Origin of the sequence: Rhizobium sp. TH2 (genome assembly GCF_024707525.1) — a bacterium.
GTDB lineage: Bacteria > Pseudomonadota > Alphaproteobacteria > Rhizobiales > Rhizobiaceae > Rhizobium_E.
On the sequence record NZ_CP062233.1, the window covers coordinates 165,713 to 217,846 of the forward strand.

At 57.2% G+C, this 52,134-nt stretch carries 71 protein-coding genes and 4 pseudogenes (2 of these 75 only partly in view); 46 read left to right on the plus strand and 29 right to left on the minus strand.

Translation table 11 applies throughout. From position 1 onward, the window contains the following. Both IHQ71_RS30955 and IHQ71_RS30960 read left to right on the plus strand, forming a co-directional pair. On the plus strand, positions 1-1,127 hold the 3' portion of the coding sequence (locus IHQ71_RS30955) for a hypothetical protein (RefSeq protein ID WP_258163302.1). 352 nt of this gene lie to the left of the window's left edge; only the last 1,127 of its 1,479 coding nucleotides appear in the window; the start codon falls outside the window, past its left edge; it ends in the stop codon at positions 1,125-1,127. A 312-nt stretch (positions 1,128-1,439) separates the two neighbouring features. After that, a complete protein-coding gene (locus IHQ71_RS30960; RefSeq protein WP_258163303.1) occupies positions 1,440-1,676 on the plus strand; it encodes a DUF6894 family protein in 237 nt (78 codons plus the stop codon). Between the two features lie 510 nt (positions 1,677-2,186). On the opposite strand, the gene IHQ71_RS30965 is transcribed toward IHQ71_RS30960, so the two are convergent. Beyond that, a complete protein-coding gene (locus IHQ71_RS30965) occupies positions 2,187-2,375 on the minus strand; it encodes a hypothetical protein (protein WP_258163304.1) in 189 nt (62 codons plus the stop codon). A gap of 127 nt (positions 2,376-2,502) precedes the next feature. Then, positions 2,503-2,706, minus strand: coding sequence for a hypothetical protein (locus IHQ71_RS30970; RefSeq protein ID WP_258163306.1), 204 nt, complete (start codon positions 2,704-2,706; stop codon positions 2,503-2,505). A 158-nt stretch (positions 2,707-2,864) separates the two neighbouring features. Between IHQ71_RS30970 and IHQ71_RS30975 the strand changes: the two genes are divergently transcribed. Beyond that, a complete protein-coding gene (locus IHQ71_RS30975) occupies positions 2,865-3,038 on the plus strand; it encodes a hypothetical protein (RefSeq protein ID WP_258163307.1) in 174 nt (57 codons plus the stop codon). A gap of 18 nt (positions 3,039-3,056) precedes the next feature. Here IHQ71_RS30975 and IHQ71_RS30980 read toward each other — a convergent pair whose 3' ends face one another. Next, positions 3,057-3,245, minus strand: coding sequence for a hypothetical protein (locus IHQ71_RS30980; RefSeq protein WP_258163308.1), 189 nt, complete (start codon positions 3,243-3,245; stop codon positions 3,057-3,059). A 104-nt stretch (positions 3,246-3,349) separates the two neighbouring features. On the opposite strand from IHQ71_RS30980, the pseudogene IHQ71_RS30985 reads away from it, so the two are divergent. After that, positions 3,350-3,670 (plus strand): annotated as a pseudogene (locus IHQ71_RS30985) (ATP-dependent DNA ligase); the annotation flags it as partial. 220 nt (positions 3,671-3,890) lie between these two features. Here the strand turns inward: IHQ71_RS30985 and IHQ71_RS30990 are convergent. Then, the gene (locus tag IHQ71_RS30990; protein ID WP_258163309.1) at positions 3,891-4,187 is read right to left on the minus strand and encodes a DUF982 domain-containing protein; all 297 of its coding nucleotides are present in this window, start codon (positions 4,185-4,187) and stop codon (positions 3,891-3,893) included. Positions 4,188-4,397: 210 nt separating this feature from the next. Here IHQ71_RS30990 and IHQ71_RS30995 point away from each other — a divergent pair, with 210 nt between their 5' ends. Next, positions 4,398-4,631, plus strand: a complete 234-nt coding sequence (locus IHQ71_RS30995; RefSeq protein WP_258163310.1) for a hypothetical protein — start codon at positions 4,398-4,400, stop codon at positions 4,629-4,631. Between the two features lie 343 nt (positions 4,632-4,974). Beyond that, a complete protein-coding gene (locus IHQ71_RS31000) occupies positions 4,975-5,298 on the plus strand; it encodes a hypothetical protein (RefSeq protein ID WP_258163312.1) in 324 nt (107 codons plus the stop codon). A 186-nt stretch (positions 5,299-5,484) separates the two neighbouring features. Here the strand turns inward: IHQ71_RS31000 and IHQ71_RS31970 are convergent, their stop codons facing one another. Further along, positions 5,485-5,697 carry a hypothetical protein gene (locus tag IHQ71_RS31970; RefSeq protein ID WP_308737984.1) on the minus strand — a complete coding sequence of 71 codons (213 nt, stop codon included), beginning with the start codon at positions 5,695-5,697 and terminating at the stop codon, positions 5,485-5,487. A gap of 80 nt (positions 5,698-5,777) precedes the next feature. Here IHQ71_RS31970 and IHQ71_RS32135 point away from each other — a divergent pair, with 80 nt between their 5' ends. The 3 genes from IHQ71_RS32135 (at position 5,778) to IHQ71_RS31015 (ending at position 6,668) form a co-directional block, all read left to right on the plus strand. Beyond that, the gene (locus tag IHQ71_RS32135) at positions 5,778-6,017 is read left to right on the plus strand and encodes a hypothetical protein (protein ID WP_374990087.1); all 240 of its coding nucleotides are present in this window, start codon (positions 5,778-5,780) and stop codon (positions 6,015-6,017) included. A gap of 65 nt (positions 6,018-6,082) precedes the next feature. Further along, the gene (locus IHQ71_RS31010) at positions 6,083-6,307 is read left to right on the plus strand and encodes a hypothetical protein (RefSeq protein WP_258163315.1); all 225 of its coding nucleotides are present in this window, start codon (positions 6,083-6,085) and stop codon (positions 6,305-6,307) included. 43 nt (positions 6,308-6,350) lie between these two features. Then, positions 6,351-6,668 carry a hypothetical protein gene (locus IHQ71_RS31015; RefSeq protein ID WP_258163316.1) on the plus strand — a complete coding sequence of 106 codons (318 nt, stop codon included), beginning with the start codon at positions 6,351-6,353 and terminating at the stop codon, positions 6,666-6,668. A 77-nt stretch (positions 6,669-6,745) separates the two neighbouring features. Here the strand turns inward: IHQ71_RS31015 and IHQ71_RS31020 are convergent, their stop codons facing one another. From IHQ71_RS31020 to IHQ71_RS31040, 5 genes are all read right to left on the minus strand, one after another. Continuing rightward, complete coding sequence (locus tag IHQ71_RS31020) at positions 6,746-7,900, minus strand: sulfotransferase (RefSeq protein WP_258163318.1); 1,155 nt, start codon at positions 7,898-7,900, stop codon at positions 6,746-6,748. A gap of 389 nt (positions 7,901-8,289) precedes the next feature. Beyond that, on the minus strand, positions 8,290-8,496 hold the full coding sequence (locus IHQ71_RS31025; protein WP_258163319.1) for a hypothetical protein: 207 nt from the start codon (positions 8,494-8,496) through the stop codon (positions 8,290-8,292). 66 nt (positions 8,497-8,562) lie between these two features. Next, entirely contained in the window at positions 8,563-8,859 is a 297-nt protein-coding gene (locus tag IHQ71_RS31030) for a hypothetical protein (RefSeq protein ID WP_258163320.1), read from the minus strand. Positions 8,860-9,206: 347 nt separating this feature from the next. Continuing rightward, the gene (locus IHQ71_RS31035) at positions 9,207-9,440 is read right to left on the minus strand and encodes a hypothetical protein (protein WP_258163322.1); all 234 of its coding nucleotides are present in this window, start codon (positions 9,438-9,440) and stop codon (positions 9,207-9,209) included. 61 nt (positions 9,441-9,501) lie between these two features. Continuing rightward, positions 9,502-9,627, minus strand: a complete 126-nt coding sequence (locus tag IHQ71_RS31040; RefSeq protein ID WP_258163323.1) for a hypothetical protein — start codon at positions 9,625-9,627, stop codon at positions 9,502-9,504. Between the two features lie 121 nt (positions 9,628-9,748). On the opposite strand from IHQ71_RS31040, the gene IHQ71_RS31045 reads away from it, so the two are divergent. The 4 genes from IHQ71_RS31045 to IHQ71_RS31060 all read left to right on the plus strand — a co-directional run bounded on the left by IHQ71_RS31045 (position 9,749) and on the right by IHQ71_RS31060 (position 12,090). Further along, positions 9,749-10,042: a hypothetical protein gene (locus tag IHQ71_RS31045; protein WP_258163324.1), complete on the plus strand. Its 294-nt coding sequence runs from the start codon at positions 9,749-9,751 to the stop codon at positions 10,040-10,042. 477 nt (positions 10,043-10,519) lie between these two features. Continuing rightward, positions 10,520-10,672 carry a hypothetical protein gene (locus IHQ71_RS31050; RefSeq protein ID WP_258163327.1) on the plus strand — a complete coding sequence of 51 codons (153 nt, stop codon included), beginning with the start codon at positions 10,520-10,522 and terminating at the stop codon, positions 10,670-10,672. 183 nt (positions 10,673-10,855) lie between these two features. Beyond that, positions 10,856-11,536, plus strand: a complete 681-nt coding sequence (locus IHQ71_RS31055) for a hypothetical protein (RefSeq protein WP_258163329.1) — start codon at positions 10,856-10,858, stop codon at positions 11,534-11,536. Between the two features lie 305 nt (positions 11,537-11,841). Beyond that, complete coding sequence (locus tag IHQ71_RS31060; RefSeq protein ID WP_258163331.1) at positions 11,842-12,090, plus strand: hypothetical protein; 249 nt, start codon at positions 11,842-11,844, stop codon at positions 12,088-12,090. 287 nt (positions 12,091-12,377) lie between these two features. Here IHQ71_RS31060 and IHQ71_RS31065 read toward each other — a convergent pair whose 3' ends face one another. Further along, positions 12,378-13,079, minus strand: a complete 702-nt coding sequence (locus IHQ71_RS31065; RefSeq protein ID WP_258163333.1) for a hypothetical protein — start codon at positions 13,077-13,079, stop codon at positions 12,378-12,380. A gap of 15 nt (positions 13,080-13,094) precedes the next feature. Further along, on the minus strand, positions 13,095-13,265 hold the full coding sequence (locus IHQ71_RS31070; protein WP_258163334.1) for a hypothetical protein: 171 nt from the start codon (positions 13,263-13,265) through the stop codon (positions 13,095-13,097). A 251-nt stretch (positions 13,266-13,516) separates the two neighbouring features. Between IHQ71_RS31070 and IHQ71_RS31075 the strand changes: the two genes are divergently transcribed. The 11 genes from IHQ71_RS31075 to IHQ71_RS31125 all read left to right on the plus strand — a co-directional run bounded on the left by IHQ71_RS31075 (position 13,517) and on the right by IHQ71_RS31125 (position 22,317). Further along, positions 13,517-13,936, plus strand: a complete 420-nt coding sequence (locus IHQ71_RS31075; protein ID WP_258163335.1) for a Panacea domain-containing protein — start codon at positions 13,517-13,519, stop codon at positions 13,934-13,936. Continuing rightward, positions 13,933-14,475, plus strand: coding sequence for a hypothetical protein (locus IHQ71_RS31080; protein WP_258163336.1), 543 nt, complete (start codon positions 13,933-13,935; stop codon positions 14,473-14,475). Before IHQ71_RS31075 ends, IHQ71_RS31080 begins: the two co-directional genes overlap by 4 nt. A gap of 553 nt (positions 14,476-15,028) precedes the next feature. After that, positions 15,029-16,681 (plus strand): cytochrome-c oxidase, cbb3-type subunit I, encoded by a 1,653-nt coding sequence (ccoN, locus tag IHQ71_RS31085; protein ID WP_258163337.1) that lies wholly within the window; start codon positions 15,029-15,031, stop codon positions 16,679-16,681. Between the two features lie 4 nt (positions 16,682-16,685). Beyond that, positions 16,686-17,438 (plus strand): cytochrome-c oxidase, cbb3-type subunit II, encoded by a 753-nt coding sequence (gene ccoO / locus IHQ71_RS31090; protein ID WP_258163338.1) that lies wholly within the window; start codon positions 16,686-16,688, stop codon positions 17,436-17,438. Positions 17,439-17,450: 12 nt separating this feature from the next. Further along, positions 17,451-17,621, plus strand: coding sequence for a cbb3-type cytochrome c oxidase subunit 3 (locus IHQ71_RS31095; protein ID WP_258163339.1), 171 nt, complete (start codon positions 17,451-17,453; stop codon positions 17,619-17,621). Next, positions 17,612-18,493 (plus strand): cytochrome-c oxidase, cbb3-type subunit III, encoded by an 882-nt coding sequence (ccoP, locus tag IHQ71_RS31100; RefSeq protein WP_258163340.1) that lies wholly within the window; start codon positions 17,612-17,614, stop codon positions 18,491-18,493. The genes IHQ71_RS31095 and ccoP overlap by 10 nt, the downstream gene beginning before the upstream one ends. Next, the gene (locus tag IHQ71_RS31105) at positions 18,494-18,688 is read left to right on the plus strand and encodes a hypothetical protein (RefSeq protein WP_258163341.1); all 195 of its coding nucleotides are present in this window, start codon (positions 18,494-18,496) and stop codon (positions 18,686-18,688) included. It abuts the gene before it with no gap. 15 nt (positions 18,689-18,703) lie between these two features. Then, complete coding sequence (locus IHQ71_RS31110) at positions 18,704-19,510, plus strand: DUF2189 domain-containing protein (protein ID WP_258163342.1); 807 nt, start codon at positions 18,704-18,706, stop codon at positions 19,508-19,510. Between the two features lie 6 nt (positions 19,511-19,516). Continuing rightward, positions 19,517-21,790, plus strand: a complete 2,274-nt coding sequence (locus IHQ71_RS31115) for a heavy metal translocating P-type ATPase (RefSeq protein ID WP_374990082.1) — start codon at positions 19,517-19,519, stop codon at positions 21,788-21,790. Beyond that, positions 21,787-21,939, plus strand: coding sequence for a cbb3-type cytochrome oxidase assembly protein CcoS (gene ccoS / locus IHQ71_RS31120; RefSeq protein WP_258163344.1), 153 nt, complete (start codon positions 21,787-21,789; stop codon positions 21,937-21,939). The genes IHQ71_RS31115 and ccoS overlap by 4 nt, the downstream gene beginning before the upstream one ends. A gap of 60 nt (positions 21,940-21,999) precedes the next feature. Continuing rightward, on the plus strand, positions 22,000-22,317 hold the full coding sequence (locus tag IHQ71_RS31125; protein WP_258163345.1) for a hypothetical protein: 318 nt from the start codon (positions 22,000-22,002) through the stop codon (positions 22,315-22,317). A gap of 217 nt (positions 22,318-22,534) precedes the next feature. Here IHQ71_RS31125 and IHQ71_RS31130 read toward each other — a convergent pair whose 3' ends face one another. Then, positions 22,535-23,338 carry a hypothetical protein gene (locus IHQ71_RS31130; RefSeq protein ID WP_258163346.1) on the minus strand — a complete coding sequence of 268 codons (804 nt, stop codon included), beginning with the start codon at positions 23,336-23,338 and terminating at the stop codon, positions 22,535-22,537. Positions 23,339-23,639: 301 nt separating this feature from the next. After that, a pseudogene (locus IHQ71_RS31135) lies at positions 23,640-23,761 on the minus strand (cysteine hydrolase family protein); the annotation flags it as partial. Positions 23,762-23,899: 138 nt separating this feature from the next. On the opposite strand from IHQ71_RS31135, the gene IHQ71_RS31140 reads away from it, so the two are divergent. The 9 genes and pseudogenes from IHQ71_RS31140 (at position 23,900) to IHQ71_RS31180 (ending at position 29,116) form a co-directional block, all read left to right on the plus strand. After that, a complete protein-coding gene (locus IHQ71_RS31140) occupies positions 23,900-24,211 on the plus strand; it encodes a hypothetical protein (RefSeq protein ID WP_258163347.1) in 312 nt (103 codons plus the stop codon). 66 nt (positions 24,212-24,277) lie between these two features. Continuing rightward, entirely contained in the window at positions 24,278-24,841 is a 564-nt protein-coding gene (locus IHQ71_RS31145; protein WP_258163348.1) for a transposase, read from the plus strand. Beyond that, positions 24,811-25,134, plus strand: a complete 324-nt coding sequence (locus IHQ71_RS31150) for an L-lactate permease (RefSeq protein WP_258163349.1) — start codon at positions 24,811-24,813, stop codon at positions 25,132-25,134. The genes IHQ71_RS31145 and IHQ71_RS31150 overlap by 31 nt, the downstream gene beginning before the upstream one ends. Continuing rightward, entirely contained in the window at positions 25,077-25,769 is a 693-nt protein-coding gene (locus IHQ71_RS31155; RefSeq protein WP_258163350.1) for an L-lactate permease, read from the plus strand. The genes IHQ71_RS31150 and IHQ71_RS31155 overlap by 58 nt, the downstream gene beginning before the upstream one ends. 259 nt (positions 25,770-26,028) lie before the next feature. Further along, positions 26,029-26,503 (plus strand): annotated as a pseudogene (locus IHQ71_RS31160) (ISL3 family transposase); the annotation flags it as partial. Between the two features lie 372 nt (positions 26,504-26,875). Beyond that, positions 26,876-27,529, plus strand: coding sequence for a DUF433 domain-containing protein (locus IHQ71_RS31165; RefSeq protein ID WP_258163351.1), 654 nt, complete (start codon positions 26,876-26,878; stop codon positions 27,527-27,529). Next, positions 27,526-27,948 (plus strand): DUF5615 family PIN-like protein, encoded by a 423-nt coding sequence (locus IHQ71_RS31170; RefSeq protein ID WP_258163352.1) that lies wholly within the window; start codon positions 27,526-27,528, stop codon positions 27,946-27,948. The genes IHQ71_RS31165 and IHQ71_RS31170 overlap by 4 nt, the downstream gene beginning before the upstream one ends. Before the next feature lie 274 nt (positions 27,949-28,222). Next, positions 28,223-28,486: a hypothetical protein gene (locus IHQ71_RS31175; RefSeq protein WP_258163353.1), complete on the plus strand. Its 264-nt coding sequence runs from the start codon at positions 28,223-28,225 to the stop codon at positions 28,484-28,486. A 207-nt stretch (positions 28,487-28,693) separates the two neighbouring features. Then, entirely contained in the window at positions 28,694-29,116 is a 423-nt protein-coding gene (locus IHQ71_RS31180; protein WP_374990083.1) for a 3'-5' exonuclease, read from the plus strand. A gap of 100 nt (positions 29,117-29,216) precedes the next feature. Here IHQ71_RS31180 and IHQ71_RS31185 read toward each other — a convergent pair whose 3' ends face one another. Beyond that, positions 29,217-30,371, minus strand: a complete 1,155-nt coding sequence (locus tag IHQ71_RS31185) for an RHE_PE00001 family protein (RefSeq protein WP_258163354.1) — start codon at positions 30,369-30,371, stop codon at positions 29,217-29,219. 352 nt (positions 30,372-30,723) lie between these two features. On the opposite strand from IHQ71_RS31185, the gene IHQ71_RS31190 reads away from it, so the two are divergent. After that, on the plus strand, positions 30,724-31,272 hold the full coding sequence (locus tag IHQ71_RS31190) for a YidB family protein (RefSeq protein WP_258163355.1): 549 nt from the start codon (positions 30,724-30,726) through the stop codon (positions 31,270-31,272). After that, positions 31,272-31,649: a response regulator gene (locus IHQ71_RS31195; protein WP_258163356.1), complete on the plus strand. Its 378-nt coding sequence runs from the start codon at positions 31,272-31,274 to the stop codon at positions 31,647-31,649. Before IHQ71_RS31190 ends, IHQ71_RS31195 begins: the two co-directional genes overlap by 1 nt. A 326-nt stretch (positions 31,650-31,975) precedes the next feature. Here the strand turns inward: IHQ71_RS31195 and IHQ71_RS31200 are convergent, their stop codons facing one another. Continuing rightward, positions 31,976-32,152 carry a DUF3606 domain-containing protein gene (locus tag IHQ71_RS31200; protein WP_258163357.1) on the minus strand — a complete coding sequence of 59 codons (177 nt, stop codon included), beginning with the start codon at positions 32,150-32,152 and terminating at the stop codon, positions 31,976-31,978. Between the two features lie 502 nt (positions 32,153-32,654). Between IHQ71_RS31200 and IHQ71_RS31205 the strand changes: the two genes are divergently transcribed. The 4 genes from IHQ71_RS31205 to IHQ71_RS31220 all read left to right on the plus strand — a co-directional run bounded on the left by IHQ71_RS31205 (position 32,655) and on the right by IHQ71_RS31220 (position 35,805). Next, positions 32,655-33,161 (plus strand): hypothetical protein, encoded by a 507-nt coding sequence (locus tag IHQ71_RS31205; protein ID WP_308737988.1) that lies wholly within the window; start codon positions 32,655-32,657, stop codon positions 33,159-33,161. A gap of 68 nt (positions 33,162-33,229) precedes the next feature. After that, positions 33,230-34,402, plus strand: coding sequence for a site-specific integrase (locus IHQ71_RS31210; RefSeq protein WP_258163358.1), 1,173 nt, complete (start codon positions 33,230-33,232; stop codon positions 34,400-34,402). 146 nt (positions 34,403-34,548) lie between these two features. Further along, positions 34,549-34,788: a DUF6894 family protein gene (locus IHQ71_RS31215; protein WP_258163359.1), complete on the plus strand. Its 240-nt coding sequence runs from the start codon at positions 34,549-34,551 to the stop codon at positions 34,786-34,788. Positions 34,789-34,965: 177 nt separating this feature from the next. After that, positions 34,966-35,805, plus strand: a complete 840-nt coding sequence (locus tag IHQ71_RS31220; RefSeq protein ID WP_258163360.1) for a DUF1206 domain-containing protein — start codon at positions 34,966-34,968, stop codon at positions 35,803-35,805. A 389-nt stretch (positions 35,806-36,194) separates the two neighbouring features. Here the strand turns inward: IHQ71_RS31220 and IHQ71_RS31225 are convergent, their stop codons facing one another. After that, the gene (locus IHQ71_RS31225) at positions 36,195-37,430 is read right to left on the minus strand and encodes a calcium-binding protein (RefSeq protein WP_258163361.1); all 1,236 of its coding nucleotides are present in this window, start codon (positions 37,428-37,430) and stop codon (positions 36,195-36,197) included. A 507-nt stretch (positions 37,431-37,937) separates the two neighbouring features. Next, positions 37,938-38,824 (minus strand): annotated as a pseudogene (locus IHQ71_RS31230) (hypothetical protein). A gap of 260 nt (positions 38,825-39,084) precedes the next feature. On the opposite strand from IHQ71_RS31230, the gene IHQ71_RS31235 reads away from it, so the two are divergent. Then, entirely contained in the window at positions 39,085-39,243 is a 159-nt protein-coding gene (locus tag IHQ71_RS31235; protein WP_258163362.1) for a hypothetical protein, read from the plus strand. Positions 39,244-39,256: 13 nt separating this feature from the next. Here IHQ71_RS31235 and IHQ71_RS31240 read toward each other — a convergent pair whose 3' ends face one another. Continuing rightward, positions 39,257-40,507, minus strand: a complete 1,251-nt coding sequence (locus IHQ71_RS31240) for a sensor domain-containing diguanylate cyclase (RefSeq protein WP_258163363.1) — start codon at positions 40,505-40,507, stop codon at positions 39,257-39,259. Positions 40,508-40,685: 178 nt separating this feature from the next. Between IHQ71_RS31240 and IHQ71_RS31245 the strand changes: the two genes are divergently transcribed. From IHQ71_RS31245 to IHQ71_RS31265, 5 genes are all read left to right on the plus strand, one after another. Continuing rightward, complete coding sequence (locus IHQ71_RS31245; protein WP_258163364.1) at positions 40,686-41,432, plus strand: SDR family NAD(P)-dependent oxidoreductase; 747 nt, start codon at positions 40,686-40,688, stop codon at positions 41,430-41,432. A 31-nt stretch (positions 41,433-41,463) separates the two neighbouring features. Continuing rightward, positions 41,464-42,654, plus strand: a complete 1,191-nt coding sequence (locus tag IHQ71_RS31250; RefSeq protein ID WP_258163365.1) for an amidohydrolase family protein — start codon at positions 41,464-41,466, stop codon at positions 42,652-42,654. A gap of 156 nt (positions 42,655-42,810) precedes the next feature. Beyond that, complete coding sequence (locus tag IHQ71_RS31255; RefSeq protein ID WP_258163366.1) at positions 42,811-43,029, plus strand: hypothetical protein; 219 nt, start codon at positions 42,811-42,813, stop codon at positions 43,027-43,029. 292 nt (positions 43,030-43,321) lie between these two features. Then, positions 43,322-44,254, plus strand: coding sequence for a recombinase family protein (locus tag IHQ71_RS31260; protein ID WP_258163367.1), 933 nt, complete (start codon positions 43,322-43,324; stop codon positions 44,252-44,254). A 118-nt stretch (positions 44,255-44,372) separates the two neighbouring features. Then, positions 44,373-44,732, plus strand: coding sequence for a VOC family protein (locus IHQ71_RS31265; protein ID WP_258163368.1), 360 nt, complete (start codon positions 44,373-44,375; stop codon positions 44,730-44,732). A 104-nt stretch (positions 44,733-44,836) separates the two neighbouring features. Here IHQ71_RS31265 and IHQ71_RS31270 read toward each other — a convergent pair whose 3' ends face one another. Continuing rightward, positions 44,837-45,103: a hypothetical protein gene (locus IHQ71_RS31270; RefSeq protein ID WP_258163369.1), complete on the minus strand. Its 267-nt coding sequence runs from the start codon at positions 45,101-45,103 to the stop codon at positions 44,837-44,839. Between the two features lie 108 nt (positions 45,104-45,211). After that, positions 45,212-45,418, minus strand: a complete 207-nt coding sequence (locus IHQ71_RS31275) for a cold-shock protein (protein WP_068389465.1) — start codon at positions 45,416-45,418, stop codon at positions 45,212-45,214. A 327-nt stretch (positions 45,419-45,745) separates the two neighbouring features. On the opposite strand from IHQ71_RS31275, the gene IHQ71_RS31280 reads away from it, so the two are divergent. After that, the gene (locus IHQ71_RS31280) at positions 45,746-45,964 is read left to right on the plus strand and encodes a hypothetical protein (protein ID WP_258163370.1); all 219 of its coding nucleotides are present in this window, start codon (positions 45,746-45,748) and stop codon (positions 45,962-45,964) included. A 634-nt stretch (positions 45,965-46,598) separates the two neighbouring features. Here the strand turns inward: IHQ71_RS31280 and virB11 are convergent. The 8 genes in view from virB11 to virB5 are tightly spaced (at most 39 nt apart) and all read right to left on the minus strand, a layout consistent with a single transcriptional unit that may run on beyond the window. Then, a complete protein-coding gene (gene virB11 / locus IHQ71_RS31285) occupies positions 46,599-47,588 on the minus strand; it encodes a P-type DNA transfer ATPase VirB11 (protein WP_258163371.1) in 990 nt (329 codons plus the stop codon). Positions 47,589-47,596: 8 nt separating this feature from the next. After that, entirely contained in the window at positions 47,597-48,763 is a 1,167-nt protein-coding gene (gene virB10, locus IHQ71_RS31290; protein ID WP_258163372.1) for a type IV secretion system protein VirB10, read from the minus strand. Between the two features lie 9 nt (positions 48,764-48,772). Beyond that, on the minus strand, positions 48,773-49,627 hold the full coding sequence (gene virB9 / locus IHQ71_RS31295) for a P-type conjugative transfer protein VirB9 (RefSeq protein WP_258163373.1): 855 nt from the start codon (positions 49,625-49,627) through the stop codon (positions 48,773-48,775). Beyond that, positions 49,624-50,295, minus strand: a complete 672-nt coding sequence (locus IHQ71_RS31300; RefSeq protein WP_258163374.1) for a virB8 family protein — start codon at positions 50,293-50,295, stop codon at positions 49,624-49,626. The genes virB9 and IHQ71_RS31300 overlap by 4 nt, the downstream gene beginning before the upstream one ends. Before the next feature lie 5 nt (positions 50,296-50,300). Continuing rightward, positions 50,301-50,573, minus strand: a complete 273-nt coding sequence (locus IHQ71_RS31305) for a hypothetical protein (protein WP_258163375.1) — start codon at positions 50,571-50,573, stop codon at positions 50,301-50,303. A gap of 39 nt (positions 50,574-50,612) precedes the next feature. Beyond that, the gene (locus IHQ71_RS31310; RefSeq protein WP_258163376.1) at positions 50,613-51,545 is read right to left on the minus strand and encodes a type IV secretion system protein; all 933 of its coding nucleotides are present in this window, start codon (positions 51,543-51,545) and stop codon (positions 50,613-50,615) included. Between the two features lie 3 nt (positions 51,546-51,548). Continuing rightward, complete coding sequence (locus IHQ71_RS31315) at positions 51,549-51,782, minus strand: EexN family lipoprotein (RefSeq protein WP_258163377.1); 234 nt, start codon at positions 51,780-51,782, stop codon at positions 51,549-51,551. After that, positions 51,779-52,134, minus strand: partial view of a P-type DNA transfer protein VirB5 gene (gene virB5, locus IHQ71_RS31320; protein ID WP_258163378.1) — the 3' portion only. The gene runs 343 nt beyond the window's last position; 356 of the gene's 699 nt are visible here — the last part of the coding sequence; its start codon lies beyond the right edge, outside the window; the stop codon is at positions 51,779-51,781. Before virB5 ends, IHQ71_RS31315 begins: the two co-directional genes overlap by 4 nt.

The following is a 52,134-nucleotide window of genomic DNA, read 5'->3' on the forward strand; positions in this document are numbered from 1 at the left end:
ACAATGGAACGGTCATCAGCCTGTCCGAAGACCATGGAAACGACGAGGTGTTCTGCGGCGATGGGGGGTCCTTTGTCGGCGGTTCCGAGGGCAACGACAAACTGCACGGCGGCGCGGACTGGGACACGCTCAGTTTCGAAGAGACGTATTGGCGCAATGACGCGACGATGGGAATTATTCTCAACGCCGCCAAAGGCACTGTCAGGGACAGTTGGGGCGACAAGGACACGTTTAATGGCTTTGAGGAATACGACGGATCCAAGTTCAAAGACCGGATAACCGGCAGCAAACGCGACGAGGCCTTCATGGGCCTCCAGGGAAAGGACACGATCGACGGCGGCAAGGGTTGGGACGATGTCCGGTATCAAAAGGATGAACAATTTGATGGTGAAAGCGGAATTATCGCGAACCTCGCCAAGGGTTTCGTGATCGACGGATTCGGCGACAAGGACATTGTCTCGAATATCGAAGGCGTGGTCGGCACCAACGAAGCTGACAAATTCGTTGGCTCGAAGGCCAATAACTTCTTCATTGGTCTCGACGGCGTCGACAGCTACGACGGCGGCAAGGGTTCTGGAGACATCGCGCGGTTCTTTTACTGGAATGACATCGGCCAAGGCGGCATCATCGTCGATATGACCCTTGCGACGGGTCAGGTCATCAATGACGGCTTCGGCAATACCGAAACCATGAAGCGTATCGAGGGGATCGACGGGTCGCAGTTCGACGACGAGATCAAACTCGGCAAGGCCAATGGTTGGATCTATGCTGACGAGGGTGACGATCGCCTGGAGGCGGGCACAGGCCAACAGTGGTTCTCGGGCGGTGACGGCGAAGATATTTTCGTATTCGCAGCGCTGAATACCCTCGGCAACAAGGACACCCGTGACGAGATCGACGACTTCGATCAGGGCCAAGGGGATCAGATCGACCTTTCTGGCATCGACGGACTCTTCTTCGGCGGCGAGGGAGCGTTCAGCGGTGAAGAAGGCGAGATTCGCTATACCATCGCTGACGAGAAGACGATCATCGCCATCGACACCGATGGAAACGGCAAGGCTAACTTCCAGATTCAGGTCGACAGGGCAGTGGAATTCGAGCAAGGAGACTTCATCCTTTCGCTCTGATACCCAGATGCCGCACTTCCCCTTCGCCCTAAGCTCGAGTCGCGAATTGGAAGCTTAGCTCATGCCCGGTCGCTCACGCGGTCGGGTATTTTGTTCCCAACTCTCAACAGCAAAGAATCGGCGACTCTGGAGCAAGCGCCGGTTCTGTTTGTGAATTAGCTGTTAGGGGTCTTGCTCATCAGGGGCGCTGAGCACGGCTATGGGTGCCGGACAGACCCTAACAAAATCTTACTCGATGACGGGGCTCGAATGTTTGTGCTCGCGTTGAAACCTAACCTTCAAAGGAAAGTTATAACTTCACAGGAGCGTGCCATGCCTCAGTTCTATTTCCACATCCGTGACCATGACAAATTAATCCCGGATCTTGAAGGTGTTGAGATGCCCGGCGCTAGGGCTGCGCTGGAAGAGGCCAAGGATGCCGCGCGAGAAATTCTCGCGGCTCAAGTTCGGCGCGGTGATGTCATCGACGGCCATGAATTCGAGGTATGGGATGAACTCGGCACCAAGCTTTTCACGGTGCCATTCAGGTCGGTGCTAAAGTTCGACTGACCTGGGGCTTTTCCGGGCAGAGTGGTGGCACGAAGTTATGCCTAAATGCTGGCTCTCCATCTGCGAAAACGGTCACGCTTGCTGCTTTACCATTCGCACAGGCATTTTCTGCAAACGCGATTGCTGCTCGCTCCGCAGACGCTCGGGATGAGAAGAAACAGACTAGGCGTTCGTTTCGGCGAACTTCCCATGCGCCACCGGCCGCCGCCAAGCATTCGAATTTGATCATTGGTAATAGTCAACCCGCACTAAAGAAGCCGCTAATATAGCGCGTCAACTATCATGATCAACTGCGAGCCTTCATCGAGTCCCAATATTTTTCCTTTCCGGCCTCAGCAGCCGTCGAGGCCGGCACTGATCCCTCTTAAGCGGACTCTCGGACAAGTCTTATCCTGCCGGCATCATGTCGCCATCGGCTGCGCAATAGTCCCCAAACGGCTTTCCATCGATGTCGTTTTCATCCGGCCAGGTGCGGCGCCAACGGATTTCTTTTGCCATTCAATGGAATGGTCAATTCGGCGGATCGTCTGCGGGGTCTGGGTCTTCTTCCAAAGCGATGCGCGCATTCTTGACGATCAGTTCAAGCGCCGTGAGAACTTCCTCGGAGCTGTAGCCGGCGGCGTTGGCGGTCGCCATGATGCCGATGATATCTTCCTCAATCAGGTCGAGCACCTTAATGATGCGATGGTTTGTGCTCATTCTCATCATGTCTCCCGTGCCGGAAAGGCGCTTCACACTGAGCTAATTGCCAAGACCCAAAATTCCATTGCAATCATCGCGAGGATGCACATCATTAGAGTTTCTTCTTCGCCCGGATCCGCGAACCTCAATCCTCGCTGTTTCGGCGGTCTCGAAAGAAGCGCTCTCGTTCCGCCTTGAGCTTGATAACGGACGCCTCGATCGATTTCATCATCGCTTTCTGGGCCGCCACGAAGGCTTTCGAGTTGGACGATGGGAGCGTAGCCGCGCCCTTCATCTTATAGGTCGGGCGGAGCCGCACGGGCCGGGTACTCTCTACATGTTCGGCCATGTCCAAGCCTCTGAAACTCAACTAACGCGAGTCAATCGAATCACTGGCGACTCGTTCCGCGAGCGAGAAAAGAATCTTCGCAACCGGACCTTGGTTCACTGTTCGATGATTGACTGTGCGCAAGCGTCTGCCAATATTGCGGATATAGAGGAGCTTCCATGGCAGATAATGAAGACGTGCCCCCCGATGCCACGCCCGGCTCCCGTCGCAAAGAGACGAATGATGCCTACGCCAAAATTGCTGAACAAGAGCGTCTGAGCAACGAATCGAAGAATATGCGGCGTCGCAGGATGAAGGAATTAGGGTGGCCGCCGCCGACCAACAGAGGGTGACCGTCGCGTGTTCTGTCGTTAAGCCAGCTTGCGTGTCCGCAGTTCATGGATGGCGCGGAGCGTTTCTCGGCGCGACCAACCTTCGTCCACGGCAGCTTCGACGAGGCCATTTGCCGAAGCTTCAAAGTTCGCCCTGAGTGAGGCGATGCAGGACAGACGGCGGTTGGGATGGCTTTTCGGTAATAAAGGCGGCGCGATGGGCAGCATTTGAAAATCCTTCAAGCGAAGGCCGCTCTGGAGCTAAAGACTCGGCTGACTGCAATGTTCCGGGGCCTTGGTAGGAAAGCTCCCCTTTAACAAGGCACGCAATGCGTGGCGCCATCGCACGGCTTCTGCTAGCTGCCAGGAAGGGCGACAAGCTCGTTTATGTTGGATCGGTAGGAACCGGCTTCAAGCACGCTCAGGCGCGCGAGCTAAAGACGTTGCTTGACGGACTAAGGACCAATCGGCCGGCGATAGCGAAAAAGGGCAAAACCCTCGTTTTCGTTCAGCCGGAACTTGTCGCAGAAATCGAATATCGAGGTTGGACCGATGATGGAAAGCTGCGACATGCCTCGTTCAAGGGTCTGCGGGAAATCCCAGATGAGGCAAATGTCTACAACCTTGATGAAACGAACCCGAACGGCCAATAGGCGGCAAATCAAACTTGCCGGGATGAGGTGCCTGGCTTGCGCCACGTCCGGGACTCGCGGGGACGAGCATAGTCTAACGCGGCTTTAGGAAATAGGTGTCGAAGGTGGAACTGATGGGCGAACAGTTGCGTTATTGCATCGTCATTTCTCCCTGGATGAGGACTCCGGCCCGGTCATGCGAAAGTGCGGCCGGGCTTTCTTCGGATATCGCGCGGCCTTACTAAGGAAGCACCTGCGGCTGAGGCTGCTGTGGCGACGAAGGGAAGTTCATCACAAGCGGCATATTGGCCTCCAAGCAGGCCGATATTAGTGCCTCTCGCGCTGCTTCGGTCGCGACCATACGCTTAGCGGCCGCGCGACAGAGATCCAGCGCTCGGCGATGATGCACACCGAACTTAACCGGCCATTCTTTCTCCAGAAAGTCGATCGTGTCTTCGAGCGAATGAAAAGTGTGCTGAAGACTATTTTGTAGCCTGACGGTGATCGGCTTACGCCAAAATGTTTCAATGACCTGCATTTCATCCTCCTTTGGCCATCAAAAACTAAGCGGATACTTAAATTTAGGGCGATAAAGAGCAAACGCAAGGCTCTGTACGAAAGCAGACAAAGCATGTCCGATCAGATCAAAACCGATTGCCGGCTTGACTCTTTTTCTATCTGAGAACAAAATGAGAACATATTCCGCATGAGCGGAGCATTTCACGTTGTCAGCGATAGGAGAACCGCCATGTCAGCGGCCGAACAATTGCGCCTGGATGTTGGCTCGTTCGAACGAAGCCCCCGTCAAGAAGTCGATCTCGTCGATGCGATGATATGCGCGTGTGGTGGCGATGCGCGCCAAGCGGTCCGCGAGTTGATGCTAGATGCCGACTTCCTGCGTGACCAGCTCTACACGGCCTCCCGGTTGATGAGCCAAGGCTATGGCCGGGGATGGAAGCCCAAATACGAGCGCCTGTCATGATGCGGCGCAAGGGCGAACTTTCCCAGGCAGGCATCGATCGAGGATGGCCGCATCAGATTGCCGTGCCGTATGATAGCTGTACGGGCAAGAATTACAATCCGCCTCACACTTTCATTCGCGGGCTGAGCGTCTGCGGGCGAACCCACACAGTGCTGCACGGCGACGAAAAATATCTCGTCTTCTGCTTCGCAGATGTCGCGGATGCGCTCCAGTTCAAGGAAGCCTTCGGAGGCATCCATTCTATCCCGAGGACAGGAAGGGTAGGAACTGGAACCGGCGGCCTGGGGATATCCACCAGCTGCAAAAATCATGCAATCCGTATGAGTGGTAGACGGGTGCCAGTATGCCGGAAAAGACGACCTTCACCTATCGCGAGAAGAGCTACACACTGTCTGACGCTGACCGCAATGGACAGATTATCGAGGCGCACTGTCGATACTGCAACCTCACGCACAATTTCCGGCCGGCTGACCTCATTGCTGTACTGGGTGATCAGAAAACCTATTCCATCGAAACCCATATGACTTGCCAGAAATGCAAGAAGAAGGACTATATATCGGCAAAGCTTCGAAGCTACGACGGGTCGTACATTGGAAAGCTACCGGTTCGAGAGTTGGTCGAAGTCTACTATGTGAAGAAAAGCAGGTGGAAGAACGGGGTGCTGTGAATGTGCAATCTGTATCGGCTGGACGCTCGCGATTGGACCATCAAATTCGTCCAGGACGCCCAGAGCTTCGACAACCTCGTCAACATGATGGACAGCTACGAGGTCTATCCCGATCGTGAAGGGCTGATCCTGCGCAACACCGCCTCCGGCCGCCGGCAACTGGCGCATGTTCGCTGGGGACTGCCCTCATCGCAGAAAGCTCTGATGGATGCGGCGGCGAAACGCGCCGACAAATTGCGCGCCAAAGGCAAGGAGGTTGATTTCGCCCAATTGCTTAAGATGGAGCCCGACGGCGGCACGACCAATGTCCGCAACACCAACAGTTCGCATTGGAAACGCTGGCTCGGCATCGAAAACCGATGCGTCGTTCCGTTCACCCGATTTGCCGAGCCCGATCATACCAGCAAACCGGAGTCCGGAAGGGTGCCGAATGCGTGGTTTGCCGTCGATGAAACCGAGCCCATGGGTATTTCGCAGGCATCTGGGTCGGGGACTGGAGCTGCGTCCGCAAGGTCAAGGAAGGGTCGGTCACATGCGATTTCTACGGCTTTCTCACGACGGAGCCGAACGGCGTGGTGGCACCGATCCATCCAAAGGCGATGCCGGTCATCCTCACGACGCCAGAAGAGATCAACATCTGGCTTACCAAGCCGTGGGATGAGGCGAAGGCGCTGCAGCGGCCCTTATCCGACGATCAGCTTGTCAAATTGGCTGCTTGAACCATCTTTTTGCTGGATATTTGTGGTCGATGTAACGAGTCCTTCTCGAACAGGCAGACACTAAGATGGCCGACGGTCCGATGAACTGGCTTGACCATGATCCGTTCCTCATTGTCGGAAGAGGGCCACGATACGTGCTGATTGGAGAGGAGGACGGCAGCTTTACGGTCATGGATCAGACGACAAAGGCGGCGGCAATCTGGAATAATCAGATGCTCTTTGGTTTGCCGTTCGATGAGGCCGATGACCTGCTCGAAACGATGAACCAGTTGACGAACGAAAATCCGTAGAGCGTAGTTGTGGTCGATCCTGCCCTAACTTTGGCGGCATGACGTGGCTGAGAAACGTTACCCAACGAGACATACGACTATCGGCTCGGTCATCGATGCTGGGCTAAAGATCCACGGCTTCTGTATGGATTGTGGTCATGACGCGGAGATCGACCTAGCCGAGGTCGCCAGGAAGCTAGGCCGCAAACACAGTTCGCTTCCGATGTATCTCGTTCCGAAAGTTCATTGCGATGTCTGCAAGAGCAAGAATGTCGGCACCTACCTTGCTGATAGCGAAGCAGATATCCCGGCTGAGCACCAAGAACATGTTGCGAAGGCGTGGCGCAGCAAGTTCACGCCGCCTGACACAGAAAACCAATAGTCGTCACTGCTCGGTGCTTTGCCTTTCGCGGGTCTTCATGCGATCGGATATCTTGGGCATTTTCGTCAAGGCTGCACCTACCGCGTTTTCTCGAAGAACTCATCCCCGAACTCTGAGCGAAGATATTCTGCCTCGTTGAAAGTCAGATCTTCCGCAGTGCTCTTCACCTTGTCAGAAATCTCGTATTTTTTGGTGGGATGAATTTTCTCCGTCAGAAGTGTGAAGTCCTCAAAACGTGGTACGCCAATATGGTCCTGCACGCGAGCTATTGTCCCGTGTGGATCTTTTCGGATGTCTGAGAACGGCATAATCAACAGACTATCTATGCCAAAGTGCGAACTCCAGAGTGGAATTCCGGTGCTATATCCGCCACGGCTTTCACTCTCTTGAATCCGCTTCAAAATGTTCAACCATTGCTCTTCGTTGGGCGCATCAATATCGGCTCGACCTGCCCACATGCGCATCTGAGACAGCAGCCGGTCGGCCGGCCGGCGAACAATCAAGATTAGCTTGGTCGGTCCAAGGAACTGCCGCGCATACGCCACCTGGCCTTCTCCCAGTTCCAAATAGCTAGGGGTAATATCACCCTTCTTGACCCCTTCGGCCATAGGCCAGGAATAAGCGGCCCGATACCAATCAGCGGTGACCACGGGGAAAGAGATCAGGTGTTTCAGGTAGCCGATGTATGCTTTATTCGATTTTGCTTTACGCCTTTCGCGTTTGATCGCCTTGTGAGCCAACTTGATCTGGCGTGCTCGTTGCGGAGCGTCGCGGCCGACACTATCAAAAAAGTGCAATTCATTGACGGGGGGCATAAAAACTTGGGGGTGTTCGAGCAGCACCTTGTTCAGCCAACTGGTCGCTGCTTTCTGTGCACCAATGCAAAGGAAGTCCGGCTTTGAAAGGGATTGCTTCTCTTTCTCCGTCATTTCATCATCGAATTGCATGTGTAAATCGCGCATTACGTCCCAGTATTCTTCAACCGCTCTCGCCGCCTCGGCAGCGGAATCAGCATATCCGCCGTTGGGCATGACGGGTGCCCCACGCATTGGCTTTGGATAGGCCCCTGACCACTGCCAAAGACCCTTTGTCGGGCCTGCGGGCTCAAACCGAATCCGGCCCGCATATTGACCATCAAAGCAGGAATAGTCTTCAAGCGGCTTGCCATCGAGCCCTCGGTCATCTGGCCAAGTGCGCTTCCACTCGTATTTCCTCTCCCAGTCTTCAGCCATTGCGAAGCCTTGCCAGCGTTAGGGGCCGAGTTCATTTCTTGCCCAGATATCGACGAGCATAGGCTTCGGCTGCTACGCGAGCGTCGTCACTGTTTTCGTACGTTCCCGCCATAGTAACGCGTCGATCGCCATAGAAGACCTCAACGCGCTTTGTCTGTGCGTCATACTTCACCCATACACTGTCGTTGCTGTCCGTCCGCGAATCCATATTGGAGAAAATAACATAAGCTCGCAGATCGGCAAGATTCACCTTCACAGTGAAGACGGCATTTCAATAAATCTGTGGCGCAATGGGCGCCATGGCAAAGCGTCCTGAATCTCCTCCGACTGCACCACTGAAGCGCGAAGTCGATCCGCTGGTCTCCCGGCCGATCGTCCCTCCCGGGCGCTCAGAGTGCGGACGCGTCGCCGCCTAGATTCAATACTTCGCGCTTCAGTTCCGCAATCTCCTGGTCAATCTGCATGAGCAATTGAGGTAGGGACCTGCTCTTGATCGGCTCCCGCAAAGAGGTATCGCCCTTTGCAATCATTTCTTCTATACGCTTTCGGCAAAGCGCGTCTTGGGTCAATTGAAGCTTGTCTACGAAAACCGCCAAGTCCCGTCCTCCCGCGCAAGTTGACACAGCGCACGTGGAGTCAAGCGGTTCGACGGCCCCGTTTCCTTAGTGGACCGTGCCGTGAATCTCGCCATCAAGCGAAACGGCAGACCAGATCATTGTCACCGACACTCCACTCTCCACTATTGGCTGGACGGCTTTGAGAACGGCCATTTTTGCTTCCGCAGACAGGTCCGGCAAAACATGCACTTCCACCGAAGGCGAATGTTTTTCATTTCCGTCGCCAAGAGCCGCTTCAGGAAGAATGTATATGACCTGACCAATAGTAATCCAGTCGTTGAGAATTGCCGAGAGTACCGCACTGGCATTGGTCGCGACGGAACTTGCCTCATCGAACGTCATGCTTACCGTCCTCCACATTAATGGATCGAAGGAGCCGGACGGCCTTGTGAGCGACGCATTCAAACTTTGCCGGGATGAAACGCCTGGCTTCTTTGGAAGCCACGTCCGGTGCTCATTGGGGCACAAGCGCCACTTAACGTTCGCGTAGCAAAATAGTTTCCGTGCGATTTAGGACCGAAGGCTGCCTGGCAACATCCGCCAGTCTTTGTACGGATAGTGCTCCCAGCACCACCAGTCCGTCATCTTTGCGCCGCCCTGGTATCGATCGAAACCGAACCCGCCCCACTTAGCGCATCCTGCGTGAATACAATGGTGGTTGATCGGCGGAAGTATGATGGTCTCGTCAGTCATACTTTGGGCCTCAAGTGCATCTCGATGAGCTCGCGTGCGGCACGGAATACGCCGCTATCGTCATCCATCTGGCCCTCCTCAAGCGACATCAAGGCTCGCTCGTAAATGTCTCGCTGAGCTCCTTCGCTCAAAGCGCCAATGCGACGAAGATGGCTAACGAGCTCGACCAAGACGGCGGATGTCGAAAGCGCGACCGCGCCTGCGGAAAGAACTGCGGGATCCATGGTCATTCCTTCTCCCGTGCCGGTATCAAATTGAATTTAGCAAGTAGAAAGCCTACCGCGTCGTGCGTCATTTCGGCGCCTTGCCAAGGCGAGCTAGTGCCTTTGCAATCTGGCGATCGGTTTCGGCGTTGGCCCGATCTGCAAGCAGCAGATTATCGGCAAGCGCGATTAGGGCGCTGGTCACATCAGACATGGACCAACCGGCTTCCGCGCCTTGATGCAGCGGCGGCTGCTCGATATCGATGCTTTACTCGGTTGCAACTTGCGTCGCGTCGCCATTCCGCCTTAGATTGGTGAGCAACGAGGAGGGCGCAATGTCGCGGATCGTCGAAGGGTTTAAGAATCAGGTCTGGATAATCAGGGAGATGAAGGGGAACGCCGTAATTCGCGAGTTCAAACGTCCCGTTCAACAGGCGAACGAGAATGATATCATTATCCTCATCGAGACATTAGCCCGCAACCATTTAACGGCCGAGGAAGCCGAACGCTCGCCAGATCTATGGCGCCATCACAAGGACAGCGGGGGCAACCGACTGATCTTTTCCGCTGGTCAGAACCCACACTACGTCGCGGCGATGTACCGCTCAGACGAAATTCAGGACCGGTGAAGCTCAAAGCTCAGATCGATATGGTACGAAGATATCCCGGGCCGGAACTTGTTTGTTCGATCGGAATTGAGTCCGGCCATGCAAACGAACCGGAATCCCCACCTATCCGAACTGCTCGCGTATGCGGCGGCGGTAACCTGCATCCTTATCGTCGCTTACATCGTGCTAGGCCATCCTGGCATTGACCCGCCAGCGCTACGCCCATGACACAGGGCCAGGGCCTACTCGTTATCCTGTTAGGAGTTGCGGCCATCGCCATCGGCTTGGCGTTCGTGTTCGGCTTGTTTTAGATCCTTGCCTCAACAGCTTTCGCCTACGAGGACTGGACAAGTTGTCCACTCCAGTTTTGCCGAGGCCATCGCCGCTCCATAGAGCCAACAATAGGTGGATATTTAGGGGGATAGCGCTTTTGCGTAAAACTAAATCCATGACTTATGCGGAAAAAATGGTGCCGCAGAAGATGAAGAGGACGCCCTGTTGCTGGCGATTGCCGGCTTCCCTGCGAAGAGCCAAGCGGATCATGTCTCCAAGGCGCGTCATCTGCTCGCGCGCTCGGATGCCAACAGGTATTGGGTCAATCCGGAACTGTATGGCGCGTTGCTCGCATCATTGGCCGGAGAAAACGATTGAAGACAAACCTGTTCGCTCGTGCCGCCGCTGCCGTCCTGGTGGCGGCGGTAGCTGTGTCAGCTCACGCGATCGACGTTTGCAGCGGCGCAATAGCCGCGTCCGCATTTGTGGCGCGCTGCTTTCCTCTTGCATTTCCGATACGCTCGCACAGAATACCTCATCGCTAAGGAAGAGGATTCTAATATGGCTAGGTTCACGACTGTCAAATACTTCGAAGCCACCGGTCCACTCCAATTCGAGCAGGCTTTCATTAGTTCGGCCAGCAGGTCCAAGGTCGTGTACACCTCACCTGAGGAAGGTTCTGCCATCGTCATTCAGGGCAAGAATCTCAAGTTGGATGATGGTTTCATAGACAGCGGGACGATCACCAAGGTTACTCTCATGAACGGTGACGGTACGGCCTTCCAGATCCACAGCGGCTTCAAAGTTAACGCGGACCACGTTTGGGTTGATTCAACTCCGGCCGACTTCACTGTCGCTTTGCTCGTAACCGCGCAATTTCGCGCTACGAAACACATCGGCGCTGAAATAGACGACACTATCGTGGCTTACACGGGTAACGACATCCTGCTCGGTCGAGGCGGTAGTGACACGTTGGCAGGCGGACGCGGAAATGACCGGCTAACGGGTGGCGAGGGAAGCGACACTTTTGTTTTCAACGTTGAGGGCATCGGTAGAGACAGGATACTGGACTTTGATGCGGATGGCGGCGGTAGCGATCAGGACTACATCAAAGGAACTTTCGCTGACGCCACTGTGACACAGGACGGTGCGAACACGGTCCTCGACTTTGGGGACGGTGACGTGCTCACGCTCTTGAATATCAATACGGCGCAGATCAGCGGAGCAGACTTCGTACCTTGAAAGGCAGTTATATCGAGATGTTCGTCCGGCAACTGCACTCGCCAGGCTTCATCGGTCACGCGCTCATCTGCACATCTCGCTGTGATGTTCGCAATGGCGTTCATGATGGCGACGGTCGCCGAGGCAAGGGACATTTGCAGCGGCGGCGATCGAGCGGCCCGCAGGGTCACCTGCATCTAGGACGGTGACACAGGCTGGCAGCACGGCCGCAAGTGGCCCTGTTACTGGGGATACAACGTCGACGTGGCGGATGTGGGAAAAAGAGGGCAAGGGACAAGCAAGTCCCATAACCTAAGGAACCCAAAATGCAAAAGTTCATCATTGGTGCTACTGCCGCCCTCATCGCCACCGTTTCTATGGCTGCAACCGCCCAGGCCGGCTGGAAGCACGGCCATAACCACGGTTGGAAGTGGAAGCATGGCCATCACAACAAACACTACGGCTTCAAGATCTATTCGGGCTACAACGACGGCTATTGCTTCGTCAAGAAGATCAAGAAATACGACGATTGGGGCAACGTGTACGTCAAGAAGGTTCGCGTCTGCGATTACTGATTATCAGCGCGCCGCTGCCGGTCCGGCTCCTCCCAAGGAGCCGGATTTCGTTTTTGGTATCCCCTAAGGTCGTGAACATTGTTCCTGGGGGACAGCAGCGTGATCCAGGCCATGCCATAACACTGTCTATGAATGAAGGACGCCGACGTGATAGGAGCACGCGGGCGCTCTTGTCGATCAGTCTGGCAGATGGTCGTGACGCCGGCCGAGTGTTGATCGAGGAAGGGCTTGCGCAGCCGTGGCCGAACGTCGGCAATGTCTGGTGCGACGATCCGGTAAAGTAGGCTTCAATCGCTGCCGGGAAAAGTATATTTGCGACGAAGGCTCTTGTCTGCTTCGATGTCTTTTGTAGCTTTCTCGGTTAGAGAAATGAGCGTTCGTTTAGGCCCTTCTTCATTCACTTCGAGGTATCCCCTATCTACGAGAGCTTTGACCGTCGCCGGGCCAGTGCCGTGAATTGCAGTTGTCGGAACCTTTGTTAGCGGTTTTTCGAGGAGGGCGTTCAAGACTCGCTTTTCCATCCATTCTAGCGGCGGGTTGATCGGAGATTTTACGCCGTTCGGCAGAGGTTTCCGCACAAGCGGAAGTTCGCTCAGATTGGGGTATAGCCTAGGATATTTCTCCCACTCACGTTCCGAAAGCAATCGGTCCAGACGGTCCCAGCTTCCGTCGATCCTCTCCGCTCGCTCATCTTCATTCAGCTTCCGCTCAGTTTGTTCACTAAGCGCCCATTCTCGGGAAAGTTTTGTGAGATGCTTTGAGTTTTCGATCGGCTCCAGTACGATTGCCCAGCCGGGGTATGATGGCACGTCCATAAAAACTCGCTCTGCGACCCTGTAGAAATCATTCCCGGGCCGGCCTAGGCGACTAACGCAGATAACGTCACCTAACCCAGGACAGACTCCAAAGTATTGGTATTCGTGCTCGGAAATCAAATCCAATGCGCCGCGCTCGTCTCGGATGAAGAGCCCCACCGTAAGGTCCGACAATGCCGTAATCCGTTTCTAGAGATCTATCTCCCAACCTGCGGGGCGGACGATTTCCTTCACATCGGTACAGGGTGTGATTTCAAGGACCATGCCGTCCAACTCAACCTTGATTTTCACACTCTCACTTTTTGCGACGGCGGCAAGGCGCTTCAGGTCAGCTTGTTTGATACGGGCGGGAATAGTCATGCTTTGCCTTTCGATCATGTCACGTTAGGTGTGGCGCTCCCGCGAGCATAACCTTGGTTCTGAATAGTTTCGAGCGTCGTCAAGCACGGTCCACGATTTCGAATGGATTGGCGAATTGATTGACGCTTGCGCGCCGAAGTCGGGTCCTCGCGGTCCTTATAAAAAGCGCATTACGTAGCCATATAACACACGGTTTCGCGCAAGCCTCAAATCAGATACAATCAAGAAAAGCGTAATTTGGGAGACGGTCCATGCCATCGGCACGCGACGTAGCGCAATACATTTTGGAAACGCGCGGCCCTATGACCGTCATGAAGGTGCAAAAGCTCGTCTATTACAGCCAGGCTTGGTCTTTAGTTTGGGATGATGATAGGCTTTTTGCTGAGCCCATCGAAGCATGGAAGAATGGGCCTGTCGTCCGTGATCTATGGGAGGCAACACGCGGCAGCTTTCGCGCTGACCACATCCCAAATGGAAATCCAGCCAATCTTAGTGACATCCAACGCGAGACGGTCAATCTTGTTTTGGATTTTTACGGCCCAAAGGATGCTCAATGGCTTAGCGACCTCACCCATATGGAGGCGCCGTGGGCCGAAGCTTACGCGAAGGGTCAAAATACAGAAATTGGCCTCGATCGGATGAGCGAATATTATTCATCTTTGCCAGGATGAAAAAAAGCGAAGCCCGCATAGCCAGAGGAGAAGCCAAGAGACTTGCTGAAATAGAGAAATCGGCAAGACTTAGGGAGAGGATTCCTGCGGGCGGCGTTCGCTTAGATGAAACCTTATCCTCGCCTAAGACGGCGCGTGCAGGAGAAAATCCTGGCTCCATATTCGGGATGAGAATGGAGTGGACGCAAGATGGGGCAGATTTGATCGACGCTTGGTCTTGGGGCACCGCGCGACAATGGTCAGAAGATGACTGGAATGGAAACGTTCTGCCCAAACTTCAAGAATGGGAGAAGTTGACGTGGGCGGAAATCGACAGACCATCGTCCGACAGTGGGCATAAGATGCACCACAACATGGATACCCCCGAAATCTGCGAGGAAGCACAGTTTCGATTGCTGGAAATCGAACGGCATGCAGATGTCATTTTCCGATTCCGCCTCGGCAACAAGCGTCGGCTTTGGGGACATCGTATCGTGAACAAATTTGAAATCGTTTGGTATGACCCCACGCACGGCATCTACCCAACAGATCCAGACTGAAATTCAAACTGAGACACTACCCACGGTCTCAGACAATTCCATTGCCGGCACTTTCGTCGGCAGAGCGCCGAACTGAGGAGGCACAGTGATAATCTCCACCGATCAAATGTTCGTGAAGAAATCGAGCGATACTGTGCTGAGGTGGGGAAGAGGGTGGGGAAGCAATCGGGCTGTTCTGAGAACAACCAATTATATCAAGTCTTTAAGCAAATAAAATGGCGGACAGTGCGGCATCTTTCGTCATCTTGGCCGGGCCTTTGTCTCAGCTGACCTATCCCCGCGAGTTGCACGGCCCGATGCTTTGCGATTCGTTACTGAAGGTGTCAAGGCAGCGGTTGTGCGTCGTATGCGAGGACCGAGCGCCGCAGGCCTCGATGTTCAGGGTGTCCCGCATCCAGTCATGTTCTCCCACCCGTCGCCGATGATCTGAAACCACTTTCGTCGAAACAATTGCAAGTAGCGCGTTTAGGTGTAAAGTTTGCGAGCTATCGGGAGTTCTCTTCATGAATCCCGGGCGGTTGTTACTTCGGGCCGGCTGAGAGGGGAGCACTCGATGGGTCAGTTGACGTCCGGCGAACGCACTTTAGGGGCCGCGATTCTGATCGTGTTGGCGATTTTGGGAATCGCCATGGCAGCGGTTGGCCAGAACGACCCGTTGGGCACCCACGGCGGTATGATTTTTCTCGTCAGCGTCGGCTTGCTGTTCGTCTTGATTTCAAGCTCCTTCGGGCCAGAGCCCGACCCGGCCCGCTTCAGCAAATACTACGACGACCCCATCAAGGTGGGCGTGGCGCTTACGCTTATCTGGGCGATTTTCGGAATGTTCATCGGTGTTTGGGCGGCGGCGCAGCTCGCTTGGCCAAGCCTGAACTTTGACACTGCTTGGGCGAGCTTCGGCCGAATCCGTCCGGCTCATACCTCCGGCGTCATCTTCGGCTTCGGCGGGAATGCACTGATCACCACCTCATACCACGTGGTTCAGCGGACATCCCGCGCGCGCCTGGCCGACCAGTTCTCCCCCTGGTTCGTGCTTCTGGGTTTCAATCTGTTCTGCCTGATCGCGATCTCCGGCTATTTCATGGGCGTCACCCAGTCCAAGGAGTACGCGGAGGCGGAATGGTACGCGGACATCTGGCTGGTGATCGTCTGGGTAGCCTACTTCATCCTTTTTGTGAGAACTCTGGCGCGCCGTAAAGAGCCGCACATATATGTCGCCAACTGGTATTACCTGGCGTTCATTCTCGTCGTCGCCATTCTCCATATCGTGAACAACCTCGCGGTGCCCATCTCGTTTGCGCATGCGAAGAGTTATACGGTCTGGGCCGGAGTGCAGGACTCCATGGTCCAGTGGTGGTACGGTCACAATGCCGTTGCCTTTTTTCTCACTGCGGGCTTCCTGGGGATGCTCTACTACTATCTTCCCAAGCGAGCCCAACGGCCGATATTCTCGTACCGCCTTTCGATCCTGAGCTTCTGGGGGATCACCTTCTTCTACATGTGGGCGGGGTCGCACCACCTGCATTACACCGCGCTGCCGCACTGGGTGCAAAATCTGGGGATGACGTTCTCGGTGATGCTGCTGGTGCCGTCCTGGGCTTCGGCGGGCAATGCGTTGCTCACGCTCAACGGCGCATGGGACAAGGTGCGGGACGACGCAACGCTGCGCTTCATGATGATGGCCGCCTTCTTCTACGGTCTCTCGACTTTCGAGGGGTCATTCATGGCGATTCGCCCGGTGAATTCGCTCTCGCACTATACGGACTGGACGGTCGGTCACGTGCATGCGGGAGCACTGGGCTGGGTTGCGATGATCACATTCGGAGCGCTCTACACACTCGTCCCATCGATCTGGAAACGAGAGAGGATGTATTCGGCGGGCTTGGTCGAGTTGCACTTCTGGCTCGCGCTCGTTGGAACACTGATTTACGTCTTCGCAATGTGGAACTCGGGCATCATCCAGGGCTTGATGTGGCGGACCTACACGCAGGACGACACCTTGGCTTACTCTTTCGTCGATACCCTTGTGGCGATGTATCCTTATTACATCGCGCGTGCATTCGGCGGTCTGCTTTTCCTGATCGGCGCGATCGTCGCAGCCTACAATGTCTGGATGACCGTTCGGACGCCGGAGCCCGCGCCATCGTCGGCGGGAGAGGACTTGCCTCTCGGCGATCGCCCTGTCGCAACCCCATTGCCTGCGGAGTAGATCGATGCCGGATCTCATGCACGGGAAGCTGGAACGGTCGGCCACGGGGCTCATGCTCGCCATCGTCGCTGCCGCCAGCGTCGGCGGTATCGTGGAGATCGCGCCTCTCTTCACGGTTGATGATACGGTCGAGCAGGTGAAAGATATGCGGCTCTACACTCCCTTAGAGCTTGCCGGGCGCGACGTCTACGTTCGCGAGGGCTGTTACGCCTGTCATAGCCAGATGATCAGGACGTTGCGCGACGAAGTCGAGCGGTATGGGCCTTACTCTCTCGCCGTCGAGTCGCAATACGATCACCCGATGCTTTGGGGTTCCAAACGAACGGGACCGGACCTCGCACGCATTGGCGGCAAATATTCGGACTTCTGGCATGTCGCCCACCTGATAAATCCGCGTGACGTCGTGCCGGAATCCAACATGCCGTCATATAGTTGGTTGGCCACCACGCCGCTGGATGTCCGCGATCTCCCGCTCAAGCTTCAAGCCCAGAGATATGTTGGAGTACCCTATACAGACGCGATGATCGCTAACGCGTCGAGCGACGCCCACGGGCAAGCTGTGCCAGACAGCGATCAGGCTACGGGCGTTTCCGAACGTTACGGAGAAGCGACCCAGATTTCAGCTTTCGACGGCGTGACGACGAATGTCACGGAGATGGATGCACTCGTCGCCTATCTCCAAGTGCTCGGTCAGTTGACGAAAGCCGCATACGAAAATCCCGCAACATCGGAACAGGTGCCCAACCCGAATGACTAGGAGGATGACGCGATGGAGTTCACTCACGAAACGCTGGTCGAAGCCTCCAAGACATGGGGCCTGTTCTATCTGATCGGTTTTTCGATCTGCGTAGTCATTTACACCTTCTTGCCATCGAACAAAAAGCGGTTTGAAAGCGCGGAGAAGGAGATATTCGACGAGGAAGATGGCCCATGGAAGTAGAAGAGGTCGATCCCGTCAGCGGCCGGAAAACGACGGGACACATCTGGAACGGCATCAAAGAGTTGGATACGCCGATCCCCCGGGGCGTTTTGTTGTTTCTGATTGTCACGCATATTTTCGCGGTGCTTTGGTGGTTCCTGCTTCCGACGTGGCCACTCGGCAAGACCTACACGAAGGGGTTTCTGGGCTTGAACCAGAAGACCACTGTGGAAGAGACGCTGCGTGAGGGTGTGAACGCTCGCTTGCCGTGGGTCAAGAAGATCGAGACCATGTCATACGACCAGATAAGGGCTGACGAGGGGCTCATGACGACGATTCGCACCACGGGTCACCAGCTCTTCGGCGACAACTGCGCCGCCTGTCACGGTCGAGACGGCAAGGGCGGCAGCAACTACCCGGACCTGACCGATGACGACTGGATTTGGGGCGGGGGTCCGGAGAAAATCCAGCAGACCCTGACAGTGGGCATCAATTCGCGGCATTCCGAGACCCGCGTCGGCCTGATGCCGGCGTTCGGGAAGGACGAGATGCTTGACCGCCAGCAGGTGCTCGACGTCGCCGCATATGTCAGGTCGCTGAGCGACCCTTCTTCGTCCACGGCCGAGAATGTCGGCCAAATCGACAAAGGCCGTGAGGTGTTCCAGACCAGCTGCGTCGCATGCCACGGCAAGGACGCAAAAGGCAATCCCGAATTGGGCGCGCCGAACCTCACCGACAACCGATGGATTTATGGCGGCAGCCTCCAGGGGATCATCGATACGATACATGGCGGACGGCAAGGCCACATGCCAACCTGGGACGAACGCTTGTCGCCGGCCGAGATCAAAATCCTGGCGCTTTACGTAAACGCGCTGGGGCAAAAGGAGCCGTGAATGGCAGAGACGGCGACTGCGAAACGAGGATGGCTCTGGCCGCTGTGGTTGCTTGCAACAGCTGTGCTGGTGGTATTGGTCGCGAACGCGCATCTCGTCTACGTGGCCGTTTCAACGCAGCCCGACTGTGTTGCCCATCTCAAGGACAGGGGTGACGCGCCAGGACAGTACCGCGCCGCCAAATCGGCATGTTGATGTCAGGAGATTGTGATGGCCACTAGAGAAAACACGCCCGGGCTGGTCTCCGAGGTTTCGGGCATCGAGGAGACCCGCAATGTCAAATATCAGCGCGACCTGTCCTATGGTGCGCCATTTCGTTGGCTCGGGTCCGGATGGCACGATCTGTGGACCAATCCCGTCCCGAGCTTGCTCTACGGGGCGGTGGTGTTCGTCGGCTCGCTTGTGTTCATCGTTTATATGATCGATACAGGACGCGACTATTTTCTCTTTCCGGCATTGGCGGGCTTCATGATCGTCGGCCCTCTCGTGGCCGCCGGGCTTTATCTCAAGAGCCGGAATATCGAGAAGGGAGAGCGGGTCACACTCTACTCGATGATAGCTGTCCAGCCTCGCGCGGGCGCGCAGGTGTTCTTCACCGGAATGCTTCTTACAATGCTGATGCTTCTCTGGATGCGGGCCGCCGTTATCGTCTACGCACTGTTCTTCGGCGTGCGGCCATTCCCGGGATTGGACCACGTGACGGAGATGTTGCTCACGACTCCCACAGGCTGGGCGATGCTCGTCGTCGGCACTGTCGTCGGAGCGCTGTTCGCCGCATTCGCATTCGCCGTCAGCGTATTCTCGATTCCGATGCTTCTGGACCGCCAGGTCGATGCGCTGACCGCGATGGGCGTGAGCATGGCGATGGTCTGGAACAATCTCAATCCCATGCTCATCTGGGGTGCGATCGTCCTCGCCCTGTTTCTACTCAGTGTCGCGACCGGACTCGTCGGGCTGATCATCATCTTCCCCTGGCTTGGTCACGCGACCTGGCACGCCTACAAAGAAATGCGGTAGCCTGTGATGACCTGCTGCTCCTCCGGCATAGGACTGGCTGGCACAGAACGGGAAAGCCGATGCACGCCTACGGAACTCGCTCTCTCCAGCAAGGTTTTGGGTGGGGGACTTCGGCAGTCGACATTGTCTGTTCCAGAGATGCATTGCGCCTCCTGCATTCGCTCGATCGAAAGGGCGCTATCGGCGGTCGATGGGGTCGAAGTAGCCCGCGCGAACCTTTCCACGCGGACGGTCGTCGCGAACTGGAGAACCAAAAAGGGACAAGCGCCTGATCTTGTCCGCACGCTTGCGGATATCGGATACTCCTCACATCTGCCTAGTTCCGAGGTGGATGGCGAGGATCGGGTGCAGGCCCACCTTTTGCGTGCGCTCGCAGTTGCGGGCTTCTGTGCCATGAATATCATGCTGCTGTCCGTATCGGTCTGGGCGGGTGCGGATGTGGGCACGCGACAGGCCTTTCATATGCTGTCGGCAGGCCTGGCTCTCCCCGCGATCCTCTACGCGGGGAGTTCGTTTTACATTTCGGCATGGCGCGCACTTATGCATGGCCGGATGAACATGGACGTGCCCATCAGCGTGGGCGTGCTTCTGTCATTCGGTCTAAGCGTTTATGACACTATCACGAATGCGCCGCAGGCCTACTTCGAGGCCGGCACATCCCTCTTGTTCGTGCTGCTGGGGGGACGTCTGCTTGACCACATGATGCGGAGCAAAGCGAAGTCCGCAGTGGCCGGATTGGCGCGCTTAATGCCGCGAGGCGCTAACGTCGTATCGCATGACGGATCGGTCGATTATCTTCCCCTGGCCGACGTTCAGCCGGAGATGCGGCTGCTGGTGACTGCCGGGAGCCGAGTGCCGACGGACGGGATCGTTGTCGAAGGTCGATCCGAACTCGACGGATCGCTCGTTACTGGCGAAAGTGCATGGAGGTCCATCGATCTTGGCAGCGCAGTGCGCGCAGGTGAGATCAACTGCGGCGGTCCGTTCATGCTCACGTCCTCCGTCGCTCCTGAAGACTCGCTGCTGTCGGAAATGGCAAGCATGCTCGCGACCGCCGAGGATGGCCGTTCACACTATCGTCGGCTCGCGGACCGGGCGGCTTCACTGTATGCTCCAGTGGTGCACTCCTTGTCATTTCTTGCGTTTGCCGGGTGGCTTTATTCCTCTGGGGACATTCATCGCGCGCTGACGATTGCAATAGCCGTCCTCGTCATAACCTGCCCCTGCGCATTGGGTCTTGCTGTTCCCATGGTCCAAGTCGTGCTCGCCCGCCGCTTGTTCGATCGGGGATTGATGGCAACTGAAGGGTCGGCGTTCGAACGGCTGGCCGAAATCGATACGGTGGTGTTCGACAAAACCGGAACGATAACCACGGGAGACCCCGCGTTGCTGAACCCCGACCAGATATCCGAGGCACACCTCGCTATCGCCGGATCGATGGGACGACTGTCGGCGCATCCGGTGTCGAAAGCGTTGTGGATGTCTCAAACCAAATTGGGATTGGAGGTCGTGGCCTTCGATGACGTGCAGGAGATCGTGGGATTTGGGCTCGAAGCATCCATCGGCGCCGACATCTATCGTCTGGGAAGGAGGAATTGGGCGGCTAGCCCCGTCACGTCGCCCATCGTCAACCCCGCGTCCAGCGTCGTGCTTTCAAAGAACGGCGAGCCACTGACAGATTTCGTGTTCGGCGAAACAGTACGCCCGGGCACTATCGGCTTGGTCCAAGCCCTGCGGTCCAGGCGGATCGACGTTCAAATCCTATCCGGAGATTCCCGGCAGGCCGTCGCATTCATTGCCCGCTCCGTGGGAATCGAAAGGTTCGAGTCCGAGCTGCTGCCAGGTGAAAAAGTTAGGGCGATCACTGATTTGCAGTCCAACGGCCTCAGGGTTTTGATGGTCGGCGACGGAATAAACGATGCGCCGTCATTGCGCGCAGCGCATGTTTCGATGGCGCCATCGTCGGCGAGTGATATCGGCCGGAGTGCCGCGGACTTCGTGTTCCTGGATAACAGCCTGTTTGTCGTCTTCGAGGCGATGGAGGCCGCGAGAATGGCCGCGAGGCTTGTCAAACAGAACTTCGGGCTTGCGGTTGTCTACAACGCACTCAGCCTTCCGCTCGCGCTGGCAGGGTTTGTGACGCCTCTCATGGCGGCGGTTGCCATGTCGACGTCTTCCATACTCGTCGTGGCGAATGCGCTGAGGTTGGCCGCGCCAGTGGCGGAAAAGAGCCGAGATCAAGCCTTGCGGTCAAGCCAACTCGCAGAGGTGCCGACATGAATGCACTTATGGTCCTGGTGCCTCTCACCATCGCGATGGGTGCGGCCGGGCTGCTGGCGTTCCTATGGTCCATGCGAGCGAAGCAATACGATGACCTCGACGGAGCGGCCGAACGGATACTGCTCGACGACGAAGACGGAAGCGTTTGATTTACGCTGACAACAAACACATATCCCACACGTTGGGGGACAGAACGATAGGAGTGAGATATGAGCGAGGAAATGGGCGCAAGAGCACGCGTGACGCCATCTCATGTGGAAGGTAGTCCTCATATGCGCGTCGTTGATCCGTCCGATGCGGTAACGGGTCTTGGTTTCGTGTTTGGCACCGTCGGTGCGCTTTTCGGTGTGGTGGCAGCCCTGTTTGTGTCACCGGGCATAAGCTTTGCACTGCTGGGTTATTGTCTCCTAGCCGCTTTAGCTGGCGGGTCGGCGGGGATTGTCACTGGTGGTTTGGTCGGCGCGATATTTGCGGTGATGCGCGGAGTGACATCGCACCGCGACGCACCGAAACGAGATACGATCTGAGTCTCTCGATCAAGACGGATGGTAGGTCTCGAAATGGTGGGATTATGACGGGGATGTTCAACTTGAGCCGCCTGGGGTCTGGCCGCTCTTGGTGCACAATAGACGACTGCGGTCTGTCTGGTTCCGAAGCTGCATGCCGGCGCAGAAACGCCCAATTTTCGATCTTCCGCCGCCACCTCCCCCGATACGCGAATTGCCAAACTTACCTTTCCATGGTTCAGGGAACGACGAGGTATTGCGGCGACGGATCGATCGTCGTGCCGGGGCCGTAGTTGACCAGATAGGCGTCGATCCAGATTCTCTTGCGATCGCGCCGACCAGGACCGAAGGCTTGGTTCTTGTAATGGCCGGAACGCACATGCGGCTTAACGTGGCCGCGGCCCTCTTCGTAGGCGTGTTCTTTGCCATGCCGATCAGTGACGTAACCGATATGCACGGTGACGTAATCATTGGTGATCGGTGGTTTACCCCTCTTGATCCGCGCGGCATCGAGCTTCGGACTGATTGGGGCGGGTGTTCGGGTGATGATGCCGCGTACATGCAGCGTCATGGCGAGGCAGAGCGCTATTCCAGCCGTTGGTCCATACGAGTCGATGAATGAGCGCAATTGCGGCGATGCGACTGGGCCGTGGTATCGCTGAACAATAGCTCCTCCGTCCGGGTTGAACGAAGCTGGGAAATGATCTCCGAAGACAATACTGCGGCTGGCGCGGGAATAATGGAAGGCTGGCCATATGCGATAGCTGTTGGCTCCGGCTCCCTCGATCAGCCAAAATATGCGTTCCTCCGAATTTTCCTCCCATTCAACAAGCATGGTGTCGTACGGAAGCTCGGTGCGGTCCGCGTCGATCGCAACAGCCACGGCATGAGCATAGTCGCCGGAATGCTCCACGAGCCACTCGATCACATCACGTGAAAAAACAGATTTTGGCGCACTCTGCATACGGACAAAAACCTCCGCCGCTCCCGGAAAATTGCTATGCGGCAGGAAGCGCAGGTCGTGAAAACGGCTAACCGGCAATTTCGTCTCCCTTAGATCAACGAGCAACGCTCGAGACTTTACCTGTTCGGCATGCCCAAGTCTTTCCGTGCCCGTGAAAGGGCCGGAATATTTCAACGCGCTTACGTTAGAGTGTAGCTACGCCTTGGACTCGAGGGTGGCGGGCCTCCTGGCTGCCTCAGAGCGATTGACCGCTTTCAAGAAGGCAAGCAGGTGATGTAAATCACCGGAATGAGGGCGCTTTGCCGTCCGGCTGTTCCGGGGCCAGGAGCAGGCGGTCCGCGGTTAGGAGTTTAAACGGAAATCGGACATCTTGGTCTTCGACGCAGACGTCTGTCTCCCCTCCAGTGATCACCAGCGTCTCGACCGCGTTTCTTCGCAAAATCAAATCCAGGCCACCGCCGATCCAGGAGAGTAAGTGGTCTTGTCAAATGCTAAAGCTGGCGAACCCCACCTCAGTGCGCCATGGTGCAGCCATGGCGCGTTCGGGCTGCACCGAAAGGGAATTTTAGAACTTATTCATGGAGGGTTCAGGTTCGTTGGCCTATTCGCAAGGCACAACGAACTCGAGGAATCTCTCATATGCGTAAAATCTTAATTGGCGGCATCGCCGCCCTCATCGCTGCCACCAGCCTTGCGACCACTGCCGAAGCAGGCAACAAGTGGCGTCACGGCGGTTGGAATAAAGGTCATCACGCCGGCTGGAACCATCGCGGCGGGCACCACAAAGGTTGGAAACGCCATGGATATCGCCACGGTCACCGTTACCATGCCCGTTGGGGTTGGCGCGGTGGCGTCTGGATTGGCGGTCCTACTGTTGTGATCGGCAGCGGCTGCGTCGTAAAGAAAAAAATCAAGCACAACGGCGTCGTTGTCAAAAAGCGCTATTGCTGATCTTGAAGAAAGCCCGGTTCGTGAACTGACCCCCGAAAGTTGGACACCCAACTTCGGGAGTTTTGCATGTCCAACCACAGCAGCGCGTTCAAGCAGGAAGTTGTCGAGTATTACGGCGACGGGGCACATAGCTACCGAGAGGTCGGGCTGCGCTTCGGTCTCGACTATTCGATGGTTCGTCGGTGGGTAGCCAGCCACGCAGAACATGGCTTGGCGGGCTTGGCTCGGAAACACAGCCACTATGATGCGCAATTCAGGCTATCGGTGCTTAAGCGGATGTGGAAGGATGGTCTTTCCCATCGACAGGCGGCTGCGCTCTTCGACATTCGCAGCGTTGGTTGCCTCTCGGTCTGGGAGAGGCAGTATGAGCGCGGTGGGATTGAAGCCCTGGGTCCGCGCCGGCGAGGGAAGCCCAGATCAATGCCGGAACCACCGACCACAGGCACTGGCGCGGATGGACCGCAAAGCGACGAGGTCGGCGCTAATCGCAGTGTTTCCAATTCTTTTCTTCCTGTTTGCGTTGACGATCCTGAAGCTCAAGGGATTGAACGCCGCTATTGCCCCTGTTGCTTGTTCTCGTTCTCGATGGTTTTCGCGGCGTGCGTGAAACCTGGCCGGTCCTGCTTGTGATTGGCGTACTTTTCAGCGGCCTTCAAACTCTCACACTATATTTCCTTGGCCCGGAACTGACTGACATCGTGGCCCCGTTGGCCTCCATGGGCGCGCTGGCATTATTCATGCAGTTCTGGCAACCGAAGCGGATTTACCGGGAAGACGGTGCCCCGCCCGTATCGGCTCAACGCTGGTCGCTCACGGATGTGCTCAGGGCCTGGTCGCCATTTTACATTCTGACCGGGGATGGAGCATGCCGCAATTCAAACAGCTCTTTGCGAATGATGGTCTTTTCGCGGCCACGGTGCTGAAACTGCCGATCCCGTTCCTGCATCTGCAGATCGAGGAAATGCCTCCCATCGTTGATGCAGCCCATGCACTGCCTGCTGTCTGGAACGTAGCGCTGATCAGCGCATCGGGCACGGCAATCTTGATCGCTGTGATCATCACCACCTTGCTTTCATCAAGATTGTCGCCGTCGGGAGCGTTCGACCAGCTCAAGACAACAATTCGCGAGCTGTGGAGCCCGCTGACCATGATCTCTCTCATCATGGCCGTGGCCTATATCGCCAATTTCTCTGGAGCATCATCCAGCATCGGTCTGGGACTGGCTCAAACCGGTCGGATCTTTCCGCTGATCGCGCCTGTAATCGGTTGGTTCGGCGTGTTTATCACCGGATCGGTGGTCAACAGCAATACCCTCTTCGCCCACCTGCAATCGGTTACAGCTACTCAGATCGGGACCAGCCAAGCCCTGCTGGTGGCCGCCAATACGAGTGGTGGAGTGATGGCAAAACTGATCTCGCCGCAATCCATCGCCATAGCCGCCGCTGCTGTTGGTCAAGTCGGCCGAGAAGCCGACATCATGCGGACGACTCTGTTCTACAGTTTCGCGCTTCTTGCGTATGTCTCCGTCTGGACGTTTATGTTGTCCTTCATGGTCTGAGAGTTTGTTTCGGAAAGTCGTCCCGATTTGCTAGGAAACTGAACAGAACGATCCACATAATCGATGACGGGTCATCTGGTAGATCAGTGACTGCCTAACCCAAAATGGTCCTCCGCTCGCCGCCTCGATGACTGTTCGACCAATCGGAGATGAACTCGTCAGGACCTACGGAAGCGAGGTGTCGTTTGCCATTTATTGAGGTTCATCCTCACTTTGGGCGATTCGTACGCTGTTAGCGACGACATCGCTATGGGCGGGCATGCGAAAGAAATCGAAATGGTCGCCCGGCCCAGGGGTTAAGATTCTGGGTGTGACGCTCACTGTTGACGATGGGTGGGTTGTTTCCGCTCGGCGAAGCCGAAGTCGGCATGACTGGGCCCGCCGCAACCTCCAGGATCTGCCGGTCCACGGCAAGTCGGTGACAGTGACTCCTGCTCAGCCGCTGGCGTTGTGCACATCGGGAATGCGTACCGGCGAAATTTCACCGACCGAGTGCCGACGGTAGCTGATCCATACGCGGGTCGGACGAGCAGGAGAGATTGTCGGCCTGCTCGGCCATAGTGCCGGTGGCGTCCTGACGAGCCGTCGATGGAGCGGCTCGGCATGCCGGTCAGTGATGACACCATCCTGCGGCAGTTGAAGCGGGATGCCGTGGTTGCTCAACGCAATTCCGAGATACGGGAGGTCGGTATGATGAGTAGCGCAGGGCGACGAGCTACGGAACCATCATGGTTGCCCGTAGGACATACATCGCGAGTGTGTGCTTGCGCATCAAAGAAGTGATGACCGGACCGACCCTTTCGGGTGTCCCAACAAATTGCATGGACGTCAGAAATGAGGGCGCAAAGCGGCCGAAAATTGACACAGAGAAGGAAGTCCGCTTAGGCCAGCAACTATGACCCGCTTGATGGGAATCGAACTTGCGAACCCGTCGATTGCGAGGCGCCTTATCACAAATCACCGAAGCGGACGCTCCAGGAATAGCCCGGCAATGGCAGGATCTAAACCCATTGCAGCGGGCTGCCCGGACGAATGTCCTAGCTATTGAAATTTTCGGCTATTCAATATATATTCCGATACGTCGGAAACTTTAAAAGGAGGTCACCATGACGGCTGTAGCTGAAATGCTGAAGGCAACCGAGGCGGCCGTGGTCTCACGGGTGAGCCTCCGTGAAGTCAATCGCGTGATCGACGAGCACATCATCCCGGACTCATTTGTTTCCCTGGATAATGGTCGTCATGTGCGCGCTGCAGCATGTTGGATGATTTCGTTCTACTTTGACAGTGCAAAACGCCTAACGGCAGAGGAGCGGTTGAATACAATCCGCGCTGCCGAGGGACGATTGCTTAGCAACAACGTCAGCGAATGGTCGTTGCTACTTCTTCAGGACTGGACCATTCACGACGAATTTCTGACGATCGACCTCGCGCCTTTCGTACGAAGGACGGCCGAGCGGTTGAACGAACTTGAAGCGGCGCGTGATATGGTGACGGCTTCTGATGATATCCTCGGCGGGACCGCGATAATCAGCGGGACCCGCATTCCTGTCTACGACGTCGCTGCATCGGTGACCGCAGGTATTCCGACCCAGCGCATCCTTGAGGCCTACCCTAGTCTCAGCGAACGCCAGATACGGCTCGCAGCGATTTTTGCGGAAGCGAATCCAGCACGGGGTCGACCAAGGTCGGCCGGCGACCTTCCAGAAGGCGCCGTGATCGTTACAGACCGACGGATTTCTCGTCGCAGGAAGGCGGGATGAAATTCCTTGTTGACGAATGCCTAAGCCCGGAGCTTGCGAAACGAGCGATTCATGCCGGCCACGGAGAAAGTAGCCATATCACCTGGCTGAAGCTTTCCGGTCGTAAGGACTGGGAGCTGAAACCGATCATAATCGATGGTGACTGGACGTTCGTGACAAAGAATTCAGTCGATTTTCGAGGACCAATAGAAAATCCAGGCTCCAAGGGCCAATACTCCGATGTCGCGATCCATGCCGGACTTATATGTCTCAACGGCCCCCCGGGCATGGATCTCGATATGCAATTGGAGCTCTTTGAAGAGGCCTTGTCCGAAATTGGAAATATGAGTGATCTCATCAACCAGGTACTCGAAGTAACAGCCGAGGATGACGATACACTTCGCGTCCGCAGATACTTCCTGCCCGCCAATCAGGAATAACGAGGTCCTTCGATGGTTGCGTCCTTTTGAAGGTGCCGAGCGGCATGGCGAGGTCCGATCATGCACAGCGACACTCTCTGGACAGGCGGTTGTCTCTGTGGATCGAGACGGTAAGAGTTCGCGGAGACCCGCCACATTCGGCCATTGCCATTGCGACATCCGCAAGTGTGCTACCGGCGGCGCGTTAGGGACTTGAGCATGGTGATTGACAGCGGAGCTGTCATCCATATCCTTCGCAATGAGCCTGACCCGGCCATATCGTTTGAGGTCATGAATGATTGAGAGCCATACACGACAGGCGAATTGGCGCCGAGCCAATCCGACAAAGTACGATGCTCACCTTGCGGTTCAACGAGCACTGAAATCAGGGCTCCTCGAAAAGGACAGCTGCGAAGTGTGCGGGAATGAGAATGTAGACGCTCACCACGACCAGTACGACGATCCGCTCGAGGTCAGATGGTTATGCCGGCGCCATCACACCCGTCTCCATCATTACGGCGAAGACATGTTTCCGCTACGGTCACTGGCGACCAGTTAAGGTGAACACACAGGTATTGCGCCTTGATGGGATTCGATCCGTAAACCATGGCCCGTAAGCCAGAGGTTTCCTTCAATATCAGGAAGTTAGTAAACTACTGCAGCGATCAACATGGAACCTAACTGCCCAGTGCCACCGTGCCCGATCTACGTTCGGAAATTTGTCGCTGACAGCGAAGCTGAGCTCGGTCAAGTCGCCGCTCGAAGTTTGAGCGACTTTGATAGGTCAGAACTAGAGCGCAGCCTGTCCGAACTACATGAGTTTCATGATCGATGGACGCTGTTCAAGTCCAAGGGAATGGGATCGTCTTTGGTCGCGTTTCGAAATGCCATGGCGCTCGGCCAGCTCGCTGGGGACCAGCAGACGGCTGGATTGGCTTTGAGCACCGTCCACACCATGAAAGGATTGGAGAAAGACATCGTCTTCCTTGTCCAGATGTGCGAAGGGGTATTTCCAGATTACCGAGCGCAGTCAGCTGCCCAGATTGATGAAGAGCGCAATGCTATGTTCGTCGCAGTGACACGAGCGCGCCGCTGGCTCTACATTACCTATCCCCACAGCCGGAAAATGCCCTGGGGAGACGTCAGATCGCAGAAACGGTCACGCTTTCTCGACGAGATCGAGCACTGATCCAAGTGGCGAGGTTTGAGTAGTTACCGGCGGCGGGCACTCGTTGTGTTAGGGCGGACGCGTTCCTCCAGCCTAAATGAAATCACTCTTGAAGCCTGCTTCAGATCACCCCCCACGCCCGAAACCGCCCCCGCCCCGTCATCTCCCTGAGCCCCAACTCCTCGACGATCCTGAGCGCCGCTCGCGGCGTGACGCCAAGCGCCTCGGCCACCATGCCCGTCGAGACCAGCGGCCGCGCCATCACCAGGTCGATCAGCTTCGGCAGCTTCGACGAGGCCCGCCGGCCGATCAACCGCCGCTCCAGCACCTGGCGAGCGAGCGCCAGCCGGTCATGCTCCTTCAGCCCGAGGTCTGCGGCCGCGACGATACCATTGAGCAGTGCCAGCAGCCGCGTGTTGCGGCCGGGATGGCGCCGGCGATCGACGGCAATGGATTTCAGGCCGAGATTGATGGCGGTGAGATGGGCTGCCGTTGTCAGGCCGGCCTGGCGCAGGATGGCCGCCGCCAGCAATCGACCGAGCCAGGGGGCGTGCTGCAGGACCTGCAATGTGTTCCAGGCGTCGAGGACGATGATCGTCCGCAACGCTGCCGGCAGGCCTCCGGTTTCGTCGAGCACGGAGCGCCATTCGTCCAGGCGTTCGTCCTCGTCCCAGTCGAGATCATAGATAAACGGGTCCCGATCCCGCACACGACGCCGGCCCGGCGACTGCGCGCCTGCCAAGGCCGTCTCCGAGCGCGCCAGGGCCGCGTCGATATCGGCGAAGGCGGCCGCCAGCGGATCGGCATCGTCCAGGCCGTCCCGCTCCCCCTCCCCTGCTCCAACAGTGTCGAGATCCACGACCATGCCGCCCTTCGCTACCGAGATGGCACTATCCGATGCTGCAGGCACGCCGGCGACAACGTCGTGGCCGCGGAGGCTGCGCACGCCGTCAATGCTCAGCGCCCAACCCGGCGGCTGCGAGGCGATCCTTCGGCGGGCGCGCAGCACGTCGCGGGCCATGGTGAGCTCGTGGCTGGGCGCACGGATGTCGGCGCCGGCATCGTGCAGGACGAGGTCCTCGAGATGAACCAGTTCGCCATCGACCCAGAGCGAGGCACAGGCATCGGCAAAATGGGATCGCTCGATCCACCCCTGCCCGACCGGCGAACGGGCAATCCGCTCGTCGAGACGCGCCAAAGCCGCACCGGCGTCCGAAACCGGCTGCAAGAGGGTATGGATGGGCAGTTTTGCCAAATCATAACGCATTGAAATCATGATAGACGATTTGCCATATGGACGCTATATTCATTTTGCTGTCCGTCACTGGATGATCTTCATAGCTTAATAGTCACTATCGATAGGTATCAAGTATCGGTAGTGATGGCTTTTGCCGTCCGGAATGGCTAGAATCGGGGCAAATCACAGCCGCGAAGGCCCGGCGGAAACCCTGATTTCGAAAGATGTCGTCACCGAGCCTTCTGATGCCGGCGTTTCCGCCAGACATCGGTCGCCTTAGACGCTGCCCGGCGAGCGGTTAAAGCATCCTCGGCCGACTGCAGGGAACTCTCACACCGATGAACCAGTTAGACGGAAGCAAATTCAATTTACTGAAACCGGAGGATAGCCGATGTCGCGTGGACCACTCACCGCCCTTCTCGCCGTTCTTGCCGTCGCCGGTTATCAAAACCGCGACAAGATCGCCGAAATGCTCCGCGGCCTGCAGAACGGCCAGCAAACCAATCCCGACGGAACGGTGTCCCAAAACCAGGGCGGCCTCGGCGAACTGCTGGGTGGCTTGACAAAAGGTGGCTTGGGCAACATTCTTGGCGGATCCTCCCCGGGCGGCATTCTCAGCGGCGGCCTCGGAGGTCTTCTCGATCAGTTCAAGCAAAACGGACTCGGCGACCGCGCGGATTCCTGGGTCACCACTGGCCCCAATCAACCAATCAACGAACCTGACCTGTCCCAAGCCCTTGGCGACGATGTCCTTGGTGAACTGGCAGCAAAGACTGGGCTCTCGAAAGAGGAAATCCTCAGCCGCTTAACGCGCGATCTTCCGAAGGCCGTCGATGACCTGACACCGGATGGCGTCGTGCCGAGCGAGGACCATTTTGACGGATTATACAATGGCCCGGCGGCGCCGACATCGGTCCCAAGTGTTGGTCGCGTGGTCTGATGGGCGACAATCAGCCGATTGCCCTCGTTGTCGATGATGAACCGCTTGTTCGAATGGATACCGCCGACATGGTCGCCGATGAAGGCTTCGAGGTCATCGAGGCCAGAACGGTGGAGGACGCGTTTAAATTCCTGACCGACTACCCTTCTCTCCAACTTGTCATAACCGACCTTGAGACGCCCGGGTCTATGACCGGATGCCAGTTTGCGTGGGAGGTTGCGAACCGCTGGCCCCACATCTGCATGGTTGTCGCGTCAGGGGCGGGGCGCCCATTCGACGAGGATTTGCCACCATCGGCAATCTTCATCGCCAAGCCGATCTCCCAAGATGTCGTCCATGAAGCGATAGAAGAGTACTGTAACTGCGATTCTCGCTGATAAGCTTCGCGTGTATCACCCAGTACGGATCGTTAGAGGTGTTCGCAACTGACGTTAGCCGGCGCCGAGATGATTAAGAGCACCGATGTTGCGATTGGGAGCCAGTTCGCCGCTCAAGATTGAGGCGCACGCCGCCAATTAGAAAGCGGAAGTTGGCAGCGTCATGGCAGGCCTGACCAACTCTGCGCCTTACAGTCCCTATTAATATCATCCCGTTATGTCGCCGAGTCCAATATCGATGACGCATACATTGGTGGAGCACGTAGTCAGCGGCTTGGCATCGTGGAGACGGTAGAGGCGGCACCGCCGTGACAAAAGCCAGAACGCTATTTCTGATCTTTTAGATAAGCCATCACCTTGTCTCGGCTTGGTCCCGCTTCCTTGATTGCCTTCTTGGCCATTTGACGTGTGACGCCGGCCGATTTCATGACGTGAGCGATCTCGTGTTCCTGGTTGGAAACCAGCTTGCGATCTTGGCCCGTTTTCTTTGGATCGTCGGACATTGGTGCTCTCCATGACAAGAATATTACTAAGGAACTCAATCGCGACCTCGGTGTTCCCTGTTCGAAATGTGAGTCAGCGTAAAATGGCAGAGTTGATCGATATGGAGACGGCACGCGCAATGCGAAATGCGCCTGATGCTGATTGTCTCTCCACCGATGCCGAGGGGCATCCAGTCTTCATGTTCTCAGTCGGATATCGCCACGATGATCGTCGGTATAGCGTCGATATCTGGGCTCGATCTGAGCAAGACGCTGCAGAGCAGGTGGCCTCTATGCGCAGGACGCTGTGTCTCGAGGGCAGAGTGATTTCCGTCGTTACGCAGACGCCGTAAGAATCCTGATATTGCGCGGGAGTGAATTTCTTGGACGTCTTGACGAAACCTAGCGGGCTCCTCCGTGTTGATGGAGGCGCGCCGCTGCTGCCACAAGAGGTTCATTCGATCTCGGACCCGATGGCATGGGACCGTTTTTTTTCCGATTCCAGAAAACTGAGATTTGTATCATGCGAACAATTTGGAAAGCACTTCTTGTGACGTCCGCCATGGTGGTCGCGAACCAAGCTTTCGCAGGAGAGGCAAGTTTTCTCAAGACGCTCGAAGGATCCTATTCAGGCAAGGGGACCGTCAAGCTCCGTACGACATCAAAGCCCATATCCGTCAGATGCAAATTCAAATCGTCGGCCGACGTTCAGTCGCTCTCTCTGAATGGTTCCTGTACCGGGCTACTTGTCATTTCCAGGAAGATCGGCGCCGATATTCAAGTCGCAGGGACCGGGTACAGAGGCACTTACCTAGGCGCCGGCACTGGACCTGCCGTGCTCAAAGGTAAACGACGTGGGAATTCGCTCGCATTCAACGTCCGCTGGGCTAAGAACGTGAACGGTGACCGCGACGCAACGCTCACGGTTCAAAAAGTCGGCGATGGGGGGATGACGCTGATTACCACCGATCAGGACCCCGCCACGGGGAAAATAGTGACTACCAGCGAGATTCTTTTGAAGCGGCAATAACAATACTCTAGACTCGGGGCAAATCACGGTCGCGTCGCCGGACCGAGAATATTTTCCCGGAGCCAAACATGGCCAAGCGCCCCCTACCCGCCATTCCCACCGAGGCCGTGCTCAAGCGCTCCACGGAGCTCGATGCGCTTGACGCCATCCTGCCGTTGGATCGCCGCGACCAGCTCGCCGACATCCTGACCGACGACGATGTCGAAACCCTCAAACATCTCGCCGCCGAGGGGATGGGCGACAATACGCTCAGGGCGCTGGCCTCCGATCTCGCCTATCTCGAGGCCTGGGCCGCCGCGGCTATCGGCACCCCCCTGCCCTGGCCGGCGCCAGAAAACCTGTTGCTGAAGTTCGTGGCGCATCATCTGTGGGATCCCATCCGCCGCCAGAGCGACCCGGCCCATGGCATGCCGGCGGAGCTGGCCGACCATCTGAAAGCCCGTGGCTTGCTCAGGACCAATGGGCCGCATGCGCCGGCAACGGTGCGGCGCCGGCTGACCAGCTGGTCGATCCTAACCCGCTGGCGGGGACTTAGTGGGAGTTTCAGTGCGCCGTCGCTGAAAAGCGCGCTGCGGCTCGCGGTGCGTGCCACTGGCCGGCCAAGGCAGCGCAAGAGCAAGAAGGCGGTGACCGGCGATATCCTGGCCAAGTTGCTGGCGACCTGCAACAGTGATCGACCCGTCGATATCCGGGATCGCGCCCTGCTGCTGCTGGCCTTTGCCTCGGGCGGGCGGCGGCGGTCTGAGGTGGCTGGGCTCAGGATCGAGGATCTCGTTGATGAAGATCCGGTGCCAACTGATTCGAAGGTGCCGGATTCTCCTCTGCTGGCCTGTCTCAGCATCCATCTCGGGCGCACCAAGACCACTGATATCGAGGACGACGCCACCGTGCTGCTGATCGGCCGGCCGGTGGTCGCATTGAAGGCGTGGCTGGCAATGGCAGGGATCGACAGTGGTCCGGTATTCCGAAAGGTCGATCAATGGGGCAATGTCAGCCGCCAGGCACTGACACCGCAATCGGTGAACCTGGTGCTTAAGTCCCGAGCTGCCCAGGCCGGGCTCGATGCCACAGCCTATTCCGCCCATGGGCTGCGTGCCGGCTATCTGACGGAAGCCGCCAATCGCGGCATTCCCCTCCCCGAGGCGATGCAGCAGTCACAGCACAAGTCGCTCACCCAGGCGGCGAGCTACTACAACAACAGTGAACGCAAGCTCGGCCGGGCGGCACGGTTGATGGTCTAACACCAGATGCCCACGGTGTTGTTGCCCCAATTGTCTTATCATGCAGCATTGGCGCCGAAGTGTGAGGGTCGTTCAAGAATCCAACGAGGGTGCGCTTTCGAACCGAAACTATTTCGCTGCCCTGTCGTTTGGCGCAGCGAGGTAAGATGATGACGCGCTATTTCTTCCACATTCGTGACGGCGAAAACCTCCTGGAGGACGAGCAAGGTGTCGAGCTCGGGTCGCTTGAGGACGCACGCGCCGAAGCGGATCGCGCTACTCGTGAAATACTCATCCGCAACATCAAGCATGGCGAAACGCTGGACGCTCGACGTTTCGAAGTATGGGACGAAGAGGGCGTGCCCCACTTCATTCTACCCTTCAAGTCAGCAATTGGTATCGAGTGACACACTACGCACGCCGGGCCCGCGGGCTCAAAGCAAGTTTTGGATGAGCAGGGCGTTCCGCCAATTTTCCACCAGGGGGCGAAAATCGTCAGCAAGCTTCACTTTCATGATTGCAAAGAGACCTGGCCATGCTGGTCGTTGGCCAATCGCCAGAGCTACACCGAACGGTGAGGAAACATGAACACGTCGGCTTTTCAATTGATCGCTCGCGCTGGATATTGTGCCCGCGCAGCCGTCTTCTTCGCTGTCGGTGGGCTCGCCTTGGTCTCAGGACTATCCCGCGGGACATCGGACACGAAATCAGCCTTGGGCGCAATTCCTCAGCAGCCCTTCGGTCGGATATGGGTCGGCTTCATAGCGCTCGGCCTCATGGGATTCGTCGGGTGGAGGCTTGCACAATCTCTCGGCAACGCGGATCGACATCCGCCAAAGGCGAAAGGCTTTGCAATTCGCGCCGCGTTGTTCGGTAGTGCGCTCGCATATGTCGGGCTAGCCTGGTTCGCAGCCGAGCGGGCGCTTGGATTGGCAGGTGAAAATGATGGAGGAGCTGAGAAGGGACTGGCCGCCTGGGCCATGTCACAGCCTTTTGGCAAGTATCTCGCGGCGGTGATTGGGCTGGGCTTCATCATTGGTGGCATTGTAACGATCGCGAAAGGCGTTTTGCGCAAGTATGAGCAATATATCGACCAAGAGGCCAAGGCGAACCGGCTGACTACATGGATTTGCGTTTATGGACTGAGCGCCCGTGGCTTATTGTTTGTAATTGTCGGTTGTTTTTTCAGCTACGCCGCTTTCAAGGTTGCCCCGGAACAGGCGGGTAGCGTGGTGGATGCGCTCAATTGGATCCGGAACCTGCCGTTCGGCGCTCTGCTCTACTCAGTGGTGGCACTGGGTCTAGCTTCCTTTGGCGCTTTTAACGTGGTCCAGGCCCGCTATCGCCTGGTCCGCGAACCGCGTGTGCCGCAGGAGATTGCGGTCGCCGCCAAGAAGTCTGCTGATTTGGTGAGTCATGGATAGCAACGTCGGGCTTCGCGCACTGCCGTTTAATCGGAAACGATTAGCGCTTCACAACTATCCTGTCAGCATTAACGCAGCCGCCATCGCCACGAAGACGATCAACGCCAGGAACACTGTGCTCTGTCCGTATGTCATCACTATTCACCGATCTATCGAGCAACTGAAGCAGGAACGCCGACGATCAACGTTGTTCCGCCGCCAAACTCGGAAAATGATGCGCCTCGGTGAAGGAGTAGCGATCTCCTGGATCGTCAGGTGTTATCGATCTCAGCTGCCCGAGGATGCTTAGTCACGTGCCCAACCCCGCTCACCGAAACTGCCCGCAGAGCAGTGATACAGCAAGCCTGGACCCATTTAACTGGGCCCAGGCCTTAGACCTTCAGCCGATGCTAAATACCCATTATGAAGTCACCTGAGTCAAGATCAGCTTTTGCCATGTCCCTGATCAGTAACGTGTCATCCCCATAAGTGATCAACAGGTCATCACCCTTTACCTTGAGGTGGTTTGCAACCAGATCGTTGAAGTCTTCTTCGCTACCTACGAAGTCGGACAGGATCAGGTCCGAGCCGTTCTCAAAGCCTTTGATCACGTCGTGGCCAGTCTTGACGTCAAATTCGAACACGTCTTCGCCGGTGCCGCCGATCAGCAGGTCATTTCCGCGTCCGCCATCGAGGCTGTCGTCACCGTGCAGACCCCGAAGGATGTTGTCGCCCGAATTGCCGCGCAGCACATTGCCGGCGCTGTTACCCGTGGCATCAATGTCCTTTTTGGTGAGCAGCGTCAGCGTTTCGAGGTTATCGGCAAGAGTGAAGCTTACCGTTGAGCGGACATTGTCCATTCCGGTGCCACTTTCGAGTTCAACAATATTGATCGATTTGTCGCCCACCAGGAAGGTGTCGCCACTGTCGCCACCATCTATCTGACCGTCGATTGTGCCCTTGCGGGTGTCGAACCGATCCACGCCATCGCCAAGTGAAATGTCGCCGACGATGATGCCCTTGTTGATGATCGAGGTTTCACCGGTGCCCCCGGAGATGTCTCCGAGGATCTTGCCTGCATTGGTCAGCGTGGCGTGCTCACTGTCGAAGAAGCCGACGGCAGTTTCAGCCTTGATCGTACCGCCCTTGAGATTTTCGACGACGGAATTGTCCCCCTCTGCGCGCACGCCATAATCTCCACCGATGATTTTGCCGCTGTTGTCGACAGTGAAGTCATCGAACTGGGAATACACCGACCAACCACCGTCGATCCTGCCACTATTGTGCAGCGTGGTGCCGATATAGCCGGACACTGCGGAGTTGATGCCCTTGATGACACCTTCATTCGTAACCGTCGTGTTCAAGCCGCTGATGTCTACCCCGACATTGACTGCGGAACCGTCAATGAGCGAGTCAGGTCCAACGCGCAGTTTGTTGTTGTCGCCCTGAATTTGCACGGCCACCTGAGCAAAGCCGGTCGTAACGACGTCGCCAAGCAGCCTGATTGTGTTGCCGGTGAAGTCGTCATCGACGAACACGCCAGGTTCTTGATCAGTCGTAATCGTGGCCCCTTTCGTCAATGTCCAAGTGTCGTTGTCCGTATTGACGAGCCACGTCGTAGCAAGATCCGAGTTCTGAGTAGGCATCCTGTGTTTCCTCCAAGTTTTACCCTTACGGGAATGGCTTGATTGCCACCGTTGGGCTGGACGCTACAACAGGAACGGACTCGGAAGGGTTCCATAGGGAACTGCATTGTATGGCAACGCATCCCTGAAGCGCTTCGGTGGCTCAGTATGAAACGTCTCCCGAGATTGGATGGCCCCTAAAGCCAACAATGAGCGGAGGACCGCAGTCTCCCAGGCTGAATTCACCTTCAACTCTTCTTCCTGCCATCCGACGGCGGTGGCGGCGGGAAGGGTGCACGAGCGCCGTGAAATCAAAACGGCGCACGCGAACTTATAATCATCATCATTGCAGGGCCTCCGTCGCATGCCGACAGTCGAATTGGCGGTGACGATAATGCCCAACCTGCGCAGGTGCCGGAACATTGAGTGTAACCGCTGTTGGCTCATTGCCAGAAAAAAGCCGGCCACAGGGACCGGCAAAGTTCGCTTAGGGATCAGGGTGCCGCAGCAACCTAAGTCCAAATAGAGCTATACGGTGCGACGATACACGTCATCGTCTTCGTCACGGCCTTTGCCACCTAGCGCCGCTGATATAGAAGCGATCAACGCGCCAATCAGCATTGAGAGAGCAGTAAGCATCGAGCCGGTAGCCGCAGCTTTGCGGGCTGTATCGGCGGCCTCCTGTGCCGCGACCTTAGCGTCATCAACCTGCTTTAATACCGCATCGACCCGGGCCTTGGCCTGATCCGCCGTCAGACCGGTGCGGGTTGCCACGAGTTGATCTACGTAGGCTCGATCTTCCGGCGACATTTCACCTGCTACGGCGCTTTGCATCAGTATGCGCGAGAGCTCGCTCGCCGCAGCTTCATTGGTTGCGGCAGCCGGATTGGCAGTGGTCGCTGTCGTGCTTGGCCTCAGCAGTGCATCCGTGAAGTACGATGTCGAAAGATCTGGGCCATCTTCCGAAGCGGCAGTGACCGCTGCGGCACCAGTCGTGCCGACGTGGCACCGCTGACAATCGATGAGACCGTGGAGCCGAGGAACATGACAACTACGACCGTTGCGACCGCCCACGCGAGAAGACCATGGGTAGTATCGCGGAAGGTGACCTCGTCAGTGTGAACACCGACCCACTTGGCGCGCAGACGACCGGTGAGGTATCCACCCACGCCTGATGAAACCCATTGTACGATAACGAGCCATATCGCTGCATAAACGGTGACGGTGGTCGCAGAACTACTTTCACCGGACCAGGGGGAGACCAAAGTCAGTCCAAGCCCTGCACCCACGAGCATCAATATGAGAGTAACGACAGTGGCCACAAAAGCGCCTGCCAGAATGGGCGCCCAACTCACGGCCGATGTCGAGGATTCAATCGGGGCGTCGACAACAGTGGGGGAAATAGTTTCAGTCATCTCGAAGGTCCTGTTCAGAATATGAGGGCAAGAATGATAATAATCGGGATCGGAATTCCCAGTAGCCAGAGCAACATACCGCGACCCATCGGAGCCTCCTCGAGAATATGAAAATAATTGTCTCATGAACTCACTCGGATCGTGGAAGTTCCAGCCTCGGGCAGATGATCCGCATCTTCGGCTTACTACACAAGGATTCTCGGGGGCCGGAACCGCGACTTGCCTATCGCATTAGATAAGCAGTTCCGAGTGAGGGTGCTATGACCGAAGAAAAATCAAGAGAACCCAGCACTGAGCAAACCCGCGAAAATCGCAGGGCAGAAACGGATCGAGCGTTTGCAGAGATCAAGGAGAAGGAGCGAAAGGAGCGGCTCGAAAAAACGATGCGTTTGCGTCGAATGCGCCTCGTGAAAGAGTAGAGAGCGCCAGCCTTTACGCGAAAGCCACTTCGACATTCTGCCGGTCCTGGGCAATCACACGGCAACGCGTTTCGAAGCCTTCCCCACGGATCACCAGGTCAAACTCCGCCGGAACGGCCGAGGTGTTGGAAAGAACCAGTCCGGCGCCATCACTACCGAGCGATTTGACGGTGCAGTCGATTGTCGAGCGCCTGTCGTTGAACAGGATCGACCCGCTCTTCAGCACCCGGCGCCGCTCCCCTCCGCTTGCTCCCTGCAAATTATGCCATGACATGCAGCAATTTCGTCCACCGTTCTTGGCCGAATACATTGCTGCGTCTGCCTGCGCGACCAGCGTATCGATGTCACGGCTGACGATCGACAGGTTGGTCGTTCCGATGCTGGCGGTAACGCTGACGCTGCCGAAGTCGCCGCTCACAACGACATCGGCAATAGCGATCCGTAATTTCTCGGCGACAGCTGCCGCTGCGGCTCTATCGACATGAGGGAGCAATATGGCGAACTCCTCGCCGCCCAGCCGGCCAATCAGATCCCCTGCCCTAAGCGTAGCCTTGCAAGCGGCACTCTCGGCTTTGAGGACGTCGTCGCCTGCAGCATGACCGAAACTGTCATTGACGCGCTTGAAATGATCGACATCCAGCACGAGACAAGAGAGGTCGTGTTGATGTCGGAGGGCCTGGGCAATCAATTTCTCGGCTTCCGACTTGAAGGCTCTTCGCGTAAGAACACCCGTCAAACCGTCGGTCGCCGCCGACTGCAGGAGCTCGATCCGATCCATCGCCAATCCAGCGAGCTCCTGAAGAATGGTCAGATCCCTTGCCCCAAACGATTTCGGTCTACGGTCGATGGCACAGACGGTTCCCAGGATGAATCCTTCTCGGGTCTTGAGCGGCACGCCAGCATAAAAGCGGATATGGGCCTCCCCGGTGACCATGGGGTTGTTCGCAAACCTGGCATCCTTCGTCGCGTCCTGGACTATTAGCGGCTCTTCGGATTCAACGATTAGCTGGCAGAAGGTTTCTTCACGTGGAACTTCGGCATTCGGCAGACCAACACAGGCTTGATACCATTGTCGATGTGCGTCGATGACGGAGACGATCCCTATATCGACCGAAAATACCTCCTTGATCAGCCGAACGATGCGGTCGAAGCTCGCATCCCTCGGGGCGTCCAACAGATCGAATTGATCGAGTGCCTCGAGGCGTTCCCGTTCGCGCTGAGCGCGCTCCGCTGTCGATCTTCCGAAAGTCCGTACTGTATTCATTTCAAACCACCATCCATTTGCTCGATCATGGAGTTGAAAAATTAAATTTGGATTAGACGCCCAAGGACCATGCCGGTCTGGTAGTTCTGTAGCAAGCGAACAGGGGATGGAAGTTCCGAACGTCTCCCGGCAGATGCGGATGTCGGAGTTCCTGCCCTTGACATGACGGAGAAAAATAATGCCCAGAGTGGCGGTTGTAAGCGGGGCTGGATCTCAGAACGGGATAGGTTTTGCAATTGCCCGTGCTCTATCCAATGCAGGCCTCACGGTCGTCATAACCTCGACGACGGAGCGGGTATTTGACCGGGCGAAAGAATTACAAGTGGCAGGCGGTCATGTCTCGGCGTTTGTCGCGGACCTCACCAACCTCGATAGCACGGAGGCCTTCCGGAAAACCGTCGGGGTTGCTGATGTGCTCATCAACAATGCCGGCATGACCTCCATCGGATCGCCGTCAAAATCCTCCTCGTTCCTGCAAATGACGCACATCGCTTGGCAGCAGAGCCTGTCGCGAAATTTGGATACGACGTTCCATCTGACGCAGGCGTTCTTGCCTGGCATGATCGAGCGCCGCTACGGGCGGATCGTCAACATCGCGTCTGTAACCGGGCCGTTCGTGTCTTATCCGGGTGAAACCGCCTATTCGACCGCCAAGGCGGGACTGGTTGGGTTAACAAAAAGCCTGGCACTCGAAGTCGCCGGCCAGGGGGTCACAGTCAATGCAGTGGCTCCGGGTTGGATTGCCACCGGCAGCTCGAGCGAGGCAGAGCTCATTGCTGGAAATCGCACACCGGTCGGAAGGCCGGGCAGGCCCGAGGAGGTCGCCGCAGCCGTGGCGTTCCTGGCGTCGCCCGAGGCTAGCTATATAACCGGGACCGTCCTTGTCGTCGACGGCGGCAATATCATTCAGGAGATGAAGGACTGAGCACTCATCAAACAAACCTCCGTGGAATCAAATGACTGAAGCGAAAGCCTTTAAGGGCAACCTGATCCTCGAAGATCAAGTTCTCGAAAACGCGACTATCACATGCGAGAACGGTCGCATTGTTGCGATCGACGAGCGCGGCGCGTCTATCCCAGGAATGATGGACTACACCGGCCGGTTTATTTCGCCGGGCTTCATCGATATTCACGTGCACGGCGGAGCCGGTGCCGACTACATGGATGGTTCACCAGACGCTGTGAGAACGGTCAATCGCGCCCACGCTCAGCACGGGACCACCTCGATATTCCCGACGACGACGACTGGCTCATTTTCTCAGCTTGAGCGCATGATCACAAGCTGCGAGGAGGTGCAGCGAACATGGTCGATACAGGATGGTTCGAAGATCGCGGGCGTCCATTTCTACGGACCCTATTTTGCCAAGGACAAGGTCGGGTGTCATCCTCCGGAAGGCCGGCGCGATCCAGTCAGGCATGAATACGAACACTTCCTCTCCAAACCAATCGTCAGGATAGCAACCTGCGCCTCGGAATTGCCCGGCGCATTGGAGTTTTTCGAATTCGCTGCCCTGCACGACTGCCTGATTACCTGCGGTCATTCGAATGCCGCCTGGAGCGAGCTGGAACAAGCATTTGACCGTGGGATGCGGCATGTAGACCATTTCTGGTGTGCGATGAGTTCGGTTTCTTCACTGCGAGGGCGCTTCGGGACGCCCATGCAAGCAGGCATGGAACAGTTCGTGATAGCGAACGATCAGATGAGCACGGAAGTGATCGCGGACGGCGAACATCTGAGCGACGATCTGCTTCGTTTCGCCTTCAAGGTCATTGGTCATAAGCGAACGTGCCTGGTCACTGACGCGAACCGGGCTCTTGATTGCCCGCCCGGGGCCTACAGATTTGGCTCCGCAGACGATGGTGTTCTCGTCTATAGCAATGGAGCCACTGTCCGCGCCGCCGATGGCAGTCTCGCAAGCTCGATGTGCGGCATGGCGACCATGGTTCGCAACATGGCCAATGCGGTGGGCGCGGATTTGCCCAAAGTGATCCAGATGGCAACGGCCACCCCGGCCCGGCTTACCGGCATATTTGGAGATGTTGGCAGCATTGCACTGGGAAAGTCGGCGGATCTGGTCGTCCTCACGCCTGATATAACGGTCGAGCAGGTGATCATCGACGGAGAGCTTATACCGGGGGCTGGGTAACTTCTGGTACCGCGACGAACCAGACCAGCCTATAAGTGCAGCCGGCCAGCGAAGGAAACCGGATTTAGACTGTCTGACGCTTTTGCATTCCGGGCTTTCAAAATCGGTCTTCCGTGTTAACCAGTACGTTCGATTTTCCATTATGGAAACTGACCAATGTTTCTGGACGCGGGCGATATCATTTCATTGCACAGCCAAATCTCAGAGCTTCAGCGGGCCATCGGCCAGCAGGAACGCGTTTTTGCCGAATTGCAGCGGCTTGGCGAACCCACGGCGCTGGCAGAGAAGTTCCTGGGCCGATTGCGAGCCCGTCTTTCCGAGCGACAGCAACACCTGGATCGGCTGACCGAAGCCGGAGGTGATGATGACACCTGACGCGGGAACGAGCAGGTGTACGCCATCCCCTTTACCAACATGTCACTCGAACCGAGAGGACCTGACACGGCCAATCCGTTGCTTTTCATATGCCTTCCCTTGAAAGCCCGGAATTGCGGGCTTGCGGACAGAGAAGCCCATGCGCGCGATTTTGACCTCCCCCGCGTCCACGACTACCTCCGAAGGTCTCGATCACGCTGTAAAAATCTGCAAATCGATCAATAAAACACGTGTCCAAAGGTTCCTTTTCTCACACATTGCGTAATTGTAAAAACTGGGTCAGAATCGACCCATGTCAGCATCATATCCGCTCTCTTCACCGTCGCTCCGCCGCCTGGTCGGCTATGCCCGGGTTTCGACTGAGGATCAGCTCAATGACGCCCAGGTCGACGAACTCAAGGGCGCCGGCTGCGCCGTCGTTCACGAGGAGCACGGATCGGGCGCCTCGCGCACGCGGCCCGTGCTCGCCAAGCTCATGCGCGACCTCGGCGCCGGTGATGTCCTCGTTGTCGTTCGCCTCGACCGCCTGGCCCGATCCGTCAGCCATCTCCTCGAGGTCATCGAGCATCTCGACAAGCGCGGTGTGCATTTTCGTTCGCTGCGCGACCCCATCGATACATCCACGCCCCAGGGGATGTTTTCGCTGCAGGTACTCGGTGCCGTCGCTCAGCTCGAGCGCACCCTGATCGCCGAACGCACCAAGGCCGGGATGAAGGCCGCAAAAGCGCGCGGGCGACTGGCCGGAAATCCCGGACTGCGGGAGCGGCGGCCCGAGGCGGTCCGGGCCGTCGCTGCGGCACGAAAGCGTGCTTATCTCGAGGAACTGATCACATCCGCGCAGACCTGGTTGCCGACGGTGCGCCGGCTGCGGCCGCAGCATAGCTGGGACGACGTCGTGCGCATCCTCAACCGGAAGGGTCATGACTGGACGGTCGAGCGGCTGCGGCGCGCCGTCCATCATCTGGTTGGCGAACGCCTCGCGGAAGCATCCTTGATCAAGCGATCGCCAAAGCGGCCGCCGGAGCACCGGCTGATGACCCTTGTCGCGGGCATTGCCATCGCCGATCCCGATCTGACCCTCATCGAAATCGGCCAGCAGCTGGAGCGTATGCACGAGCGGCCACCACGCGGCGGACGCAAATGGCAAGCCTCTTCGGTCAAGGCCTTGCTCGATCGGGCCCGTCAGCTCGGTCTTGTGACATCCGGTCCAATGCCTGGTTCATGAGACGGCCAAGCACACGGTTCTGCGTCGCGTTGTTGCCGCTTTGAGCGCCGTCCCAGAGGTCAGGGGAACCCGCCGGTCGGGCAGGCGTTCATCGCTAATACGGGCCGGAGGAAAACAAATGAACCTGCAAAAGATCTACACCGCATTGCTCACCGCCGACCTCGCAGCAGCCGAAGGCTGGTATACGAAGCTGCTCGGCCGTCGCCCAGACAACCGTCCGATGGACACGCTGGTGCAGTGGGAGCTCTTCGACCACGCCGGGCTGGCGCTTTCCACCGACGACGAAATCGCCGGCCGGGGCGTGATGTTCCTTTACGTCAACGACGTTGCAGCCGAGCGCCGCAGGCTCCAGGCCCTGGGGATTGAACTCGGGGACGATATCAAAGGTGATTACTCGACGTTGGCGCAGGTACGCGATCCTGACGGCAACGTGATCACCCTCGCCACGCCACCCTCCCGGTCCTTCCCGCCAGCCTGACGGCGCCTGGACAAGCTGCTTCAGACGACGAGCACTCGAGCATTCTGAACGCTCGATTTTGCTGGCGAATTCTTGCGCATCCCGGCTCACGCACAGCGGTAGCGTCAATTCGGCAGAATGATCGTTTGAGAGTTATCGTTGGCAGGGTTGAGGAGCTTGTATCCGCCGGCGGTGAGATAGACCTGGTCGTCCGTCGTATGAATCCATCCGTTTGAGCTGGCATGGATGATGGCGTTTTCCAGCTCGTCCAATCCCACGCCTTTGCCAAACGCATATTCCGCCAGATCGTCAACGCTGATGCGGTCCCCAGCCTCCATATCCAACAACTGCATGCATTCCAGGACAAGGTGGCCGTGCTGGTTGGTTTCCACAATCGACTCCGGCTTGATGATTCCTGGGCTCTGAGATGCCGTCCACACGCTGCGGACCAGCGCGGACTGTGAGGCCCGGCATTTCTCGCTCCGGTCTTGGAATTGCGCTTAAGCCTGCAGATTGTCAGCCGACATCTTGCCGGACTTGCGGTCCTTGACCAGTTCATAGCTGATCTTCTGGCCATCGTTGAGGCCGCGCATTCCGGCCCGCTCGACAGCGGAAATATGCACGAAGACATCGGTGCTGCCGTCATCCGGTTGGATGAAGCCAAAGCCCTTCGTTGCATTGAACCATTTGACGGTACCAGTGGCCATTCTTGTCTTCCCAGTGTCCTGCAGTGCTACCCCGTGCGGCACTGTCGTTTGCAGGCCGGCACCATGCTGCGATTTCCCACGGGATGCAACCCAGGTCGACCCACGTCATCCGCACTCGAGACGCCCCATGATACGCGTCCGCATTGGCAGCCCCCCTTTCCAGCGACGAACTGCCTGAAACAAGAGGCACGCCAGCAGCCTCCTTGCAACGCTTCGCACTTGTCTCGGCGCGAGACGGGCACGTCGAAGGCCCCGACGTCTTCAAAATGTCGCAAGCCAATCGTTATCCTCAACGCGCGTTGAAACGAGCATGTGGAGGGATCTGAGATGTTCTTGAGCACGGACGACATCGTGGCTCTGCACAGCCAGGTTTCGGAGCTCTACCGCGCCATCGTCCATCAGGAACGCGTCCTTGCCGAACTGCAGCGGCTCGGCGAGCCCACGGCGCTCGCGGAGAAGTTCCTCGCGCGCCTGCAGGCCCAGCTCGCCGAGCGTCAGGTCCATCTGGACAGCCTGACGAACAGCGCGGCCAACGAAAACATCTGATGCATAAGTTGGATTGAAAAGGAGCCCGGTGCGGGAGGAGGTGCACCGAGCTCTGATTATGACCAGGCGGCTGGGAGGAGGAGTGCCGCTGGTCGCCGCAGCCGATCGGGAGGAGGTGATCGGCTACGAGAACAGTGTAATGCTGCGCTGCACCATTTTCAAGAGCTTTATGAACATCGCGCCCGCGCAGACAAAGCGATTATGCAAAACCGCTGAAACCGAAACCAACTGCACTGGAGCAAGCCTTAGGCGGAAACCTACGCCGCCGATTGACTCATCTGTTCCCATTTGCTTGATTAGCCCCTGGAGGATGCCATGGTCTATGATTGGGATGGTCAGCGCACACGCCGTACACAGCTGATGCGGCTCACAGTTGCGGTGACCGTTGGCTTGGCTGTGCCGCTCGTGATCACCATGTGGTCTTACGTCAACTGAACGGCCTCTGGCTTCCGGTTACACTCGGATGACATGATGGGAAATGCGCGTACGCAAAACTCAACGCGCGACCACATAGCTACACCGCCATCCGAGAAGAAATCGTAAATGACCGACGAGCCCCCTATCGAAACGATGGCCATCGAGAACCGCGGCGACGCTGACCGACCCTCCCAGCCTGTGTACTGCTGGCGCGAATTCAGGTTCGAAAGTAAATTTCTGTAGCTCGAAACCGCCCGTCTATTCGCTTGCACTGAACAATGACGTCGATAGATATTCTCAGCAATCTGTCGATGTCTTCGCGGTCCAGATTGCGCCCGCCGTCGGATTCTTTCACGAGAAGCGTCAACTGCTGGAAGGCGAACTCGGTGGAATCGGCATGAACGGTGGTGATCGATCCTGGGTGACCAGAGTTGACATTGCGGACGTAATAGAAGGCCGTGCCATCCCGCAATTCCTGCAGCAGAATGCGGTCCGGCCGCATTCGAAGGCACGATTCCAGTAGGTCTTTCGGCCCCACAGCCGAAATTCCTTGTGCGCCTTTCGAGTAGAACAGCCGAACGTGGTTGGGCTGCGGAATTTCGAGTTCGGGTGTGTCCTCTATCGAAATTATGCGCTCGTGCACCGGAATGTGCTTGATCAGCGCTTTCGAGAGCGTCGTCTTCGCCGATCCGGTGGCACCTGAGATGATGATATTCTTCCGGGCAATAACGGCTTCTCGCAGAAAATCCATGTAACGGCCGGTACGGTAGAGGGCCATCAATCCCTGATCAGGCGTCGAGCTGCCTTCGTTGACTGATCGGGTCTCGGAGAAAAACGCCTTCTCCTCGAGGTCCTCCAGCGTGAAGGTTACCGAGGGCGGCTTTCGGATGGTGATACTGACCGTGTTCCTGGTAATTGCCGGTGGAATGACGATCTGGATCCGTTCATCGCCCGGGAGCGTGGCCGACAGGATTGGCCGTGTCTCATCAATGCGCTGATGGGAGAAGCTGGCTACGGCCCGGGCAAGGCGCATCAGCTTTTCGAAGGAAAGCGCCGGTAGATCGTGGGTCCGCCACCCACCGGCACCCTCCGTCAGCACCTGCCCAGGCCGATTTACGATGACTTCATAGAGCGTCGTGTCCTTTAAGAACGGCGAAAACGGTGCTAGCAGCTCACGCACGACTGCCGCGTCAGGGCCCTCCGTCATCTCCCGCTCTATTTCGTAACCAGCTTTGGCCGCGGGCTGAAGTCGCCGAGCACGGCCCGGTCATAGATCTTGCTATTCGGTTCTGTCACCCGAAGGCTGTAGACGCCGGAAAAATCGAGATCGCGCGCCACGAAAATCGAGACGAGCTCGCCCTGGTGCTTAAGAAGTGTGGGAGGGATGTTGATCGATTGCTCGACAGCGATCGCCGCCGCCTGCTGACCTGCCGTGGTGGTGTTCTGGGCTTCGACATTGCTCTCCTGCATCTGGCTGCTTGCATAGCTCGTTGCGTCTCCGACGATTGACAACAGGATTGCGCTGCCGAAGCGCTCCCACCAATGGGTGTCGACATAACCATCGACGCCGGCCCGGCCCAAAGCGTCGGTGGCGGGGGATGCCAGCGTGACAATCACGCCCGTCGGAGTTTTGGCCCGGTTCCACAGAACGAACAGCCGCTTTTGTCCGCGCTGCAGTCCACCCCGATATTCGCCGACAACCTGCGTGCCTTTTTCCATCAGCACCACACGGCCGTTATCGGAGAGGACGTCGCGATTGATGACGCAACTCGTAAAGCCAGGCTGGTCTGAAGACAGTGCCGTTTCCAAAATGCAAGGAATGGAGGTGCCCATCGCGACGACAAAGTCGCGATTTCCCAGCGTCCCGGCACGCGAACCCTCGAGCTGTGTGGGCCTCAACAAGCCGTTGAATTTTTGTTCCTCGCTGTTGGCCTGGGCATTCATGCTCGCTAGGTTACCGTCCATGGGAACGAACGGCTTATCCTGCGACGTTGCGGTCTTGTCGCCATCGCGCTTCGTCGGGGTCTTCTGCCCGTTGAAAGCAATCACGGGTGCGCGCCTCGCGGCGTCAAGCAATGGATCCTCCTCGGCCTTGACTTTTTCCGTGACCGCTGGCGCTGGCAGTTTCATCAGGGGTAATGCCCTGACCGGTTCGACCTTTTCCTTGGCAGGCTCGAAGTCGTTGGTTTGGCGAATGACAACCTTTTCAGGCTGAACAGTCTGCGCTTTCTCGCCGCTCATCGACCACAAAGCGAAGCCGACGAATGCCATGACGGCCAGTGCCACGGCGCCCCGCTTTAGAATGGGATTGTTGTCGATCCTTCTGCCCGCGACCGTCTCGGCTCTCTCGCCTGGTATGCGGTTATCGTCTTGCTCAACCATGGCCATCTCCTACTGAGCCGCGTCGGGATTGGTCTTGTCGATTCGTTCGACTGACGGGGACGTGGTGTTGGTGTCGGGATTGATGCCAACCCGATCATAAGCTTCGTTGAAGACGCAGAGCACGTCCCCGCCCCGGCGAAGAATGAACTTCCGGCTGATCGCGTGCACCAGGACCAGATTGCCGTCGACGGATTTCGGAACGAGGGCTTCGCTGCCATCCGAGTTCTCGATATAGATCGCCGGCATTTCCTGATTGCCGACAAAGGCGAAGGTTGTGACCTTCCCGTTGTCGTAAACCGCTTGCGGTTCGAGCGCCTGCGACCCCTGTGCCGAATAGTGCCAGTTCCGTGGTCCGTAAGCTTCATGCAGTCCAAGGACGTTGTCAGCATTCTTTGCCTGCCTTGCCAGCGCCTTGGCGGCGGCCTGCTGACGCCGGAGCTCGGCTTCATCGGCCGGATAGCGGTACTTGACGTAGAAATAGGTGTTCTGACCGGTGGCGACAGATCCATCGCGCACCGTTAACTCCATCTGGTAGCTGCGCGTCGATCCGTCCCGGCGCGATGTGACGACCGAGATATTGGTCACTGGCTGGTTTTCGCGTGGCTTGAGAAACAGGATATTGCCGGCAGGAGCGACCTCCCATGCGACACTGTTGCCGAGCGCTACATGGGCGATCTCCTCGTCGGCCGCGAATTCGACCTGCACGGACGAGCGCAAAGAGCCGACGATCCTGGTGATGTTATAGGGTTGATAGCTGACAAAGCGGACCCGGCTGTCCTGGCTCGCACCTCTTGGAATCTCAAGGGCAGGAACTGTTGATGGCAAGGCGGACAGCAAGATGAGAAGAGCAACGGTTCGTTTCAATTGATCGCCTCCGGATCGGCCCGATATTCGCTGACGGCAAATCCGAGGGGGTTCACCAGCCGGTCGGTCGAAGACATCGGTGCGTTTGCATAGGAAAAGGTGATCGTTGCGACCCAATGGGTTGTTCGGACTTCGTCGCCACGGGTTATTTTCCGGATATAGCGGACGGAAACCACTTTCGAATTGATCAGCGAGATCGAGGCGATGTTGATGCGCGCGATCGCGCTACGTCCATAAATGTTTTGCGGGGAATCCGGATTACTGCCGCGATAGATTGCCGCGAACCGGGTCTGTTCAGCTTGCGTCGACAACAGGGCGACCGTCCGGAAATTTTGTTCGGCCTCGCTCCAAACGTAGCCCTCGCGGGCGCGAACGTATTTCGCGGCGAAGTATTTGGTGACGGCTTCATCGTAGGTTCCGGCACTCGACGTCAACGCCGAAACAACATCGACGATGCCGGTTGAATTATCGACCCGCACGACAAAGGGCTCGACAGTCTTTAGCGGGGTCAGTCCTGCAATTGCGAAGATCGAAGCGCCGGCGACTATGCTGGCGACAATGGCGATCGACCAGGCAATGCGGTTCGACCGCTCCACCTGGAGCATACGATCCTGATCGAAACGCCGCGCCTTGTCGAAATAGCTTTTGAGATCGTCTCTTGTGATCATCTCGCTCACGCCTCGCAACGACGATAAGAGCGGGCACTATCGAAGTGAGCAAAGGCGGCCGGATCCTTTTCCTCGACATAAGACGCCGCCAGTTGGCCGGCTGTCGTCAACCTCGCATCAGCACGCTTCTGCGTCAGATTGCTGTTTTCTTCCCACTGCCACATCGCGCGATTGAGCGGCCGACGCGTGTAGCCGTCACATTTGGGCAAGGGGTATGTGAGCGATGCACAGCCGCTCAGTGTAGCTGCGATGAACAGCAGCGAAACTGTCTTGATCATGCGAGGTAAGCCTTCCTATTGATGATGCGAGCGTGGCTGCTAGCTGGAGCCTCTCGATCTGAATGTCTGCCCGACGGCACGGATGCCGCGTCCAGCAGCGCGGGCGCCATGAGAAGCGGCCCAGGAAAGCGTGCTTTCATGGGCATCGCGCGCCGCGCCATAACCATAGGTCAACGACGCGCCGCCGGCGGCAAGTGCCGCAGCGATGCCAGGCAGTTGGTAGAACACGTAGAGGGCGGCCAGGCAGATCGCGCAAAGCGCGATCGGCCGCATGAGAACGTCGCTATAGCCCTGGATCTGAGTAAAGGTCGTGTCGATCGAGGTGATCAGCAGCGAGCCGACCGCGACGACAAGGACCTGTAGGATCACGAAGTTTGCGAGCTGGCCGATCCAGGCCTCGGTGAAACGCCGGGTTGATTGGAACATGGCGAGCGCCACGAAAATCGGGCCGATGGCAAGTACGATCGCCAGTGCCAGCCGTGCATAGAGTGAAACGATGTAACCGATCGCAGCCACGATGAAGCTCGCACCAATCACCATCATACCGCCGACGCCAGTGACGATATCGACCGGCCAGGCCGCGCGCGACCAGATATCGGTGGCCGATGCCTGGCCCTTGTCGAGCAGGCTGTCAAAGGTCGAGGCGCTGGGCGCCGAGCCAGAATTCAACGCCTGGGAAATTTCCTGCGGCAGCGTGTTGAAGAAGATGTTCGTGACATAGGTCTGATATTCGCTGGAATTCTTGACCAGCATGACGATGATGGCGAGCTTGATCGCCCGGAATGCAAAATCGAGGATCGGTTCCTGGACCGAGCCACGGAGCACGAGGTAGCCGTAAAGGACGACATACAGGGTGATTGCCGCCGTCAAGGGCCCGGTAACCCAGCCGGCGATGTTCGAGGTCCCCGTGGAGATGAATGTCTCCAAAGGCGTCCTGAACTGCCCGTCGACGAAGCTGAACACCTGGTACATCGCTCAACCTCCCAGCGATTGCCGCATTTGCTCGAGACGAAGCTTGCCGTCGGCAGCCTCCGCATTTCTGCAGTTTGCGGTGTTGCGAAGCTCGCCGGGATTGTTGCGGCATTTGTCGATCAGCTCGGAGAGCAGGTTTTTGTCCGCCACGAGCTCGTCGACGGTATAGGACACCTCGGGCTGTTCCGAGCAACCCGATAGAACCAGTAAGGCGAGATAGAGGGCAAGCTGTCTCATTGCAGGGCGGCCTTCATCGCGTCCATGCGCTGGCGCCAGTCCTCAGCCTTGCGTTGGTCATCCACTTGTACCTGCGCCTGCTGCACCATTTTCAGCCCTTCCATCCTGAGCACATCGTTCTGCAGGAAGGCCGTTTCGGCCTGAAGGCGTGCCTGCAGATCGGCGACATCCTTGGCGTCACTGGCCGTGGAGATCTGCTGACGCAGTTGGTCGATGCCAGAGATACGCTTGGTCGCTGTGTCATAAATCTGCTGGCCGAGGGTCATCTGGCCGGCATTCTGGTTCTGGATGCGGGTCAGTTCCTGGGCGTAGAAATCGTCGGCGCTGGTGCGATAGGTCGAATTGTTCTCAA

Coding starts and splice junctions, on each gene's coding strand:
- IHQ71_RS30960 (WP_258163303.1), top strand. CDS start 1,440: ATGCCTCAGTTCTATTTCCACATCCGTGACCATGACAAATTAATCCCG.
- IHQ71_RS30965 (WP_258163304.1), bottom strand. CDS start 2,375: ATGAGCACAAACCATCGCATCATTAAGGTGCTCGACCTGATTGAGGAA.
- IHQ71_RS30970 (WP_258163306.1), bottom strand. CDS start 2,706: ATGGCCGAACATGTAGAGAGTACCCGGCCCGTGCGGCTCCGCCCGACC.
- IHQ71_RS30975 (WP_258163307.1), top strand. CDS start 2,865: ATGGCAGATAATGAAGACGTGCCCCCCGATGCCACGCCCGGCTCCCGT.
- IHQ71_RS30980 (WP_258163308.1), bottom strand. CDS start 3,245: ATGCTGCCCATCGCGCCGCCTTTATTACCGAAAAGCCATCCCAACCGC.
- IHQ71_RS30990 (WP_258163309.1), bottom strand. CDS start 4,187: ATGCAGGTCATTGAAACATTTTGGCGTAAGCCGATCACCGTCAGGCTA.
- IHQ71_RS30995 (WP_258163310.1), top strand. CDS start 4,398: ATGTCAGCGGCCGAACAATTGCGCCTGGATGTTGGCTCGTTCGAACGA.
- IHQ71_RS31000 (WP_258163312.1), top strand. CDS start 4,975: ATGCCGGAAAAGACGACCTTCACCTATCGCGAGAAGAGCTACACACTG.
- IHQ71_RS31970 (WP_308737984.1), bottom strand. CDS start 5,697: ATGATCGGGCTCGGCAAATCGGGTGAACGGAACGACGCATCGGTTTTC.
- IHQ71_RS31010 (WP_258163315.1), top strand. CDS start 6,083: ATGGCCGACGGTCCGATGAACTGGCTTGACCATGATCCGTTCCTCATT.
- IHQ71_RS31020 (WP_258163318.1), bottom strand. CDS start 7,900: ATGGCTGAAGACTGGGAGAGGAAATACGAGTGGAAGCGCACTTGGCCA.
- IHQ71_RS31030 (WP_258163320.1), bottom strand. CDS start 8,859: ATGACGTTCGATGAGGCAAGTTCCGTCGCGACCAATGCCAGTGCGGTA.
- IHQ71_RS31035 (WP_258163322.1), bottom strand. CDS start 9,440: ATGACCATGGATCCCGCAGTTCTTTCCGCAGGCGCGGTCGCGCTTTCG.
- IHQ71_RS31040 (WP_258163323.1), bottom strand. CDS start 9,627: ATGTCTGATGTGACCAGCGCCCTAATCGCGCTTGCCGATAATCTGCTG.
- IHQ71_RS31045 (WP_258163324.1), top strand. CDS start 9,749: ATGTCGCGGATCGTCGAAGGGTTTAAGAATCAGGTCTGGATAATCAGG.
- IHQ71_RS31055 (WP_258163329.1), top strand. CDS start 10,856: ATGGCTAGGTTCACGACTGTCAAATACTTCGAAGCCACCGGTCCACTC.
- IHQ71_RS31060 (WP_258163331.1), top strand. CDS start 11,842: ATGCAAAAGTTCATCATTGGTGCTACTGCCGCCCTCATCGCCACCGTT.
- IHQ71_RS31070 (WP_258163334.1), bottom strand. CDS start 13,265: ATGACTATTCCCGCCCGTATCAAACAAGCTGACCTGAAGCGCCTTGCC.
- IHQ71_RS31075 (WP_258163335.1), top strand. CDS start 13,517: ATGCCATCGGCACGCGACGTAGCGCAATACATTTTGGAAACGCGCGGC.
- IHQ71_RS31080 (WP_258163336.1), top strand. CDS start 13,933: ATGAAAAAAAGCGAAGCCCGCATAGCCAGAGGAGAAGCCAAGAGACTT.
- ccoN (WP_258163337.1), top strand. CDS start 15,029: ATGGGTCAGTTGACGTCCGGCGAACGCACTTTAGGGGCCGCGATTCTG.
- ccoO (WP_258163338.1), top strand. CDS start 16,686: ATGCCGGATCTCATGCACGGGAAGCTGGAACGGTCGGCCACGGGGCTC.
- IHQ71_RS31095 (WP_258163339.1), top strand. CDS start 17,451: ATGGAGTTCACTCACGAAACGCTGGTCGAAGCCTCCAAGACATGGGGC.
- ccoP (WP_258163340.1), top strand. CDS start 17,612: ATGGAAGTAGAAGAGGTCGATCCCGTCAGCGGCCGGAAAACGACGGGA.
- IHQ71_RS31105 (WP_258163341.1), top strand. CDS start 18,494: ATGGCAGAGACGGCGACTGCGAAACGAGGATGGCTCTGGCCGCTGTGG.
- IHQ71_RS31110 (WP_258163342.1), top strand. CDS start 18,704: ATGGCCACTAGAGAAAACACGCCCGGGCTGGTCTCCGAGGTTTCGGGC.
- IHQ71_RS31115 (WP_374990082.1), top strand. CDS start 19,517: ATGACCTGCTGCTCCTCCGGCATAGGACTGGCTGGCACAGAACGGGAA.
- ccoS (WP_258163344.1), top strand. CDS start 21,787: ATGAATGCACTTATGGTCCTGGTGCCTCTCACCATCGCGATGGGTGCG.
- IHQ71_RS31125 (WP_258163345.1), top strand. CDS start 22,000: ATGAGCGAGGAAATGGGCGCAAGAGCACGCGTGACGCCATCTCATGTG.
- IHQ71_RS31140 (WP_258163347.1), top strand. CDS start 23,900: ATGCGTAAAATCTTAATTGGCGGCATCGCCGCCCTCATCGCTGCCACC.
- IHQ71_RS31145 (WP_258163348.1), top strand. CDS start 24,278: ATGTCCAACCACAGCAGCGCGTTCAAGCAGGAAGTTGTCGAGTATTAC.
- IHQ71_RS31155 (WP_258163350.1), top strand. CDS start 25,077: ATGCCGCAATTCAAACAGCTCTTTGCGAATGATGGTCTTTTCGCGGCC.
- IHQ71_RS31165 (WP_258163351.1), top strand. CDS start 26,876: ATGACGGCTGTAGCTGAAATGCTGAAGGCAACCGAGGCGGCCGTGGTC.
- IHQ71_RS31170 (WP_258163352.1), top strand. CDS start 27,526: ATGAAATTCCTTGTTGACGAATGCCTAAGCCCGGAGCTTGCGAAACGA.
- IHQ71_RS31175 (WP_258163353.1), top strand. CDS start 28,223: ATGATTGAGAGCCATACACGACAGGCGAATTGGCGCCGAGCCAATCCG.
- IHQ71_RS31185 (WP_258163354.1), bottom strand. CDS start 30,371: ATGATTTCAATGCGTTATGATTTGGCAAAACTGCCCATCCATACCCTC.
- IHQ71_RS31190 (WP_258163355.1), top strand. CDS start 30,724: ATGTCGCGTGGACCACTCACCGCCCTTCTCGCCGTTCTTGCCGTCGCC.
- IHQ71_RS31195 (WP_258163356.1), top strand. CDS start 31,272: ATGGGCGACAATCAGCCGATTGCCCTCGTTGTCGATGATGAACCGCTT.
- IHQ71_RS31200 (WP_258163357.1), bottom strand. CDS start 32,152: ATGTCCGACGATCCAAAGAAAACGGGCCAAGATCGCAAGCTGGTTTCC.
- IHQ71_RS31205 (WP_308737988.1), top strand. CDS start 32,655: ATGCGAACAATTTGGAAAGCACTTCTTGTGACGTCCGCCATGGTGGTC.
- IHQ71_RS31210 (WP_258163358.1), top strand. CDS start 33,230: ATGGCCAAGCGCCCCCTACCCGCCATTCCCACCGAGGCCGTGCTCAAG.
- IHQ71_RS31215 (WP_258163359.1), top strand. CDS start 34,549: ATGATGACGCGCTATTTCTTCCACATTCGTGACGGCGAAAACCTCCTG.
- IHQ71_RS31220 (WP_258163360.1), top strand. CDS start 34,966: ATGAACACGTCGGCTTTTCAATTGATCGCTCGCGCTGGATATTGTGCC.
- IHQ71_RS31225 (WP_258163361.1), bottom strand. CDS start 37,430: ATGCCTACTCAGAACTCGGATCTTGCTACGACGTGGCTCGTCAATACG.
- IHQ71_RS31235 (WP_258163362.1), top strand. CDS start 39,085: ATGACCGAAGAAAAATCAAGAGAACCCAGCACTGAGCAAACCCGCGAA.
- IHQ71_RS31240 (WP_258163363.1), bottom strand. CDS start 40,507: ATGAATACAGTACGGACTTTCGGAAGATCGACAGCGGAGCGCGCTCAG.
- IHQ71_RS31245 (WP_258163364.1), top strand. CDS start 40,686: ATGCCCAGAGTGGCGGTTGTAAGCGGGGCTGGATCTCAGAACGGGATA.
- IHQ71_RS31250 (WP_258163365.1), top strand. CDS start 41,464: ATGACTGAAGCGAAAGCCTTTAAGGGCAACCTGATCCTCGAAGATCAA.
- IHQ71_RS31255 (WP_258163366.1), top strand. CDS start 42,811: ATGTTTCTGGACGCGGGCGATATCATTTCATTGCACAGCCAAATCTCA.
- IHQ71_RS31260 (WP_258163367.1), top strand. CDS start 43,322: ATGTCAGCATCATATCCGCTCTCTTCACCGTCGCTCCGCCGCCTGGTC.
- IHQ71_RS31265 (WP_258163368.1), top strand. CDS start 44,373: ATGAACCTGCAAAAGATCTACACCGCATTGCTCACCGCCGACCTCGCA.
- IHQ71_RS31275 (WP_068389465.1), bottom strand. CDS start 45,418: ATGGCCACTGGTACCGTCAAATGGTTCAATGCAACGAAGGGCTTTGGC.
- IHQ71_RS31280 (WP_258163370.1), top strand. CDS start 45,746: ATGTTCTTGAGCACGGACGACATCGTGGCTCTGCACAGCCAGGTTTCG.
- virB11 (WP_258163371.1), bottom strand. CDS start 47,588: ATGACGGAGGGCCCTGACGCGGCAGTCGTGCGTGAGCTGCTAGCACCG.
- virB10 (WP_258163372.1), bottom strand. CDS start 48,763: ATGGTTGAGCAAGACGATAACCGCATACCAGGCGAGAGAGCCGAGACG.
- IHQ71_RS31300 (WP_258163374.1), bottom strand. CDS start 50,295: ATGATCACAAGAGACGATCTCAAAAGCTATTTCGACAAGGCGCGGCGT.
- IHQ71_RS31305 (WP_258163375.1), bottom strand. CDS start 50,573: ATGATCAAGACAGTTTCGCTGCTGTTCATCGCAGCTACACTGAGCGGC.
- IHQ71_RS31310 (WP_258163376.1), bottom strand. CDS start 51,545: ATGTACCAGGTGTTCAGCTTCGTCGACGGGCAGTTCAGGACGCCTTTG.
- IHQ71_RS31315 (WP_258163377.1), bottom strand. CDS start 51,782: ATGAGACAGCTTGCCCTCTATCTCGCCTTACTGGTTCTATCGGGTTGC.